This window comes from Pseudomonas sp. S36, assembly GCF_016647875.1.
In the GTDB taxonomy this organism is placed as follows: domain Bacteria; phylum Pseudomonadota; class Gammaproteobacteria; order Pseudomonadales; family Pseudomonadaceae; genus Aquipseudomonas; species Aquipseudomonas parafulva.
Genome location: NZ_JACVVG010000003.1, coordinates 57,672 through 115,342 on the forward strand (window position 1 = coordinate 57,672; position 57,671 = coordinate 115,342).

The 57,671-nt window shown below is 53.0% G+C and carries 46 protein-coding genes and 5 pseudogenes (2 of these 51 cut by a window edge); 24 read left to right on the top strand and 27 right to left on the bottom strand.

Translation table 11 applies throughout. The annotated features are described in order from the left end of the window. Nucleotides 1-609 carry the 5' portion of a UvrD-helicase domain-containing protein gene (locus IAE36_RS02395; RefSeq protein WP_201198413.1) on the bottom strand. It extends 2,028 nt beyond the left edge of the window, so the window shows 609 of its 2,637 coding nt (coding positions 1-609); the start codon lies at nucleotides 607-609; its stop codon lies beyond the left edge, outside the window. Between the two features lie 111 nt (nucleotides 610-720). Further along, nucleotides 721-1,101: a hypothetical protein gene (locus IAE36_RS02400; RefSeq protein ID WP_201198412.1), complete on the bottom strand. Its 381-nt coding sequence runs from the start codon at nucleotides 1,099-1,101 to the stop codon at nucleotides 721-723. Nucleotides 1,102-2,192: 1,091 nt separating this feature from the next. On the opposite strand from IAE36_RS02400, the gene IAE36_RS02405 reads away from it, so the two are divergent. The 4 genes and pseudogenes from IAE36_RS02405 to IAE36_RS02420 form a co-directional block, all read left to right on the top strand. Beyond that, nucleotides 2,193-4,616, top strand: coding sequence for a tellurite resistance TerB family protein (locus tag IAE36_RS02405; RefSeq protein ID WP_201198411.1), 2,424 nt, complete (start codon nucleotides 2,193-2,195; stop codon nucleotides 4,614-4,616). After that, nucleotides 4,613-5,908, top strand: coding sequence for an ATP-binding protein (locus tag IAE36_RS02410; protein ID WP_201198410.1), 1,296 nt, complete (start codon nucleotides 4,613-4,615; stop codon nucleotides 5,906-5,908). Before IAE36_RS02405 ends, IAE36_RS02410 begins: the two co-directional genes overlap by 4 nt. Before the next feature lie 43 nt (nucleotides 5,909-5,951). After that, on the top strand, nucleotides 5,952-8,135 hold the full coding sequence (locus IAE36_RS02415) for a DEAD/DEAH box helicase (RefSeq protein WP_328822849.1): 2,184 nt from the start codon (nucleotides 5,952-5,954) through the stop codon (nucleotides 8,133-8,135). Between the two features lie 296 nt (nucleotides 8,136-8,431). Continuing rightward, nucleotides 8,432-8,927, top strand: a pseudogene (locus IAE36_RS02420) (TonB-dependent receptor domain-containing protein); the annotation flags it as partial. 17 nt (nucleotides 8,928-8,944) lie between these two features. Here IAE36_RS02420 and ykgO (IAE36_RS02425) read toward each other — a convergent pair. Then, nucleotides 8,945-9,073 carry a type B 50S ribosomal protein L36 gene (gene ykgO / locus IAE36_RS02425; RefSeq protein ID WP_201165004.1) on the bottom strand — a complete coding sequence of 43 codons (129 nt, stop codon included), beginning with the start codon at nucleotides 9,071-9,073 and terminating at the stop codon, nucleotides 8,945-8,947. Between the two features lie 697 nt (nucleotides 9,074-9,770). Here ykgO (IAE36_RS02425) and IAE36_RS02430 point away from each other — a divergent pair. Continuing rightward, nucleotides 9,771-10,685, top strand: coding sequence for a LysR family transcriptional regulator (locus tag IAE36_RS02430; RefSeq protein WP_201198408.1), 915 nt, complete (start codon nucleotides 9,771-9,773; stop codon nucleotides 10,683-10,685). Nucleotides 10,686-10,764: 79 nt separating this feature from the next. On the opposite strand, the gene IAE36_RS02435 is transcribed toward IAE36_RS02430, so the two are convergent. From IAE36_RS02435 to IAE36_RS02450, 4 genes and pseudogenes are all read right to left on the bottom strand, one after another. Further along, on the bottom strand, nucleotides 10,765-11,655 hold the full coding sequence (locus tag IAE36_RS02435) for a TauD/TfdA dioxygenase family protein (RefSeq protein WP_201198407.1): 891 nt from the start codon (nucleotides 11,653-11,655) through the stop codon (nucleotides 10,765-10,767). Nucleotides 11,656-11,678: 23 nt separating this feature from the next. Further along, a complete protein-coding gene (locus IAE36_RS02440; protein ID WP_201198405.1) occupies nucleotides 11,679-12,710 on the bottom strand; it encodes an ABC transporter substrate-binding protein in 1,032 nt (343 codons plus the stop codon). Between the two features lie 384 nt (nucleotides 12,711-13,094). Next, a complete protein-coding gene (locus IAE36_RS02445; RefSeq protein WP_201164993.1) occupies nucleotides 13,095-13,385 on the bottom strand; it encodes a TraR/DksA C4-type zinc finger protein in 291 nt (96 codons plus the stop codon). A gap of 32 nt (nucleotides 13,386-13,417) precedes the next feature. Beyond that, nucleotides 13,418-14,698: pseudogene (locus IAE36_RS02450) on the bottom strand (dihydroorotase); the annotation flags it as partial. A 2-nt stretch (nucleotides 14,699-14,700) separates the two neighbouring features. On the opposite strand from IAE36_RS02450, the pseudogene IAE36_RS02455 reads away from it, so the two are divergent. After that, nucleotides 14,701-15,240, top strand: a pseudogene (locus tag IAE36_RS02455) (aminoacyl--tRNA ligase-related protein); the annotation flags it as partial. 179 nt (nucleotides 15,241-15,419) lie between these two features. On the opposite strand, the gene IAE36_RS02460 reads toward IAE36_RS02455, so the two are convergent. The 3 genes from IAE36_RS02460 to IAE36_RS02470 form a co-directional block, all read right to left on the bottom strand. Next, a complete protein-coding gene (locus IAE36_RS02460; protein WP_201198403.1) occupies nucleotides 15,420-16,235 on the bottom strand; it encodes an ABC transporter ATP-binding protein in 816 nt (271 codons plus the stop codon). Beyond that, on the bottom strand, nucleotides 16,232-17,815 hold the full coding sequence (locus IAE36_RS02465) for an ABC transporter permease (protein ID WP_201165509.1): 1,584 nt from the start codon (nucleotides 17,813-17,815) through the stop codon (nucleotides 16,232-16,234). Before IAE36_RS02465 ends, IAE36_RS02460 begins: the two co-directional genes overlap by 4 nt. A 511-nt stretch (nucleotides 17,816-18,326) precedes the next feature. Beyond that, nucleotides 18,327-19,241, bottom strand: coding sequence for a LysR family transcriptional regulator (locus IAE36_RS02470; RefSeq protein ID WP_201165511.1), 915 nt, complete (start codon nucleotides 19,239-19,241; stop codon nucleotides 18,327-18,329). Nucleotides 19,242-19,841: 600 nt separating this feature from the next. Between IAE36_RS02470 and IAE36_RS02475 the strand changes: the two genes are divergently transcribed. After that, on the top strand, nucleotides 19,842-22,205 hold the full coding sequence (locus IAE36_RS02475; RefSeq protein WP_201198401.1) for a TonB-dependent receptor: 2,364 nt from the start codon (nucleotides 19,842-19,844) through the stop codon (nucleotides 22,203-22,205). 162 nt (nucleotides 22,206-22,367) lie between these two features. Then, on the top strand, nucleotides 22,368-23,669 hold the full coding sequence (locus tag IAE36_RS02480; protein ID WP_201198399.1) for a hypothetical protein: 1,302 nt from the start codon (nucleotides 22,368-22,370) through the stop codon (nucleotides 23,667-23,669). A gap of 122 nt (nucleotides 23,670-23,791) precedes the next feature. On the opposite strand, the pseudogene IAE36_RS02485 reads toward IAE36_RS02480, so the two are convergent. From IAE36_RS02485 to IAE36_RS23585, 3 genes and pseudogenes are all read right to left on the bottom strand, one after another. Then, nucleotides 23,792-24,719: pseudogene (locus tag IAE36_RS02485) on the bottom strand (electron transfer flavoprotein subunit alpha/FixB family protein). Further along, nucleotides 24,720-24,939, bottom strand: a pseudogene (locus tag IAE36_RS02490) (electron transfer flavoprotein subunit beta/FixA family protein); the annotation flags it as partial. Nucleotides 24,940-25,304: 365 nt separating this feature from the next. Beyond that, nucleotides 25,305-25,400 carry a hypothetical protein gene (locus IAE36_RS23585; protein ID WP_328804914.1) on the bottom strand — a complete coding sequence of 32 codons (96 nt, stop codon included), beginning with the start codon at nucleotides 25,398-25,400 and terminating at the stop codon, nucleotides 25,305-25,307. A gap of 207 nt (nucleotides 25,401-25,607) precedes the next feature. Here IAE36_RS23585 and IAE36_RS02500 point away from each other — a divergent pair, with 207 nt between their 5' ends. Continuing rightward, entirely contained in the window at nucleotides 25,608-25,991 is a 384-nt protein-coding gene (locus tag IAE36_RS02500) for a LysR family substrate-binding domain-containing protein (RefSeq protein WP_236404152.1), read from the top strand. A 137-nt stretch (nucleotides 25,992-26,128) separates the two neighbouring features. Here IAE36_RS02500 and IAE36_RS02505 read toward each other — a convergent pair whose 3' ends face one another. Further along, nucleotides 26,129-27,046 carry a LysR family transcriptional regulator gene (locus IAE36_RS02505; RefSeq protein ID WP_236408527.1) on the bottom strand — a complete coding sequence of 306 codons (918 nt, stop codon included), beginning with the start codon at nucleotides 27,044-27,046 and terminating at the stop codon, nucleotides 26,129-26,131. A 123-nt stretch (nucleotides 27,047-27,169) separates the two neighbouring features. Between IAE36_RS02505 and IAE36_RS02510 the strand changes: the two genes are divergently transcribed. Together IAE36_RS02510 and IAE36_RS02515 are read left to right on the top strand one after the other, a co-directional pair. Next, complete coding sequence (locus tag IAE36_RS02510) at nucleotides 27,170-27,913, top strand: SDR family oxidoreductase (RefSeq protein WP_201165519.1); 744 nt, start codon at nucleotides 27,170-27,172, stop codon at nucleotides 27,911-27,913. Nucleotides 27,914-27,929: 16 nt separating this feature from the next. Further along, nucleotides 27,930-28,607 carry a type 1 glutamine amidotransferase domain-containing protein gene (locus IAE36_RS02515; RefSeq protein WP_201165522.1) on the top strand — a complete coding sequence of 226 codons (678 nt, stop codon included), beginning with the start codon at nucleotides 27,930-27,932 and terminating at the stop codon, nucleotides 28,605-28,607. A gap of 124 nt (nucleotides 28,608-28,731) precedes the next feature. On the opposite strand, the gene IAE36_RS23885 is transcribed toward IAE36_RS02515, so the two are convergent. The 3 genes from IAE36_RS23885 to IAE36_RS02530 form a co-directional block, all read right to left on the bottom strand. After that, entirely contained in the window at nucleotides 28,732-29,340 is a 609-nt protein-coding gene (locus tag IAE36_RS23885) for an alpha/beta fold hydrolase (protein WP_201198395.1), read from the bottom strand. Nucleotides 29,341-29,611: 271 nt separating this feature from the next. Then, nucleotides 29,612-29,974 carry a histone-like nucleoid-structuring protein, MvaT/MvaU family gene (locus IAE36_RS02525; protein ID WP_201198394.1) on the bottom strand — a complete coding sequence of 121 codons (363 nt, stop codon included), beginning with the start codon at nucleotides 29,972-29,974 and terminating at the stop codon, nucleotides 29,612-29,614. Between the two features lie 73 nt (nucleotides 29,975-30,047). Next, entirely contained in the window at nucleotides 30,048-31,226 is a 1,179-nt protein-coding gene (locus IAE36_RS02530) for a hypothetical protein (RefSeq protein ID WP_201198393.1), read from the bottom strand. An 894-nt stretch (nucleotides 31,227-32,120) separates the two neighbouring features. Between IAE36_RS02530 and IAE36_RS02535 the strand changes: the two genes are divergently transcribed. Next, entirely contained in the window at nucleotides 32,121-33,212 is a 1,092-nt protein-coding gene (locus tag IAE36_RS02535; protein WP_201198390.1) for an IS630 family transposase, read from the top strand. Between the two features lie 368 nt (nucleotides 33,213-33,580). Here IAE36_RS02535 and IAE36_RS02540 read toward each other — a convergent pair whose 3' ends face one another. The 3 genes from IAE36_RS02540 to IAE36_RS02550 form a co-directional block, all read right to left on the bottom strand. After that, complete coding sequence (locus tag IAE36_RS02540) at nucleotides 33,581-34,822, bottom strand: OprD family outer membrane porin (RefSeq protein ID WP_201198388.1); 1,242 nt, start codon at nucleotides 34,820-34,822, stop codon at nucleotides 33,581-33,583. 109 nt (nucleotides 34,823-34,931) lie between these two features. Continuing rightward, nucleotides 34,932-35,393: a MarR family winged helix-turn-helix transcriptional regulator gene (locus tag IAE36_RS02545; protein ID WP_157973387.1), complete on the bottom strand. Its 462-nt coding sequence runs from the start codon at nucleotides 35,391-35,393 to the stop codon at nucleotides 34,932-34,934. Nucleotides 35,394-35,446: 53 nt separating this feature from the next. Then, nucleotides 35,447-36,883 (bottom strand): sulfatase-like hydrolase/transferase, encoded by a 1,437-nt coding sequence (locus tag IAE36_RS02550; RefSeq protein ID WP_201162931.1) that lies wholly within the window; start codon nucleotides 36,881-36,883, stop codon nucleotides 35,447-35,449. Between the two features lie 180 nt (nucleotides 36,884-37,063). Here IAE36_RS02550 and IAE36_RS02555 point away from each other — a divergent pair, with 180 nt between their 5' ends. Then, nucleotides 37,064-37,927 carry a formylglycine-generating enzyme family protein gene (locus IAE36_RS02555; protein ID WP_201198479.1) on the top strand — a complete coding sequence of 288 codons (864 nt, stop codon included), beginning with the start codon at nucleotides 37,064-37,066 and terminating at the stop codon, nucleotides 37,925-37,927. A gap of 33 nt (nucleotides 37,928-37,960) precedes the next feature. On the opposite strand, the gene IAE36_RS02560 is transcribed toward IAE36_RS02555, so the two are convergent. Further along, a complete protein-coding gene (locus IAE36_RS02560) occupies nucleotides 37,961-39,028 on the bottom strand; it encodes an ABC transporter substrate-binding protein (protein WP_201198386.1) in 1,068 nt (355 codons plus the stop codon). Between the two features lie 17 nt (nucleotides 39,029-39,045). Beyond that, nucleotides 39,046-41,334 (bottom strand): TonB-dependent receptor, encoded by a 2,289-nt coding sequence (locus IAE36_RS02565; RefSeq protein ID WP_268932981.1) that lies wholly within the window; start codon nucleotides 41,332-41,334, stop codon nucleotides 39,046-39,048. On the opposite strand from IAE36_RS02565, the gene IAE36_RS02570 reads away from it, so the two are divergent. From IAE36_RS02570 to IAE36_RS02580, 3 genes are all read left to right on the top strand, one after another. Further along, nucleotides 41,305-42,348: a LysR family transcriptional regulator gene (locus tag IAE36_RS02570; protein WP_201198382.1), complete on the top strand. Its 1,044-nt coding sequence runs from the start codon at nucleotides 41,305-41,307 to the stop codon at nucleotides 42,346-42,348. The two genes, IAE36_RS02565 and IAE36_RS02570, sit on opposite strands and share 30 nt — an antisense overlap. A gap of 131 nt (nucleotides 42,349-42,479) precedes the next feature. Further along, complete coding sequence (locus IAE36_RS02575; protein WP_201162927.1) at nucleotides 42,480-44,063, top strand: ABC transporter permease; 1,584 nt, start codon at nucleotides 42,480-42,482, stop codon at nucleotides 44,061-44,063. Beyond that, the gene (locus IAE36_RS02580; RefSeq protein WP_201210066.1) at nucleotides 44,060-44,896 is read left to right on the top strand and encodes an ABC transporter ATP-binding protein; all 837 of its coding nucleotides are present in this window, start codon (nucleotides 44,060-44,062) and stop codon (nucleotides 44,894-44,896) included. Before IAE36_RS02575 ends, IAE36_RS02580 begins: the two co-directional genes overlap by 4 nt. 515 nt (nucleotides 44,897-45,411) lie before the next feature. On the opposite strand, the gene ykgO (IAE36_RS02585) is transcribed toward IAE36_RS02580, so the two are convergent. Then, nucleotides 45,412-45,552 carry a type B 50S ribosomal protein L36 gene (gene ykgO / locus IAE36_RS02585; protein WP_117139605.1) on the bottom strand — a complete coding sequence of 47 codons (141 nt, stop codon included), beginning with the start codon at nucleotides 45,550-45,552 and terminating at the stop codon, nucleotides 45,412-45,414. A gap of 543 nt (nucleotides 45,553-46,095) precedes the next feature. Between ykgO (IAE36_RS02585) and IAE36_RS02590 the strand changes: the two genes are divergently transcribed. The 4 genes from IAE36_RS02590 to IAE36_RS02605 are packed head-to-tail and all read left to right on the top strand — an operon-like array spanning nucleotide 46,096 to nucleotide 50,847. Continuing rightward, nucleotides 46,096-47,631, top strand: coding sequence for an ABC transporter substrate-binding protein (locus tag IAE36_RS02590; protein ID WP_201198378.1), 1,536 nt, complete (start codon nucleotides 46,096-46,098; stop codon nucleotides 47,629-47,631). Continuing rightward, nucleotides 47,628-48,563, top strand: coding sequence for an ABC transporter permease (locus tag IAE36_RS02595; RefSeq protein ID WP_201198376.1), 936 nt, complete (start codon nucleotides 47,628-47,630; stop codon nucleotides 48,561-48,563). The genes IAE36_RS02590 and IAE36_RS02595 overlap by 4 nt, the downstream gene beginning before the upstream one ends. Then, nucleotides 48,560-49,381: an ABC transporter permease gene (locus tag IAE36_RS02600; RefSeq protein WP_201198374.1), complete on the top strand. Its 822-nt coding sequence runs from the start codon at nucleotides 48,560-48,562 to the stop codon at nucleotides 49,379-49,381. The genes IAE36_RS02595 and IAE36_RS02600 overlap by 4 nt, the downstream gene beginning before the upstream one ends. Next, the gene (locus tag IAE36_RS02605; RefSeq protein WP_201198372.1) at nucleotides 49,378-50,847 is read left to right on the top strand and encodes an ABC transporter ATP-binding protein; all 1,470 of its coding nucleotides are present in this window, start codon (nucleotides 49,378-49,380) and stop codon (nucleotides 50,845-50,847) included. The genes IAE36_RS02600 and IAE36_RS02605 overlap by 4 nt, the downstream gene beginning before the upstream one ends. Nucleotides 50,848-51,044: 197 nt before the next feature. On the opposite strand, the gene dksA is transcribed toward IAE36_RS02605, so the two are convergent. The 3 genes from dksA to hisI are packed head-to-tail and all read right to left on the bottom strand — an operon-like array spanning nucleotide 51,045 to nucleotide 53,258. Next, nucleotides 51,045-51,449, bottom strand: a complete 405-nt coding sequence (dksA, locus tag IAE36_RS02610; protein WP_117139610.1) for an RNA polymerase-binding protein DksA — start codon at nucleotides 51,447-51,449, stop codon at nucleotides 51,045-51,047. 31 nt (nucleotides 51,450-51,480) lie between these two features. After that, nucleotides 51,481-52,827 carry a dihydroorotase gene (locus IAE36_RS02615; protein ID WP_201198369.1) on the bottom strand — a complete coding sequence of 449 codons (1,347 nt, stop codon included), beginning with the start codon at nucleotides 52,825-52,827 and terminating at the stop codon, nucleotides 51,481-51,483. Beyond that, complete coding sequence (gene hisI, locus IAE36_RS02620) at nucleotides 52,824-53,258, bottom strand: phosphoribosyl-AMP cyclohydrolase (protein ID WP_442967350.1); 435 nt, start codon at nucleotides 53,256-53,258, stop codon at nucleotides 52,824-52,826. Before hisI ends, IAE36_RS02615 begins: the two co-directional genes overlap by 4 nt. 80 nt (nucleotides 53,259-53,338) lie before the next feature. Here hisI and IAE36_RS02625 point away from each other — a divergent pair, with 80 nt between their 5' ends. Both IAE36_RS02625 and hemB read left to right on the top strand, forming a co-directional pair. Then, entirely contained in the window at nucleotides 53,339-53,776 is a 438-nt protein-coding gene (locus IAE36_RS02625) for a DUF4440 domain-containing protein (RefSeq protein WP_201162918.1), read from the top strand. A 69-nt stretch (nucleotides 53,777-53,845) separates the two neighbouring features. Beyond that, on the top strand, nucleotides 53,846-54,853 hold the full coding sequence (gene hemB, locus IAE36_RS02630) for a porphobilinogen synthase (RefSeq protein ID WP_201162917.1): 1,008 nt from the start codon (nucleotides 53,846-53,848) through the stop codon (nucleotides 54,851-54,853). A gap of 70 nt (nucleotides 54,854-54,923) precedes the next feature. On the opposite strand, the gene IAE36_RS02635 is transcribed toward hemB, so the two are convergent. After that, nucleotides 54,924-56,123, bottom strand: coding sequence for an N-acetylmuramoyl-L-alanine amidase (locus IAE36_RS02635; protein WP_201162916.1), 1,200 nt, complete (start codon nucleotides 56,121-56,123; stop codon nucleotides 54,924-54,926). Between the two features lie 183 nt (nucleotides 56,124-56,306). Between IAE36_RS02635 and IAE36_RS02640 the strand changes: the two genes are divergently transcribed. Both IAE36_RS02640 and zigA read left to right on the top strand, forming a co-directional pair. Beyond that, a complete protein-coding gene (locus IAE36_RS02640) occupies nucleotides 56,307-56,711 on the top strand; it encodes a Fur family transcriptional regulator (RefSeq protein WP_117139616.1) in 405 nt (134 codons plus the stop codon). A gap of 48 nt (nucleotides 56,712-56,759) precedes the next feature. Next, nucleotides 56,760-57,671 carry the 5' portion of a zinc metallochaperone GTPase ZigA gene (gene zigA / locus IAE36_RS02645; protein ID WP_117139617.1) on the top strand. The gene runs 306 nt beyond the window's last position, so 912 of the gene's 1,218 nt are visible here — the first part of the coding sequence; it begins with the start codon at nucleotides 56,760-56,762; its stop codon lies off the right edge, out of view.

Consider the following 57,671-nt stretch of genomic DNA (forward strand, 5'->3'; position numbering starts at 1 on the left):
CCGCAGTACCAGAAGCCGCAGCACCATGGTCGTGGATTTGCCACTACCTGCGCCTGCTACCACTGAAGTGGTCGGTGTACGGGAGAGGATCATTTTCCACTGATCCGCGGAAGGCGGCTGATTCTCCAGTTTGCTACCAATTTCCGAGCGAATCTGCGCTTCCAGCTCATCCGTTATCGGGAAGCGCCAGTCCTTGAACAACTGGTCTTCACGGATTCCCGGGGCTTCGATTTTCGGTGAGGGCCCGGGCTGCACCTCGATGATCAACTTCCCTTCATCGAATCCCTTCTTGTGGCCAGCTTCATAGCCCGCCGCCTGGCCTTCCGCATAGCCAGCGGTGCGCCCGTCATCGTGTCCGCTTGCATGGCCTTCGCGAACGCCTCGGGAGTGCCCGACTCCATCACCAATTGCCTCCCCAGCAGCCTGCCCGATACTGAATCCTTTCTTATAGCCCTCATGGTGACCTGATTCCCGCCCTTCTCTCCATGCAGAAATCTGCCGCACACCTGCAGCATCAAGCACACGGTTGATCATCCGGTGAAGCAGGTTCTGGGCGAAGGTTGGCTCCCGAATCTCTTCGTCTGGCGAGCCGGGGTTTTGGGCGTCCACTACGGTACATCTCCATTTCGTACGACAGAAGCGAGCGCTACAACACAGGTTACCTGCGCTCGAAGCGCACGCCTCTCTTAAGGTCGAACGGAGCGTACCACTTCACCAGACTCAGGCGAATGGGATGTATGCATGAACCAGCGCTTTAGGGAGGCCGCTCAATGTGTCCCAATCAGCGAGTCCAGTGGCAACACCCAATGACAAGGTGCCAGCGAGCACAAAGGGGGCGGATGGCAGCAACAGACATAGTAACTTCGTGAAGCTCATGCTCTTGCGGATCAACCGGTACATCAAGCGATACTCAGTGCCTACGAAGCCACCTGCCAGCATCAAGGCCACTGCAACAATCAAGGCCTTGACGGGCGTCATCGTGAGCCATTCGCTCGCAGTGAAGGCCATCGAGCCCAGACCACCCATAGCAAGGGCATAACGTCTTGCCACCCGATGCTCTCTCCCCTCGAGCGATGAGTCAAACCAGCGAACATGCTCCATTGATAATCCTGCTTCAATACCTGACGGTCGGAATCGGGAGAATAGCGCCCTCCGAGCGAGCTGCAAATCTCGGCTGTGACGTTGGCACTCAGCCTTTAATAAATAAGAACTTTTATGCATGCACTTTAGGCCCTGGCGATCGAATTCAATATGCGGACTGCACCCAGAAAAGAAGGACAAGAAGAACCATACAGAACACAGCAAATAAAAAGGCACGCATAAGCCCTCCCATAGATGCCAAAAGGCACCTATCGCTCAGTGAAAAATAAACTCTTCAACAGAGCATAAACGGACGCTCGCAGAATGCAAAGTCTCTAGCCAACATCAACCGAAGTTGAGAAGCACAACCAAGATATCTCAAAAAAATAACTTGCAACGTACAGTGATACGACACCTTGCAAAAACCAACACAAACACTAATGAAAACAAAAAAATCCGTTTAATATCAGTATGTTAAAATATTTTCAGTGTATTGACACTGTCAATTTATATGATTTATTTTGTCAGTTTACAATAATTAAAACCTTTCCCAATCATCCGACGAACGGTTTGGTAATTCATAAGGATCTGGGTCTGACAGCGTTCCTTTGCCTACCTAAATGATCCAGGGAGATGAGACAGCTATAGCGACACGAGAGGGCAAGACTCAGCTTACCGAGCAATAGCTTCATGACAGCAATGTACTGGAGGAGCAATACGCCCCAGCTTAAAAAAGCAGTACAAAAGCACGGAACAGCACCACAGAAGTTCATCTAACGACACATTAAAACAAAAATACAAACAACAATGTTAGAGCTCGGACACGCGCAGCCACTTCGAGGATTAAGCGACACAAAAAAAGCGCACTACCGAATACATTATCAAACAACAACTCACCAAACCATTAACTCAGTTAATAATTTTCTACCATCCTGCCATGCCCGGGAGGGAGGTAGCACGGCTTACAGTGCCCTTACAAACGCCGTCCAAATCTCGTGAACCCACTCCACGAGGCTGCGCAATGCCCCTCCCCTTCGTCTAATAGGCTTGGCCGGCCTTAAAAAATCCGTAAGAATGTCATTTGGCCATTACCCACATCATGGAACACTCGTATGCCACGGAAGCGAAAAGGGAGCGGCGGCGGGCCGATCGCTCTGTACGCCTTGTTATTCGTCGTTGCCCTCTTGGCGCAGATTCCGAAGCAGGTATGGATTGCACTCGGAGTCATCCTGGGCATTGGGGTGTTGGTATGGGCCATCAGGCGCCCCTCCCGCGACAATCCGAATGACGCAGAGGATGCGCTCATGGCTGAAATTGCCGCAGCTCCCCTGCAAGCAAACTCACCTAGTGTTTCCGTCCAGTTCAACGCAGCAAGCACGCGCGCGCGCGAACCTGAATTCCATACAGTTCAAGTAGGCACTCCGTCTAATCAAGGCTTCGCCATTCCCAAGCCCCCTCAGCCGATTGGTGTACGTTGGCTCGCAGAAGGCGAATCATTCAACGTCGCAGGGCTCTCCATACCAGGCGGGATGCTCTACATCACCGAACGCGCAACCCAATTCGGTCATTCCGAGCCTTCTTTGCTTGATGCAACCCTTCGAGTTGCACGATCCCCCATGAGCCTCACTGATCGGCAAATGCCCTACTGGCCTAGCTACAAGAGCATCACGCCAGAGGCACGTCGGGCCTATCTGCAATGGCTGGCCGGTGGACGTCGTCAGCCAGCCGATGCCGGGTACGTATTCCTGTTCTTCTATGGGCTTGAACGGCGTGCGCTGATTGATGCGCCAACCGACCCACAGGCGAAGGCTGAACTGCCTGCGATCAAAGCCGAAGTGAGGCGTCTGATAGATCTCTACGGCGGCAACTCTTCCTTCCGCGGCTACGCAACACGCTTCCTCGCTCATCTCGAATCAGGCTCGCTCCAAGCTCAAAGCTATTTGAGCGAGCCGCCCACCATGAGCGCCGACGGTTATGAACTGCCGATGTCACTTCGCGTCGCTCTGGGTCAGATGGCCGTGGATAAATTCCCACTGAATCCAAGTTGGGCATTGGCCTGGGCGCAGTCAGAGCCAAACATCTCCAGGCGCACACCTGTGACTCGTTGCCCGGAGCAATTTGCAGCACTCTTCAAAAACGAGTTCGCAAAGCGCTACCCCAACGGGATCGCGCTGGCTCAGAACAAAACCAAGCTCAAAACCGCCTATCGCCCAGCCTCAGCGACACTGAACATTCCGGCTGAATCCGTGGGTGACTTACCGGACGTGAGCGCCACCTCTGGCACCCGAAACAAGCTGCAGGTTATCGTTGAAGACTGCACGAACGTGCTCGACCCTTATAGCCGGTACCTGGGGCGCAACCCGGATGCAGCGGGCTCGCTTGAAGCCATCCTTCAGCTACCCACTGAACTCTGGCCAGCAGAGGCTCAAACTGAGCTCGATCAGCTTGCGCAACGTGTGGGCGGTGAAACTATTTGCATGAGCTTCGGCGAGTTGGCCGGGCGATTCAAATCCGCCGGCGCGCTTTCACGTGACAAGGTGATCGCGCTGGCCCGTGCACTGGAGAGCAAGCGCATTGGCTTGGAGCCCGATGTGCTCTCCGGTAGCCGCACCCCTAAAGCTGAAGACACCATCGCTCTGTTCGCCGCTGAATCGGAGGAAGGCTCTCTTCGCTCATCGGACGCCTACAACGCTGCAGCTGTGACCCTTGATCTGGCCAGCGCTGTCGCTGCGGCAGATGGTGACACCTCTCTCGAAGAAGTGAGCTTATTGTCTGGGCACATCGACTCGTGGGATCACCTCTGTGTGGCCCACCGCAAGCGCTTGAAAGCCCACCTGCAAATTCAGCTGAAACAGCCCCCTACCCTGGCGAGCCTCAAGAAGAAGCTGGAGCCTTTAACTGCAGAGGCTAAGCGAAAAATTGCGAGCTTCCTGGCCCACCTGGCCCAGGCAGACGGCGAGGTCACGCCGCAAGAAGTGAAGCTGCTTGAGCGAGTTTACAAGTCGTTGTCGCTGGATCCGCAGTTCGTCTACAGCGATTTGCACAGTGCTGCGGTACTGCCTGCTCGGCAGGTGGAAACAGTGACCGGGGCTACAAGCCCAACGATAGCTAGCAACTCTGCACACAAAGCCGACGCAGGCTTTGTCCTGGACATGCACAAAGTCGCTCGCCTGCAGCAGGAGACCGCTGAAGTATCAGCCCTGCTCGCCAGCGTGTTCAGCGACGAGTCGACCGCTGAAACTAACAATGTCCAATCGCCTGAAGTCACTCAGGACGTTGAAGAAAGCGCAGCCGAGCAGCTTGCCACTGTTCACGGGCTGGATGTGGAACACTCCGCGTTCCTGCGTCTCTTGGTTTCACGAACCGAATGGAGTCGTGCCGAGCTTGAGGACGCCGCGAGCGATATGGAGCTCATGCTGGACGGTGCATTGGAGCGGATTAACGACACCGCCTTCGAGCTCTTCGACATGCCGGTGACCGAAGGCGACGAACCGATCGAAATCAATCCCGAAATTCTGGACGAATTAGCCCTATGAGTAAGATACGTGCCAAGGATCGCGACGCGGTCATCCAGTCACTACGTGCAGGCGTTGTACCTCGCGTTGGCCAGCATTTGATTCAGGTGGGCCGAGCCGGCGAGCTCGACTCGCTGCTCAAGGATGTTGATCGCTTGGCCGATGGTGGTTCGGCCTTCCGTGTGGTCGTTGGTGAGTACGGTGCAGGTAAGACCTTCTTCCTGAACCTGGTGCGCGGTATCGCCATGGAGCGCAAGCTAGTCACCATGCATGGTGATCTGAACCCGGATCGTCGACTCCATGCCTCCGGTGGGCAAGCTCGGTCGCTGTATTCTGAGCTGGCCAAGAACATGGCCACAAGAACGAAACCCGATGGTGGTGCACTCCAGGGCATCGTCGAAAAATTCATTTCCCAGGCCAAGTCTGAAGCCAAAGCCAAGGGTGTGGAAAGCGAAGCCGTCATTCGTGAGTACCTGGCAGAGCTCACTGAGATGGTTAATGGCTATGACTTTGCCGAGGTCATCGCAGCTTACTGCCGTGGTTTCGAAGAGGGAAATGAACAGCTGAAAGCAGATGCCATCCGCTGGCTGCGTGGCGAATTCTCCACCAAGACAGATGCGCGAGCTGCACTTGGTGTGCGCACGATCGTCGATGACGCATCGGTTTACGACCAGTTGAAACTGCTTGCGCGCTTTGTGCGGTTGGCAGGCTTTGGCGGTTTGATGGTCTGCCTCGACGAGTTGGTCAACCTCTACAAGCTTGCGAACACCCAAGCCCGTAACGCCAACTACGAACAGATCCTGCGCATTCTGAATGACTCGTTGCAGGGTTCTGCAGAAGGTCTCGGCTTTGTCTTAGGCGGCACACCAGAATTCTTGATGGACACTCGCCGCGGCTTGTACAGCTACCCTGCCCTCCAGTCCCGTCTGGCAGAAAACACCTTTGCCAAGTCTGGCCTGGTTGACTTGTCTGGCCCGGTCATTCGACTGAGCAGCCTGACACCCGAAGATTTCTTCGTGCTGCTGCAAAAGCTCAGGCACGTGTACGCCTACGGTGAACCTGAGAAATTCCTGCTGCCGGATGAAGCGATCCCAGCCTTCATGGCTCACTGCAATCAGCGACTGGGGGAGGCTTATTTCCGCACGCCGAGGACTACGATCACAGCGTTCATCAGCTTACTTGCGGTGATCGAGCAAAACCCTGGAGCAGATTGGCGGTCGCTGGTCGGCGCTGTGGAGTTGGCCAAGGATGAAGGAGCCCAGCAGGATCTAGAAGTCGAGGCCGATGATGAGCTCGCCAGTTTCAAGCTCTGATTCTTCATCATTCGAGCGTCTGCACCCTGAGGTTCAGCAATGGATCTGGTCGCAGGGCTGGACGTCGCTACGCGATGCGCAGGAGTGGGCGGTGCCGGCCCTAATTGGCGCCGACCAGGACGTCATCATCGCGGCCTCGACTGCTGCAGGTAAAACCGAGGCCGCTTTCCTCCCCGTCATGAGCAACCTCTTGAACGATACGAGCACCGCAGGCGCGGTGCTCTACATCAGCCCCCTGAAAGCCTTGATCAACGATCAATGGGACAGGCTGAGCAGACTGTGCGAACGACTGGAGATTCCAGTCGTCGCGTGGCATGGGGACGTGTCCGCAAGCAAGAAACAACGCTTTCTCAAATCACCTGAAGGCATTCTGCTGATCACACCAGAGTCGCTTGAAGCACTCTTCGTGAACCGAGGCTCAAGCTTGCCAGGTGTTTTTCAAAACCTACGTTACATCGTCGTGGATGAGCTTCACGCGTTCATTGGCAGCGAGCGTGGAAAGCAATTGCAGTCTTTGATGCAGCGCGTGGAGACAGTCGTTGGCAGGCAGCTTCCACGTGTGGGCCTATCTGCCACCTTGGGTGAGATGTCTCTGGCTCAGGTGTTTCTAAGGCCGAACAACCCTGAGCAGATCACCGTCATCAACTCGACGTCGACAGGCCAGGAGCTGCAAGTTCAGGTACGCGGCTACATCGAGCGTCCAATGCAGCAGGAGGTTGCCGACCATGGTAAGCGACAATCCTCTGAGGAAGATGCCACAGACGAGGAGACCGAGGAGTCAGGCTCTAAAGTTGCGATCGCCGGACATCTCTACAAGGTTTTACGCGGGCACAACAACCTGATCTTCCCTAACCGGCGCCAAGAGGTAGAGTGGTTTGCAGATCGACTGCGGTCGCTGTGCGAAAACGATGGCGTTCTCAACGAGTTCTGGCCACACCATGGCAGCCTCTCAAAAGAGCTGCGAGAAGATGCTGAGCGTGCCCTAAAAGCCGGCGATCCACCCGCTTCTGCTATTTGCACGACGACGCTTGAGCTAGGCATTGATATCGGAAACATCAGAACAGTTGCCCAAGTGGGATGCCCACCCTCTGTAGCTAGCCTGCGACAAAGGCTCGGAAGATCGGGACGGCGCGCAGGCGAGCCTGCCATCCTGAGAGGCTACTGCCGGGAGCGCGTGCTCACGGATCAGTCCGACCTTTCCGATCAACTGCGTGAAGGGTTGGTGCAAACCGTTGCCATGATTCGCTTGCTGGTGGCCGGTTGGTTTGAGCCCCCTCGTTCGCAGGGAATGCATGCTTCCACGCTCGTTCAGCAATGCCTGTCGACCATTGCCCAAATGGGCGGCGCCAGCGCTGCCCAACTGTGGAACGATCTCATTGCCAGCGGCAGCTTCGCGAGCGTAACGAAGGGCGATCTGATGTTGCTGCTCAAGGGCATGGGTGAGAAGGAGCTGATTGTCCAGGACAGTTCTGGTCTGCTCCTGCCAGGTGAGCTGGGTGAGCGTCTGATCAATCACTATGAGTTCTACACCGCTTTTACCAGCGATGAAGAGTTCCGACTGCTCAGAGATGGCAAACCACTGGGATCTCTGCCCGTTAGCCGGCCACTCTCCAAGGGGCAGAGAATCATCTTTGGTGGCCGACGCTGGCAGGTTCAGGATGTAGATCTTGAAGCCAAAGTCATCGTGGTTACCCCAACGCGCGGCGGCGAGCCACCCCAGTTTGACGGCTTGGGCGCTCAGATACACGATCGCGTTCGAATGGAGATGCGGAGTGTTCTTTCGGAAACAGCACCCTGCCCTTTCCTGGACAAGCAGGCCCAATCATTGCTCCAGGAAGCGCGGCAAACATTTCATGCCCTCGGGCTCGGGGAAAAGTCGATCGTGGGATCGGCTAGCGCCAGCCATCTTGTAACTTGGCAAGGCGACTACACCAATGATGCCTTGGCTTTGCTGCTGAGGCATGTGGGCATCCAGTGTGAGAACTCGGGACTTTTTCTGGACATCGCATTTGGTGCGGAGGATTCACTGAAAGCATTGCGTACCGTCGCTCAGCTAGATGTCTCTAATCTGGAGCCCATTCTCGAGAACGTGGAAAACATGATCCGAGAGAAATGGGACTGGGCTCTTCCTCAACCGCTTTTGATGAGGTCGTTTGCCTCAAGTCACCTAGATCTGCAAGGCGCGGTGGAAATAGCTCGAAAAATCAGTGAAAACCAGTACCAGTAGAGGGCGCTTGGGCGTGTCCAGTAGCAGCGGACGCCCAACAGCCCCCGCTGCTGGGCACTGCTACCGCTCGGCGCCCGTTTGACCACGGCCCGCTCTGGCCCCATTACAGCAGCTGAAGCCAAACGCACCATCACAAGCGCTGCGTGGTTGCCCCCCCTTTCTTCAGCTCACATGACCAAAGCCGGAGAGTCGAATCGCTCGATGAGAAAATCCGTTACTCCCCGTTGTCTGAGACTTGAGCTTCTACACAGGAGCGCCTCACTCCTAACAACAGGCAGTACCCAATGCAACAGTGCAATGGGTACGAGACCCAATACGGCGCCATCACCTCCTTGACCTGGCGGCCCGAGGTTGAATGGTTGCACGCCTTCGCCCTGGAGGGCGGTAGCGATATGCAGAAGCAGGAAAACCGCAGCGAGCGCTACAACACCATCAACCTCGTGCGGCAGACTCAGACTCGCGACCAAGATTTCGACTTCAATACCGTTGGAGCCTATGTGCAGGCCGAAATCGAGCCCTTTGAGTCGCTGAAGATTGTCCCGGCCCCGCGTCGACAAGATCAGCGGCGATTTCACCAGCAAGCTTACCGACCAAGATTACGACATCAACGACTATGGCCTTATCAAGCAGCCGAAGCTCAGTGTCGTCTACTCACCCTGGAAGTTTGCGAGTTTTTATGCGAACTGGGGCCGCACTTTCCAGGTAGGCACAGGTGCAGCTGCCTACAAGGTACCGCCGCGTAATGAAGACCTTGATCCATCGATCAACGAAGGCTGGGAGACCGGCACTCAGAAGATTTCACATTTTCTTCACACCACCTTGCCGCGCCTTAAGCGCGGATTGGATTTGCAGATTACGTAGAGTCTCCCGCGCCGCTTCACTACCTGGCAGTCCCGATGGCGATTCTTGGCTTGCTTGAGCGATGAAAGGACTTGCATAGCACTACTCCTGTTATGTAATAACACTATGATAACGAAAATCATTCTCGATTACGACCACTCCTGCCGGCCATCACTCTCGAGTCTTCAGGACAGCCGGCGCGTCCTTAGCTGTCCCCTGGGTATTAAATCGGTTACCAAACATCGCGCGTTTGGAGGTGCGGCAACAACCCATGGAGCGCGTCGGAATCACAAGGACGAATCCGACTACGGAGCATTTCGAACGCGCGTGACGCTTTGCGGTTTTCTTTGTATGCATGCATCGGCGACATGGCATTAGACTGCCGATGCCAATAATTTGGCGTCGTATTTTTGTTTTTGTTTGTATGAATTACGTGCTTAGCAAGGAATTTCAATAGCCGATTTTTTAGTCAAGCTCAAGCTCAAGATCTAGCCCGTCAAGCGCGGGCTAGTCGGCTGCGATGCTTGTAATTGTCAGCCCTAATAATCCGGGCCATCCCTTTTGAATAAGTTCACAATCATTACCGGGACTTTGCTATTCTAAAAAACAGAACAACTTATAAGTACCGTGAAACAGCTCTAATATACTCAATGACAACCCGAATTACCGGAACCGTTTAATTGCCCTTCAAGTACATTCCAAAAAGGAATAACAATAGATCGATCAATTATTTGGCTTGATTATTCGAAAGATATAACATCACCAAATTTATAACTAGTAGCCTGTGAAACGTACATGAATATTGATCTCCGCCAGCTTCGTCACTTTATTGCCCTAATCGAACATCGCAGTTTTGCTGCAGCTTCAGCAGCTGTGCATTTGTCTCAATCGGCATTCAGTCGCAGCATACAAAGTCTAGAGAATAATATTGGATACAGATTAGTTGATAGAGGTGAAAAGGGGTTAAACCCTACACGGCATGGCTTATTGGTTCTTGAGCACGCGCGGCAAATCGTTCATGGCGCTCGCAGCTTGATCAGAGAGGTTGAGGATTTTAGCGGAACCAGCACGGGCCTGGTAAGATTCGGTTCTGGCCCAGCAGCTGCGGGCGGGCTAGTTGCAATTGCGGTAGGGCGCTTCATTACAGAATATCCGGCAGTTAAGACATATCTGCAAGTAGACAGCTGGCAAGGTCTCAAACAAAAGCTTTCTGCCGAGGACATTGATTTTTTCATAGCCGATAGTGACGAGTTTGAGTCCAGCCCTAACCACAAAATAACACATATAAAACCTAGGCGGTGGAACTTTTGTTGCCGCGCAGGGCATCCTCTGAGTTGTAAGGAGGAAGTGCGGGCGGAAGATCTACTACAGTACCCACTAGCGACAGTATTTCACCCTCCCAGAATTCACAAGCTTCTATGTGAGCTTAGTGGGCGTAGAGACTTCACCCCCACGGTAGAGTGCGAACATGGATACGCCCTGATAAACATCGTTCAACAATCTGACGCAATCGGAATTGCATGCACAAACAATTTCCAACAACAAGAAGCGAATCCGCGATTGATCATTCTAAAACTTGCGAATCTACTACCAGAACACGAGGACGCTTTCTATACACGCTACGGGATAGTCAGCCGTGTTGACATCGGTTTATCACCCATGGCAAGAGCACTAATAAATCAATTAGTTACTAGTGATGAAGAGATTTAAGGAGAAGCAATCGTAAATGTCTGAGTGGCGCCAGGGCAGCACAACCTGACGCCATACTTCAAACTTTATCGCGAGATATTCAGCCTTTGCGTATTGATCGGCTCAGAGATCCATCCACCGCCACTGGCACCTCACCTTTTAAAGTGACGCGGCGCATCAGCCTCCGCTGCGTACCATAATCGTTGAGCGCATAGTGCTGGGTTGCTCGATTATCCCAGATAGCTACATCACCCAGACTCCAACACCAGCGCACAGTGTTTTCTAGGGCAGTTACATGCCCCTGAAGCAGCGATACTAGCTTCCTTGAATCTTCCAGTGAATATCCTCTCAAATATTTAACAAAATGACCAAGTTGCAGTGTCCGCTCGCCAGAGATCGGATGCACTCGCACTACTGGATGCTCAGCCTCATAAATGGTCGACAAAAAACTACTTTGCTTATCCCTAATTCCTTCTGTAGGAGGAATGTAGTCATAGTCGTTGGTATGGATTGCCCACAGCGTATCGGCAAAGGCACGGAGATGCGCTGGCAGGTTTTCATAGGCGCTTGCGGTATTCGCCCAAACTGTATCGCCGCCAGATTCAGGTAAAATGATACTGCGCAATACAGACGCTTTGGGGTAAGCGTCTATAAAGGTTACGTCCGTGTGCCATGACGCTGCACGACGGCCTGAATCGCCGTCCAGCTCAAGCATATATTTAGTGCCACCTACCGCAGCTAACGTAGGGTGACGAGCAGGTTCGCCTAGTAGTTCAGCAAATGCCTCCTGTTCTTGGTCATCCAAATGATTCTGACCGCGAAAGAAAATGACCTTATACTTAACCAGCGTTTCCTGGATAGTCTCTACTGCGTCTGCTGCCAGGCTGCCGGAAAGTTTAATCCCTCGAACTTCAGCACCAATACGACCAGCAACTGGGATAATTTCTATCCCGTTTTGATATTCAGAACTACTCAATGATTTTTCGCTCATACACCACCCAACTATGGCTGAATTTATGGGTTAACTTTAGCCGTGGCTTTCTCGGCCATTACTTTGTTCATGTAGCTTGGTTCTACCCAGTCGCGGGCCTCAAAGCGGCGACGTATTAAACGCTCACTAAAGGCTAGCTCGATACTCTTTTGTAATCCCGAAACAAAATCTGCATCGAGCCGCGGGTCAAAGTAAGTCGCTAGATCCTCATCTGCCAGCTCGGTCTCCAAGACATATGGCGGCCATGAAGAGTTTTTTGTAAATAATTCGATGTAAGTTTTTTTGTTGCGTTCATCTCTTAACCAATCTGAAGCTTGCTTTTGAACCTCGAGCAGTCGCGTCACGAGCTCTGGATAGTCGCGAACAAATTTTCCAGTGCCAAGAAGCATCATCTGAGTACTCCCAGCGTTCTGCAATTCTTTTGAATTGACAGGAAGCTCTGCCAAACCGCGTTGCTGCAGAACTATCAAATTGGAAAGCCCCCAGGTTCCATCAATTTGGCCTGCGGCCAATGCCGCATTCGCCGCATTCGGATCTAAGTTGATTACTTTTACGTCACGCTCCGAGAGCCCTTGGCTGGCCAGAGCGCTAACAAATGATAACTGAAGAGCAGTGCCTCTAAATACAGCTATGCGCTTGCCTTTCAAATCACTCAACTGCTTAATCTCGGAGCCAGGCCGAACGGCTAGATAGCTTTTTATCCCGCGCACACCTACGGATAACACACGAGTATCCAGGCCACCAGCTTTCCCAACGATAGCCGCCAGGTCGCCCATGTATGCAATATCGACTTGATCATTCGCTAGTGCCTCATTGATGACTGGGCCAGCACCTTTAAAAAATCGCCACTCAATAGTTATTTTATCTTTCTCAAATGCTTTCTCGAGCAAGTGTTGCTCACGGATTACATCTATCACGCCTCCGGCAGCATGCTTGTCGCTTCCGCCTGCATCCGGAACGGCAATTCGAATGGTGGCAGGCGCACTATTCGCCGCATAAGCTGATGTAGTCATCAATGTCAAAGTAAATAGAGCGAGCTGAAGAAGTCTGTTCATATTTTTCCTGAACCACCTGCATGATGCTTAAGCAATGTATAGCGGCACGTTAAATGAACATATTGAATTTTACAAACAGAAAAAATAGCTAAGCACCATGCACAAGGGCATAAGCCAATGAATACGCCACACCGGGTAGGTCATGCAAGTGATGCAAAAGCGAAATGAGGAGATTGCAACGAGCGCGCTATTTTCCGCACATCACTTATCGTGTATATAGAAAGGAGTGAGGCAGAGCGCCCTCAAAAAACTATAACCAAGCTTAGCTGTACTCCTAGCGGAAGCTTTAGCACTCATAATGTTAAAATAGCAATCGAGCCGCCTTAGGCAAGGAATCGATCCCCATATGTTTAAAGTATCTTGTTGGGTCAACTACTAACCAGCCTAGTCTTCCCGCACATGCCGCTCTTTCCTTTCCTGCCACTCCTTGGCTTCAACGCTCAACTTCGCAGTTGGCCGCAGAAGCAAACGTCGCAATCCAATGGGCTCTCCCGTCTCTTCGCACCATCCATACTCTCCTCGCGAGATCCTCTCCAAGGCTTCGTCAATCTTGTCCAATAGCTTCTTCTCCCGCTCAAGCAGGCGCAATTGCCACTGCAGCTCTCGGAAGAACCCCTGTTGCGCGGCGTCCATGTAATCGTCAGCTGGCAGAGAAAGCTGCTCTTGTTCCGTCATGTCGGTCACTCTCGCTCGATAATTTTGAGTTGTCAGGATCGCTGCGCACCGAAGGCCAAAGGCAGGCCTTGGCAGCTCTCATTAACGCATCCGCCATGCCAGGCCAGTTGGCCAGAAACTACAGTCGTCATTACTCGGTGCCGCAACTGGTGATTTTTTAACGGTGTCCACTGACAGTGAGCAAGGATCGGGTCATGGGCGACTGGTCGTGGTTCCTCTAAACGCTCTACAAGAGCGAGGTCTGCCCAGTACCCCTCTCGCAGATATCCGCGCTCCTGGATCGCGAACAAGTCCGCAACCGCATGACTCGTCTTTTGCACCAGTTGAGTAATCGGCAGAACACCTTCTTCCACCAGCTCAAACAACGCAGGAAGCGCATGCTGAACCAGGGGTAATCCAAACGGCGCAGAAGCATACGCCCTCTGCTTCTCTGCCAACGTATGTGGGGCATGATCAGTACCGATTACATCTATGCGATCATACAGGAGAGCTTGGCGCAGGGCATCACGATCCTCTCGGGTTTTGATGGCGGGGTTGCATTTGATGAGATTGCCAAGGCTTGCGTAATCACGGTCATCGAATAGCAAGTGATGTGCGCAGACCTCTGCAGTGATCAATTTGTTCGCAAGAGGGCCAGGCTCGAATAATTTCAGCTCCATAGCCGTGGTCAAATGCAGCACATGCAGGCGTGTGTTGAACTTGTTGGCAAGCTCCACTGCCAAGCTTGATGAGCGGAAACAAGCGTCCGCATCTCGAATTACCGGGTGCATTGCCGGCGGGATGAAATCACCAAACTGCTCGCGGTAATGAGCCTCGTTGGCCAAGATTGTAGGCGTATGCTCACAGTGCGCGAGCAAGATAGTAGGTACATTGGCAAACAGCCGCTCCAGTACTCGAGGATCGTCAAGGAGCATGTCTGCCGTCGACGCGCCCATGAACACCTTCACACCTGCGACCTGCTGCGGGTCAAGACTGGCGACTACATCCAGATTGTCCTTGCTGACTCCAAAGTGAAAGCCGAAGTTTGCGACTGACGAAGCAGCGGCTCGGGCTTTCTTATCTTGAAGCGCGGCGAGGGACAAGGTAGCCGGATTGGTATCGGGCATGTCCATAAAGCTGGTAATCCCACCCGCAACGGCGGCTCGGGACTTATTCGCCATGGTTGCCTTGTGAGCAGCGCCAGGCTCACGAAAGTGCACCTGGTCGTCGATCATTCCTGGCACAAGCCAGCGACCCTGCGCATCAATTTCGACGGAGGCGTTAACACCATCGATGCTACCTGCAATTTTCTCAATTCGGTCATATGCAATGAGAAACCGAAGATGGTCGCGCCCTAGCTCTCAAGCCGATGAATTGCCCAGGCGGCACCCTCCTCTATCGACACGGCCTCAAGAGCTATCGCGACTTGCCGATTCGCATGGGCGAATTCGGTAAAGTCCATCGGTATGAACCTTCCGGCTCTCTCCATGGATTGCTTCGGGTTCGTCACTTTACCCAGGACGACGCGCACATTTTCTGCGCTCCTGAACAGATGAACGAGGAGTGCCGATCCGTCGTGGCTTTAGTTCTGGACATCTATCGCCAGTTTGGCTTCGAGGAAGTGCGCATCAAGCTGTCTACTCGCCCTGCCAACCGAATCGGCAGTGACGCCACTTGGGATCAACTCGAGGGTGCGCTCATCCACTCTCTCGAAGAAATGAACCTCGTCTATCAGGTCAATCCTGGTGAAGGTGCCTTCTACGGGCCCAAGCTTGAGTTCGTTTTGCGCGACGCGATTGGCCGGGACTGGCAGTGCGGCACGCTCCAGGTCGATATGAACCTCCCTGAACGATTCGGCATTGAATACGTTGACGAAGATGTGGGCAGAGGATACGCCGCTGCCCGGAAAATTGCTGTTTTAACAACTGCACGCCCGAAACCTCACCTTGCACACCGCCAGGTTAATGAAGAGCATCCTGAAATATTTAAAGCCAGATGAGTTAGATACAAGCAAAAAACCTCGCCTTGCTCGTGACATCACAGCAGGCTGAATATTTACTGCGCAATGAGAGCGGAATCAATACCGTTGATACTGTTTTTATTAGGCAACACATAGAGCTCATCACTTGTCAGCTCATGCAAAAGCTCTTCACGCAGCAAATGAAACTCGTACTGACTACGACTACGTGGTCGAGGCAGGTTAACTTTGATGATACGCTTGATACGTCCTGGACGAGGAGCCATCACAACAATTCGATCGGCGAGAAAGATTGCTTCTTCCGCGTCATGAGTGACCATCACAGTCGTGATCTTGGACTGTTCACGAATCTGAAGCAGCTCATTTTGCATTTGCTGACGAATGAGCGCGTCCAGCGCGCCGAAAGGCTCATCCAACAGCAAGATGCGTGGGCTCCCCACTAGACCTCGAGCGATAGCCACCCTTTGGGCCATTCCGCCGGACAATTGATGCGGATAGGCACGAGAAAACTCGCTAAGACCTACCAGGTCGATAAACTCCATTACTTTCCGCTTTTTCTGCTCGTTAGTAGAGCCATCATTTACTAACCCCAAGCCGACATTACCCTCCACTGTCAGCCATGGAAAAAGCCGATGCTCTTGAAACACCATGCCGCAACCCGCACCAACTACTTCAACTCTCCTCCCATCCACGCGTATATCACCGCTATAGTCAGTCTCCAAACCAACCAATAGACGTAATAGAGTAGATTTACCGCACCCACTGGCGCCCACGACTGCAATGAACTCACCTTCTGAAACTTCCAAGTTAAAATCATTGATCGCCTGGAATATTCCTCCGTCGATATTGAAAGCTTTTCCAACATTAGTAAAGCTAACGATTGGATGAGTCATGCTTGCCTCCAGCGCGTGACACGCGCCTCTATACGGTGCCCGAGGTGGTTGATCATCCCGCCAGTGATCCCAACCAGCAGCATCGCAGCCATAATCTTGTCCATATCCATTAGTTGTTGCGCCCCAATCATTAGGCTACCAATACCACCATTCGACGGCATGAAGTATTCGGAGCCGATTGCTCCTAGCCAAGAATAAATCAGACTCAGACGCAATCCACTGCAGATGCCGGGCGCAGCGCCGGGCAACACAAATTTCCTGAGGCGTTGCTGCAGGTTCAGCCCTAGCACTAGCGCGACCTCATTCAATTGCTCTGACTGGCTAGCGACGCTCCGATGAGTGGCGATATATAATGGAAAAAACGCCGCGAATGATACGAACACCCACTTCGCCGACTCGCCTAATCCGAACCAAGCAGTTAGCAGTGGAACCCAAGCGAAGATCGCGATTTGCCTTAGGGCTCCCAAACTTGGGCCAAATAGTCGCTCAGCAGGCCGGGATAACCCTAGAAGCAGGCCCGCGGCTAATCCAAAAAAGCCCCCGATGAGCAAGCCCATAAGTGCTCGGGTAAGACTGGAGGAAATGGCGTGCAGCAAACTGGCATCGAGCATGCCTGCAAAGAGAGTTCCCAAGACTCGCAAGGGCGATACCAATATCTCCCGATCAACCCAATGGAGCTGGTACGCGGTTTGCCACAATACCAACAGTGTCAGGGGCAGATACAAAGCTGTAAGACTCTGCCGACCGCCAGGGCGGTGAAAGCGCTTGAGCCGTGAGGTCGGTGGATGTGGCCAGTGAACTGTTTTCTGATCAACCCAGCCAATCAACAGATCCAAAACCACTCCAATCAAGCCAATCACAGCGATGCATACAAATACGATGTCGAGCATAAACAACTGCCGAGCCCAGACCATTAGGTAACCGATGCCCTCACTCGATGCCAATAGCTCCACTGCCAGCAAGGATGACCAGCCCGCAGAGAGCGCCAAACGCACTCCAGCCATGAATGATGGCATTGCGGCGGGGATGATCAACCGACGGATGAGCATCAATTTAGGCAGACGCAACACCGCAGCGGCCTCCCGCAAGCCTGGTTGAGCATCGCGTACGCCTACAAGAGTGTGTAGCGTGATCGGAACCACAACGGCTTTGATAAGCACCATGAGTTTTAGTAACTCACCGATTCCGAAGAAAACCATAAACAGTGGAATCCATGCCAGCGTCGGAATCTGCGCCAATGCGCTGAAGGTCGGGAGCACCAGATTCTGCAGTCTCGAACTGGCGCCTAGGCAAGCACCGAGCAGCGCGCCGAAGCTAATGCCTGCCAGCAGGCCGAGCCCCAGACGTAGAAGGCTCACTGCAATATTTTGCCAGATTTCCCCGCGGCCTAATTCTAGTGCGGTTAGCCAAACCCCCCCCGGCGACGGAAGAATTTGCGCACTCATCAGGTGGTCTCGGGCAGCGATCCACCACAGCGCGAAGATGAGCAATGGCACATAGGCGCCGCTCAGACGGACAGTAAAAACAATCCACCATGGATGCCAACGAGGTGACACAGAAAGGGTTCGGTCACCAAGCATTCGACTCTCCGAAGGTTGGCGTGTAGGTTACAAACCAGCGATCAAATACTCGCATCAACTTACTATTAAACATGTGAACTGGTCTTTGAGTTAAAAGACGTCATTAGTACCGTCTTCTGCAAAAACCGCCAATGCTTTATCCGAATATTTTCTATGCCACACATGCATAACTGCACCGCCTCATAAAATTTAATACGACTTGAGGCATCGCTCTGCGCATATTTTCTACAAAACGAGATATATACGAGAAATATGCATGAGCATTCTAAAACGTCAAGCAGCGACCCCAGCAACCATAGTCAAACATTGAATTTTATAACAAAAAACGTATTCCTAAATAAGGACATAGACGCTTTAGGATAAATAAGATATCAAAATAGCTCACCAGCATTATTAAAAATGCTAAACGGTACTTTGAATTTTAGAACCCTCACACATAGACGGAGCGCAACAACAATAGCTTATTGCAAACATCCATACAGCAAAAAATTTAAGCATGTTTTAACCTATTTCAAGCAGCACAGTGCGACTTATCTAGCCCAACAATTATATCAATCATCGCTCGCGCCGCAGGAGATAGGCGGAAGCCTGCACGACTAATAATCCCGAAAATTGCTGAGCCACCAGGTTGTTCGCCCGGAAAATTGCGGAAACGCAGACGCACCAACGATCCAGGAAGAATATCTTGCTCATAGTGTTCCTCCGTGCTCATGCCGACCGCATCAGTGTTCCGTACAATCTTAGCCAGGCTACTGAAATCATCGGTTTGTATCGCTAGAGCGAAATCCAAACGGCCACTGGTTGCAGCAAGGCGTTTACGGGCTCCTGGAGGCAACATCGCACTTGCTAACGGATAATCGAAAATATCGTCAGGAGACAAGTTAGTCTTGGATAACAATGGGTGTCCCGGCCTGCAAAAAAACACTCCGCGTCGTGGTGTGAGTGGCTGAGTATGAAAATTAGGATCTGACTCGAAATGGCGAATATCGGCAACAAAAAACTCAATCTCCTCTCGATTCAAACTACGACTTAGTTTTTCCCAGTTAGAAGTTTCGAATCTGACTCGGACACCCGGATAAGCTGCCGCAAATCCCGCTACGGCGTCCGGAACTAGTTTCACCGCCGGAGCAGGGCCACAACCAAAGTGAAGCTCACCGGCATCGAGCTTCGTCATTTGAGCTACTTCTCGGGTTAACTGATTAGCGTCTTTTAGTATATTGAGTGCATGGTGTAATACTACATGACCCTCCGGCGTCGGACGCAGATCTTTGCTGCCACGATCTATCAATACGCAACCAAATTCCTGTTCCAATCCCTGGATACTGCGACTGAAGGCTGGTTGTGTGATTCCCATGGCGTCAGCTCCCCGTACGAAGCTGCGATGTTCGTTAAGAGCGATGAAGTAGCGAAGCTGGCGTAAATCCATATGCGTTCCCGGCATCTAAAAAATAGGTCGAAAGTATTGGCCCTAAGCCAGACAGAGGTTTTAAATGCTGACTCTTATGCCGTCAACAAAGCTTTAGATCTTTGTTTAGATCATAAAGGCATATGAGCCTAACTTCGCCGCGTGTAGAACCGACCAAGCCTGGAGGCTCGTCCTTGAGCAGTACTACCAAAATTTTCAAACACACCAACTACAGCTATACCGACCACCGAGTGTCAAGGGGCGTAGGTGCTGCAATGAGAATAGTAACGTCGAGTGGAAGGCGTGACTCGCTCGACCAGGAAACACACCATCACTCGAGTCTAAAGCGCTTGTTCTCGAGGAATGGTCACGGTTAGACGATCAGAGCCATAACGATATTTCGCTCACCCTAACTTTCAACTTTTTTAGTATTGCCTGCGAGTGGAAACAGATAAGCATGTAGCTAGCACCCCACGCAGCTTTATGGCGCCATCCCAATAAAAAAGAAACAACTAACATAGACGCAGATTTATCACAACAAATTAACCAAGCCCCCAAATTCGAGTCGAAAAATTCGAGATGGCTTGGGTAATGGGTGTGATTACGTCCCAAGGAACTTCAATGACTTATTTATCGCGTATTTCCACGAAACCAATTTTTCCGCTTAAAACCTTACCAGCGACTTTATTGCTAGCAAGCTACATCGCCTGCTCACCAGCACATGCTTCGGAGGATCCCGCTAGCAAAGAGCCCGAAGCGGCAAGCGATGCAACGTTGGATAATACACGCCTGAAAGCAGTGACGGTAACTGCCCGCCGTCGCGAGGAAAGTGCTCAGGATGTACCGGCTACGATGAGTGTTATAAGCGGACAGGCGTTAGAGAACCAGCGAGTTTACCGCATACAAGATCTTCAGCAGTTGACACCTAGTCTAAACGTGGCCTACATGCATGCTAGGCAGTCAAGCGTATCAATTCGCGGACTAGGCAACAACCCCGGTAGCGATGGGTTAGAAGGAAGCGCCGGATTGTACATTGATAATGTCTATTTAGGAAGGCCAGGGATGGCAGTGTTTGACCTAATGGACATCGAACAGCTTGAAGTACTGCGCGGCCCACAGGGTACTCTGTTCGGCAAGAACACAACCGCTGGGGTAGTCAATATTAGCACTCGGTTGCCGAGCTTTACACCTGAGCGGAGCATCGAAACTTCATTCGGAGAGGATGGTTTCTTCCAGACAAAAGGGACTATTTCCGGGCCTATTTCCGAAGTGATGGCCGGACGCTTTTCGGCGTACCGAAGTCGCAGCGATGGTGACCTGAAAAATGAATATAATGGCCATGACCTCAATGGCGGTTCTCGAGAGGGGTTTAAAGGTCAATTACTATACAAACCTAGTGAAGACTTCAGTTTACGCATCATAGGCGACTACAATGAGGAGTCTTCTAGCGCCGGCACACATCCACTCTACAGCACGGGCCCAACTATTAATGGCGTCAACCGCTTTGAATCCCGAGCTGCTGCCGTCGGCGCCACACTAGTTGATGGACGCAAGCGCAGAGTCAATATAGATGGAGTTCAGCGCGTTACAGTGCACCAAGGTGGGCTATCGGCAGAGGCGAATTGGAAGCTATCTAGTGACTTCACTCTTACATCCGTCAGCGCTTACCGATGGTGGGATTTCAGCCCTCGTAACGATGACACGTTAAATGTACCAGTCACTAACAACAGTGGCGTGTCGGTTCAGGATAAACAATGGTCACAAGAGTTCAGGCTGGCTTCTCCTATTGGTGGCACATTTGATTACGTTCTGGGAGCCTACTATTTCGGATCTGATTTAGACAATGAAACTAAAATCAGTAATGGCCCTCTGGCCGACCTATGGAATGGAACTCCAACTGGCGCTCTATCGAACGTTCAAAGCCTTGGCAAGGGGCATATTGAAACCAACAGCTTCGCGCTGTTCAGCCAAGGGACATGGCACCTTACGCCAAAATTGGACTTCACCGCGGGCTTGCGGGGTACGTACGAAGAGAAAGACGCCTGGGTCAATCGTAGCCCATCAATTGGCGGCGAGCCAGTTTCAGGCGCTGCATTAGTATCCCGAAACGCTCGGTTCGGAGCGTATGAATCTGGGAGTTTAAATCAATATAGTTTCAGTCCATCTGGACTATTAAGCTTAAGCTATATCTTCAACGAAGATCTTCTCGGTTATGTGACACTTTCGCACGGCGAAAAATCCGGTGGTGTTAACCTTTCTGTCGGCACCGCGCCTACAGCAGGGGCAGAGTCATTAGAGATCGGCAGCGAGCGTGCGAACAACCTTGAATTGGGCATCAAAAGTACTTTACTTGACAACCGCCTCCAACTGAACGGCAACTTGTTCTGGACTCGAGTCAATGGTTATCAGACCACTGGGTATGACGAAGCTAATCGTGTCCAGTATTTAACCAATGCTGGTTCAGTTAGGTCTCGCGGGGCAGAATTAGAAGCCACGCTCATCCCGCTACGTGGCCTGACGATAAACGTCAATGGCTCTTATAACGATGTACGCTATCTTTCTTATAAAGATGCCCCTTGCCCTCCCGAGGTAGCCTATCAACCCGGAGCCCCAGCATCTTGTGATCTCAGCGGTAATCAAGTAGTAGGCGCTTCAAAATGGATCGCCAACATCAACAGCGTGTATGAATGGCATTGGGGCGATAACCTAGTGCCATATGTCACAGGTAGCTACGCTTATCGCTCTAAAGCTGTAGGCACCGTAGAGGATTCATCTTATGCGAAAATCCCCGCATATGGCGTAGCCAATTTTTCAACAGGATTACGAGGTAACTGGGGGCAAGGCCAATGGGATTTATCATTGTGGGTCAAAAACGCCTTCGACAAGACCTACTACACTACATTTTTCAATGAAATCAATGGTGGCTATTCAGGATTCTTGGGCACACCCCGAACTTTGGGCGCAACAGCGCGGTATGACTTCTGACGAAGCGAATAGAATAAATATCTAGAACACCAGAATTAGAGGCCGCCCTGCGGCCTCCTTGACCGGGGATTGTCTGCTCCCAACGCAGCCCGTTGACACACTCGACTAAGAATACTCACAGCGCAATCCAATGCTCAACTATCTTAGATAAATGAGGCATAAATGAGCCAAGATAGATCTTCGACCCACCTCCCAACACCTAATACACTTCAATCATTGAATGATTTGAAGCCACAAGCGGAATTGTTCTCCTCCGCGCTGCTTACGAAAGAAAATAAAGAGCTAGAAAATTTATGCTTGCGCCTGTTCAATTCGCCAAACATCCAAGCAACTATCGAAAAGCTGGAAAAACAACTTGGCTCATTGCCACTGGCCCAAACAGCTGACGCTCAAAAGACGCTACCTTCAGCAGTTCGCGAGTTAGCAATGGGGGCTATCTCGTACTTGGCCGCAGACGACCCACAGCGGCCTAATATAATGCTACATGAGAGCCCTCCCAGAAGGGATTGGCCAGGCGCACGATACATTGTTGACAACCCCGACAACGTTTATCGCATCGTTGCAATTGATAGTCATAGTCAGTACCTAATTACTGGGAAATTAGGAAGCGCACCACCATCACAGTATCTTTTTGAGCTCACCAGCAGTTGGAAGGGCATGACTGGAGAGAATCATATTGCGATGTTAGCTAACCATGAAGTTCTAGTAGGATTCGATGGTTTTTTTGAGATAACCATCGACAATCAGCCTGCAAATGGAAGAGCTAACCACATACAGAGTACCGCCGATGCAAAATACCTCATGATTAGGGATGTCCTGTCTGACTGGGCTAAGCAATCACCCAACCGCTTAAGCATTCGGCGGGTCTCTGGCCCTTCACTTCAGCCGAGGAGAGCATTTGACAAACTTACAAAAGATGCTGAGGCGCTTGTTCCAGAGTTCGTTGACTACTGGCTTCCTATTCTCAGCAGCATTCAACCTGTGATCGACGGTGAGATACCTGAACTCCTGCTGCGAACTGGGGGCTGGGGATGGGTCGTCAATCGGCGCTTTACACTCGTTGAAGATGAGGTTTTAGTCATCACAGTAGATCCTGGATCAGCCAATTATATCGGTACTCAAGTTATGGATCCGTGGGCTCGTTCTCGGAATTACATCAATAAAACAGGCAGCCTGAATGGAGCACAGGCAGTGTCAAACCCCGATGGCACTTACACTTACGTGCTATCGAATACAGATCCCAAATTTGTGAACTGGCTATCAACCGATGGGCTCCTTAACGGGTATGTATCGATTCGAGTGCAAGGAATACCCTCAGGTGGCAGTATTGGTGGAGTGAAGTCATTCCACATTCTATCCATTGAAGATTTACCTGACCGAATTACCAGGCGCCACTCATCTAGTATAAGCCAAACGTTGCTGGACAAGCGAATGACAAGCTATTCAAGGCGTAATGATTCGTAGTTAGTGAGGTATAATGAGTAAGTGCTGGCATGGCTGAGACCAAAATCGATCATCTTAGATTGTGCTGCTAAAACCCAGGCCTTGTTGCAAGAGCCCGGGTTACGTGTACGGCTGCAGGCCGATCAGGCCAGCTTTTCCAGCTCAGGAACCGCTTCGAACAAGTCAGCGACTAGGCCGTAGTCGGCTACCTGGAAGATCGGCGCTTCTTCGTCCTTGTTGATCGCAACGATCACCTTGGAGTCCTTCATGCCGGCCAAGTGCTGGATCGCGCCGGAAATACCGACGGCGATATACAGCTGTGGCGCAACGATCTTGCCGGTCTTGCCGACCTGCGTATCGTTCGGCACAAAGCCTGCGTCGACCGCAGCGCGCGAGGCACCGACGGCAGCGCCGAGCTTGTCGGCCAGGCTGTACAGGTGCTTGAAGTTGTCACCGTTGCCCAAGCCGCGGCCACCGGATACAACGACCCTCGCAGCGGTCAACTTCGGGCGGTCGGACTTGGCCAGCGCTTCACCGACGAAGATTGAGATACCCGCACTGTGCGTAGAGCAGACGGTTTCAACAGTCGCCGAGCCACCTTCAGCGCCTATTGCGTCGAAGCCGGTGGTGCGCACAGTTATGACCTTGACCGTAGCGCTCCATTGCACGGTGGCAATGGTGTTACCGGCATAAATCGGGCGTTTGAAGGTGTCTGCAGATTCTACCGAGATGATTTCGGAGATCTGGTCGACGTCCCGCAGCGCGGCAACGCGTGGCAAGATGTTCTTGCTGTTGGTAGTGACCGGGGCCAGCACGTGGCTGTAACTCTTGGCCAACTCGACCAGCAGCGGCGCTACGTTTTCTGGCAGAGCGTGGGTGTAGACAGCGTTATGGCAACCAGCACCTTGGCCACGCTTGCGATCCTGGCGGCGGATTCGGCGATGCCACCGACGTTCTGGCCAACGACCAGGACGTGCACATCACCACCGATCTTGGCGGCAGCGGCAACAGTGTTCAGGGTGGCCGGGCTACGGCACCATTCTCGTATTCAGCGACAACCAAGATAGTCATTTAGATCACCTTCGCTTCGTTCTTCAGCTTCTCGACCAGTTCGGCCACCGATTTGACCTTGATGCCAGCGCTGCGGGCAGCCAGCGCTTCAACTTTCACGGTCTTGGGTCGAAACGAGGGAAACGCCCAGATCGTCAGGCTTGACGGTCTCCAGCGGCTTCTTCCTGGCCTTCATGATGTTCGGCAGCGACGCATAGCGTGGCTCGTTCAGGCGCAGGTCATCTCTCCCACGACGGAGAACGCGACTACACAATCCTCAGCAGCGTTCACCGCAGGCAAGATTTCTTGCGAGCTCTGCTCTCGACTTACACCTGACCCGTAACCGTCGCAATTCCAACGCCTCCCAGAGGCGCTGGCTGCACTACATCGCTCCGGTGAGAAACGATCTTTACAGGGGCGTCCGAAGTCGACCGTGCAGAGGCACTGGCACTGACTCCGAGGGTTGTGCAGCAAGCGGTATTGGCAAAAATTCTATGGCCGTCCAACTAGTCAACCAGCCCCCCTAATTGCGCCATGCTTTTTTCTCCTAGGGGTTGGCTTAAAGCACTGGCCTAGGAAATTGCAAGATAGGGTTTGAAGAGACAATCACCAGTGGTGTCTAGCTCGCGAAATCGCAACGTAAAAGAGCTTGGCCGAGGCGAAGCGCTCGGTCAGAAAATGAGCAGCATCCGGTATGAGCACATGATCGAACTCCAGCCCTTTTAGCAGCAGCGGTGTTGATATAACTCACTTGATAGGAGATCGACCGGTATGGCTGAGTCACTGTCGAGCATGTTGGCAGCCCTGAGTCAAAGACTCACTTCTCCCATAAGCCAGTTCGATGAGTGAGCGCTTTGCATCACCGAGAAGCTCACCTCTACACACTGTTTTAGCCTCTCCAGGTTGGTATTGCTGGCCCCTGACAATCATCCATTGGCACAGGACTTCAATGGTGACTTGGCATCTCTCCGACAAGAGAAATTCATCTTTCTGGAAGACCCTGCTGGGATAGGCCTCACCTCACACACTCTCCAGCTATGCCGTCAGTACCAGTTGCACCCCTCTAACATCATGTATGTGCCGTCCTTGATGAGCATTCCTGGCCTGATAGCCGCTGGCATCGGGATCAGTATTCTTCCTGAGACCCTTACACAATTGAGCATGCCGGGCATCCGCACTCTGGAACTGAGTCAGCCAGACATGCAGAGCGAATTGTCGCTCATCACTCGAGTGGACGAACGATCGCGAGCAGTCATGCATTTTCTGGGGGAAGCGGAGAAGTGGCTGAACTGAAAACAGCAGGAGCACCCGCCATCAACCCCTCTCCATTTTTCTGCACCTGCAGTGATCTGAGACTACCCAATGCCACGCGGCTTGCCGGAATGTCAGCCTTTTCACGTTCTCGAACGCACCACTACACCGGTTTATTGCTACGGCACATGCCCAACCGTAGGTGCTCCCCCTGGAAATAGACGTTGATCACTGAGCTTTTCCAGTAAGAAGTCATAGACCAACCTTACTCTCCGCGGCGCAGGCCCTGGGCGCGTCCGGTAGAGAACCAGATCGAGTGGTTGCGGAGCATGATCTGACATCACCTCAACGAGGGTGCCTTGCGACAAATGAGGCTCAGCCAAGTAAAGAGGCATTTGAGCAAACACGCCCCCCTGCAGCACCATTTCCAACTCAGTTTCCGGGTCATCGCATGTGAAGCCAGGTTGCTCGGGAATGAAGCTCTCCTCGTTGGGAAAAATCCACGGCCAACCGCGTCCGGATCTACGATCCTGAAGCAGCGATAGAGGCATGGTCTTCAGCTCCATAAGACTCAATGGCGCTCCAGCACTGGCTATGAGCTCAGGTGCGGCCACGACAAGCAACGGAACGCTTGCCACCGTCCTCGCGATGAATCGACGATCGCGGACAGTACCCACTCGAATCCCGATATCGATTTTGGATGCCACCGAATCCGTTAGCTCATCGTCCAGAGTTAGGTCGATGCTCAGTTTCGGATACTGCCGACGTAACTCAGCCAGGAAACGGGCTAGGTAGAGCTTGCCGATCGCATGCGGTGCAGTCAGTCCCACTCGCCCCATGATCTCTTGCCCATCACCGCGATCCGCTCTAGAGAAGAGCTGGTCAAAGCCTTCTATTGCCGCCCTCGCTTCTTGCGCGAGCTCCCTTCCGAAATCTGTGATTCTCATCTGTCGCGTGCTGCGGTGGAACAGCGACTCGCCCATGAGTCGTTCAAACTCCTGCACCGCCCGGGTAACTTTCTGAGGCGATGTTCCTAGGTGATTCGCAGCTTCGCGAAAGGATGAACAATCAACGACCGCCAAAAAAACCCTCACCATCTCAAGCCGATTCAGCACGTTATTGTTCCATATTTTGGAATTTTAAAATCCTGAATATTCCATTCTCTGTGATGATTTGACAACTCATAATCGGTGTCATCTCCACCTAATGAGGCTTCTGAAATGAGCAAAGGTATCGAAGGAAAGGTCGTCGTCATCACGGGTGCAAGCAGCGGCCTGGGTGAGACCACTGCTCGCCACTTGGCCAGCAAGGGCGCTTTGGTCGTGTTGGCTGCACGACGCGAAGATCGCCTCAAAGCAATTGCTGCAGAAATCGAAGCCAGCGGTGGAAAAGCCACGGCGCTCGTGGTGGACGTCACACGTCGTGAGGACTTGATTTCCCTCGTGCAACACGCAGTGGACACGTTTGGCCGTTTGGATGTGATGATCAACAATGCTGGCCTAATGGCGATCGCGCCTATTTCTGAACTGCGGGTTGATGAATGGGATCGGATGATCGACATCAACATCAAGGGGGTGATGTATGGCATTGCTGCCGCCCTACCCCTGTTTGAAAAGCAAGGGTCGGGTCACTTCATCAACGTCTCGTCTGTTGCGGGCATCAAGGTCTTTAGCCCTGGCGGTTCGGTCTACAGCGGTACGAAATACGCAGTCCGGGCGATCTCGGAAGGTTTGCGCCATGAGGTAGGGAAGAACATCCGTACCACCACCATCGAGCCAGGCGCGGTCGATTCCGAGCTGAAATTCGGTAGTGGTCACGAAGCCAGTGCACAGGCGGTGGCTGACTTCTACAAGAACGCAATTCCTGCAGAGTCTGTAGCGCGAGCCATCGCATTTGCCATCGAACAACCGGCGGATGTGGACATCAATGAAATTGTCCTGCGTCCAACATCTCAGGATTTCTGATCGAGAGGATAGTGAAATGAAAGTTTTGATAGTCCTTACATCGCACGATCAACTGGGCGACACCGGCCTGAAAACGGGCTTCTGGCTGGAGGAGTTCGCTGCACCTTACTACGTCTTCAAAGACGCAGGTGCCGAGGTTGTGCTGGCATCCCCAGCGGGTGGGCAACCGCCACTCGATCCGAAAAGTGAACTGCCTGATTTCCAAACCGACATGACGCGCCGGTTCAATGCTGACCTAGCCGCCCAGAAGGCATTGTCAGCAACCATCAAGCTCGATACGGTCAGTGCGGAAGACTTTGACACAGTATTCTATCCAGGTGGGCATGGCCCTCTGTGGGATCTCGCAGAGTCGAAAACCTCTGTCAACCTGATCGAATCATTCGAACGCGCCGGCAAGCCCATCGGGTTCGTATGCCACGCGCCTGGTGCACTTCGCCATGTTAAAGGTAGTGACGGATCCCCGTTGATCAAAGGCCGACGGGTAACGGGTTTCACCAACGGCGAAGAAGCCGCCGTGGAGTTGACCGACGTGGTGCCATTCCTGATCGAAGATGAGTTTCAGCGCCTGGGGGGCCATTATGAGAAGGGCCCAGATTGGGCTCCATTCATCGTCGAAGACGGCAAGTTGGTTACAGGTCAGAACCCAGCAAGCTCTGAAGGTGTGGCTAAAGCACTTCTCGCCCAAATGGAGTAATCGCTTGAGCTGGCCTGAGCTCACAGAGGGCTCAGGCCAGCTCGATACGGTCTTTGGCACATCGCCGCATAGCAAATTCCAATGCCTGATTCACGGAGCTTGCTTGAAAGCGACTCGATACACCTCAAAAGCCATGGTGTTCATCAATCAGGTTCGCGACCTCTCTAGCATGCATACGCCCTAGATCATGAGCAGCCTCGGGAAAAACTTTCAACCGAGCGCCAGGGATGCGTTGTGCTAACAACTGCCCGACCCGTAATGGGCTTATGGGATCTGAGCCACCCCATAGGAGCAATACCGGCATGCGTAGCTCATGCAGGCGAGCCGTGAGATCGGTTCGGTCATCCAGAAACCAGCGTGGTACGTTCGGGTAGTCAGTTTCGAACTCTGTCCGCCAGTCCTCGGCACCCATTGCAGAAACGTCCATTCCGCCCGAAGTGACAGCTAAGGTCAGATGGGTAATCAACTCAGGCCGCTCAAGGGCCATATGGATGGCTACGACTCCCCCCATGGATTGGGCTACCAATGCCGTGGGTCTATCGATTTCGTCCAATGCCAACGATGCAAGATGCTTCAGGCTAGTGATTTTCGGGCTGGGCGCTGTGTTGCCGAAGCCAGGCCATCCCATGTGGTGTGTGGGTATTGTTGATCTGAGTCTTTCAGCAACCGGATGCCAGAACTGGATGTTGCCAGAGGCTCCAGGTAGAAAGAAAACGCTTTCAGGGGTAGTCACAGCTCATCCTTGACTCTGTGTAGGCACAGCGCTTTTGTAGGCGCTGAATGGTATTACCACAGTGCCTGCTATTCGTTCGTTTGGCTAGGCCTGCGGAGTTCAAAGCATAAATTCAAGAAAGACCTTGCCACTTCACAGTACGTTCAAAGCGCACAGGCTAGGTTAAGGACGCTTGTGAAGATGTCAAATCCAACCTCTCAAGTAAGAACTGGCACGAACAAAAAACGGCCCTAAGGCCGTTTTTTAGCTTACCGCCAGTGCACGCGACAAATTACGACACCCAGCTCTCGACTTCGTCAGAACCGTATTCAGCTTTCCACTCTTTCAGAAGCTTGTGGTTGCCGCCTTTTGTTTCGATGATTTCCCCGTTATGCGGGTTTTTGTACTGCTTGACCTGACGGGCACGGCGAGGAGCCCTCTCTGCAGCTACCGGGGCAGCACGGCGACCAGCCTGCGGATCCAGCAGGTTGATGATATCTCTCAGACTGTAACCATACTTTGCAAGCAAATCGCGCAATTTGGTTTCAAACTCGATCTCGTTCTGAAGCTCACTGCTACCTTTCATGGCCTCCAATTCGGCTAATTGTGCGGCGAGTTTTTGCTCGAGCTGTCTGAATTCCGCCAGACGGGACATGTAAATACTCCAAAATGTGATGAGTGATCTGTAGAGAATCTTAACGCAGGTTAAGTTCAAATCCAAATGAAAATCAGGGCCACCAATCCTCGGGCTTCTTGCCACTGCTCCAGTAACCATATTCAGAATTTGGCAAATCCACAGACAAGTCGACAACCTTCTGAATATCTACTTTTAGAGGATCGAGCAGCTCGATTTTTTGCGTAGCCCAGCTAACCCAAATAGCCAGTGCCATTTGAGATGCTTCGTCCTGCGGTGACGCATCCATCGTCGCCTGAATAAACGCGCGCAGTCGCTGAGCTCGCTCCCAATTCTCCAGGTTTATCATTAAATTTTGACGCAGCTTTTCCTGACGACGCTGCTGATCAATCTTCTCTCTCCTTACCCGCTCCTCTTCGGCCCAACGACACCGATTGGTTTCGTCAGATGACCTTCGGGTTTTCACAGAGGCAGCAATTCGAACAAATCCTGTCAATATCTGACCAAGCTTCGATTCAAGCTTACCGGTCTTACTGTCCGTCCAAGTTTTTTGGATCAAAACCTCTGATCGTGCATCCACGATGAGGGATAGCACGCCAGTAGGTTCCCAGCCAAAGCGGGCTGCTCTCATAGATGTGAAATCAGGCTCCCCCCTCTGACCAGGCTTGAAAGGTTTGGGGGGCGGCGGAGGGATATCGTATCGTTTAATCCGCTCTTGTATCGTGATCAGTAAATCCTCACCGTCCAGGCGTACGAAGCTTCCATTGTCATTTACACCCCACGTGTAGCCCACGGCCTCACTCGCCCTGATCAGGCTGTCGAACAGAATCGCGCACCGGCCAATTTCCGTCGAAGAAATGTGGGAACTCAAAACCCGCGACTTCTCTACTACTAGCGCGCCGTTGAGCTCCTTGGCTTTCTTCGCTGCAGCGAGCCATTTGCTCACCAACGGATGCGGGTCTACCAATTCCGTTGGAACGATTAACGTGCCGAGGTCTTTGACTGGGCTCTGGGGCTTAGGTTTCTCAGATTTTGGGATATCCAGAACATGGAACGTGATGGGTATAGTGGAGACTGGCGGTTTTGGACGCCGGGGCCTTTTCGACTCTGGCTTAGCCCAGTGGCCGCGGGCAGGCAATGTGATCCCGGCCTTGCGGCAGGCCTTCGACAGGCCTACATCAGATACGCCAATTTCCTTGGCGATTATCAAAACCGGTCGTGCCCAGACCATCTCGAATAGCTGCTGAGGAGTGAAGCTCTTTTCGACGTACATCACTGATCCTTTGTAGCGCCCGAGGAGTTGTAGCAATCGGCGTAAGGCTTAGTATCTACTCGACAACGAATGTAATCAGGGCTGCCATCGCTGCATCAGACGGCCCACGTCTGGTCAACAGACGACCTCTCTCTCAACGAATCTGCTGAGCATGCATCCGCGTCAACGCTGAGCAGCTTGGCACTCATCGATGGTTTGATACTGCACAGCTCAGCACCCCACTCGCCCCCAGCAGAATGCTGTCGCATGAGCTACCAATCTTTAATGTCAGCCGTCACATTCCTAGGCATGCATACGCCAGACGTAGCTATCCCCATTAGGTATCAGTGAGCTTCACTCATTTTTTGTTACTCAAAGAAAATTTTTGAACCCAAAGTCAAAAGCAGTGGCCTTCGGCCAAAAGGGCGACTCCCCCAATGCCCCCCACTGGGGGGCATGGAGAAGGTCAGTTCAACACGATTCGAAGCAGAGCAGCAGCAACAGCAAAGGCGTCAGAAATCGAGTTTTTTCTGGGAAAAATCGGTGGGGCAAAATGCGCTGCTTTTTTGTTTGCCTTCAAATATAACAACTCCGTCCCGCAAAAAAATTTTATAGGGGGTGAAGGTTAAAGTCGTCGCCTTTTTGACCGTAATGTCGCATATAAGTAAGAAAATCGGGCTGAAAAGGCCCCACGGAGAGTGCGCCATCTCCCGGGGCACAGTAAGCGATTTGCTTAGATCAACAGGCTGTCGCTATCCAGAAGCCTAAGGACGAAGGGCTCATGACTCCGGGTCGAAGTCATCGTATCTGGCCACGAAAATACAGCAGGCAGCCCTCCTAGTGTCGTGAGCGGGTAGTTCGTTTTCTAACGCGCAACGGTATACTGTGCGGCCCTTACCCGAGCTGGTTATACGCATGCCTCGACCCATTGCTCCTTTTGCACTGCAACCCGCCGACGTCATCACGCTTCAAGGTTGGTTACGCATGAGTACGCTGGAGCAGTGCCTCGCTCAGCGGGCGCGGATACTACTTTTGCTTGCTCAAGGGGTGACGCCCTTGGCCATCTGTGATCAGTTACAGATCACGACACCAACGGTGTTCAAGTGGCGAAAACGCTACCTGGAGTCGGGTATCGACGGCCTGAGCGACCTGCCGCGTAGCGGTCAGCCCTTGAAACTGGGTGCTGAGAAAATCAAGGAAATCCTGACCCTGACCACTCACCGGGTGCCGAAAGAAGCAACGCATTGGAGCGTCCGGTTGATGGCCAAGTACGCGCGCGTTACCACCTGGCAAGTCCGGCAAATCTGGGCTGCCTCCGATCTCAAACCGCACCGATTAAAGACATTCAAGATCAGTAACGATCCGAACTTCGCAGAGAAGGTCATTGATGTCGTCGGGCTCTACCTCAGACCTCCGGACAATGCCATGGTGCTTTCGGTTGACGAGAAAACTCAGATCCAGGCGCTGGATCGTACTCAGCCAATGCTGCAACTTCGGCCCGGACAGATTGAGCGGTGCACCCATGATTACAAGCGCCATGGCACGGCGAGCCTATACGCCGCGTTCGACATCATGACCGGTGAAGTAATGGGCCGGATAACCCAGCGGCACCGGGCCAAGGAGTTTCTGGATTTTCTCCGGCAGATTGATAACAACACACCTGCCGAGCTGGATCTCCATGTGATCCTGGACAACAGCTCGACCCACAAAACCGCTGCAGTCAAGGCATGGCTGGAAAAGCATCCACGCTTCAAGTTGCACTTCACACCGACCAGTGCGTCTTGGTTGAACGCGGTGGAGTGCTGGTTTTCACAACTGGAGAGACGGGCGCTGTATCGAGGTGTCTTCACCAGTGTTGCTGACCTAAAAGTCGCGATTCGCCAGTTCATTACTGCTCATAACGAGCACTCGGCCAAGCCATTCAAGTGGAGCAAGACGGCAGCGGCCATCATCAGCTCCGTACATATGGCAAAGCTGAGCGTGATAAAAAATAAGCTAATGAATTAAGCGCTCAGGGCACTAGCGGGCCGTCCCCCTGACCGGCTCTTCCAAAGTGATCAAAATGTTGCGAGACAATTAGCAGACCGTCTTTAGTTCGATACTCGATTCAGTGCCGCAACGGTGAGGCTGGAAGGTGTCGTTTACGATGATCCTGCCCCGACGCTTGACGCCCTGGCAGTCACAATGGAAATACCCAACGAGTTAGCATCGGTCGTGCGGTCATTAAGGCTGGAGCATCTAAACCAGGATCTTAGGCACGTCAACAGCCGATAGATGTCGCTCGCCATCCTGCGGTAGACAAAGATTTCAATGGCCATTGGTCAAAAGTGTATTCGACTCCTGCTGCCTCAGAGAGCGTATCAAGCCGTGCTCCATCAAAAAACATGCCAGGAATAATTGACATTAAAGCGAATAGTATCAGCATCCGATCCATACTTTTGTCTAATCGGTATGTAGCGAAGCTGTATCGCGAGGTTCTTCAAGGCCCCCGTCTGAAATACATAATCAGCAATAAAATCAGTTTCCGTCTCTTTGTCCCTCGCTAAGCCAGCTCCGCGATCAATCTGCGTGCCCTTGCTAAAGCGGGTAAAAAACCGACCTCCAGGCAGGCCAATTCCAGCCATATTGTAGACATGACGAATTGACCAAGAGTGCTCATTGGGTCGGATGAAGCCGAGTGAAGACCACCCTACCAAAGCAGTGACATCTGTGTTACCGCTGAGTAAAGGGTATCCCGTTTGTCCCAACATCCTCTGATACGTTGCTCCAATCAGATGGTTTCCCTGGGTAAGGCTTAGCCCGACACCATAGTTCCTATTATCGATATCCCCAACTCGACGATCTCCATCCGCGCGAAAATCGTTGAGTCGGACGTCAAAGCCCAGCACCTTCCCCTCACCAAAGTGTGTCCGAGTCTGCCCCCCCACATAACGCTGCTTATAAATATCATGCAAAACAGATTGCCAGTGGCTGAGTCTGAAATTTTGGCTTACATCGTAGTCAACGCCGAAGAAATCCAGCCCATCATCACTCGCACTTCCTTTGCTTTGATTCATCAAATATAGTTCTGCGTGCTCTGAGGACTCTCGGGTTACTTGAGACCAGAAGCGCCCTCCAGTGAGTGTCAGACCTTCCAGGTCGCGGTTCTGCACCACAGCACCTTGCGCCACTGACGGCAATTGTCGAGATGTCTCACTACCCATGATTGGATAATTGGGCTGCTGATCACCTATCCAAGCATCAGTCTGATTGTACCTAAGTTTGAGCGTCGCACCGGCCCTACCATAACTCGGCGTGGTCTTCTTTGAATCATTGCCAAACGGTAATGAGCCATCATTCCCCGAAGAGTCAAGGCGAAGTGCATACTGAGCATTGAGATCAAACCCAAGCGAAACGGGAGTGTCAGTGTATCCCGATGAGAATTTTCCGAGCACACCTTGCGACCAGCTATACTGTTTTGATATTGGCGCCTTATCATTTACGAAATTTCGATTCATGTAGAAATTTCTAAAGTCCAATACTAGCTTACTGTCATCGAACGTATCGGCAGATGCAGCTTGCGCAAGCAAAGGAAACACAAGCAGGCAACGTGTTAAAGATTGGAAGGTACGGTACATGTGAGTTCCAACGATGCCGCTCGCCAAACAAATTCCGGGCGAACGAAAGCCACCGACCTATCGGCCAGCGGCAAGATTAAAAAATTAAGTGCTTACTATAGTTCCCGATCTAGTCGCCACCGAGGCGAACAATTATGTCGTTGACCGTATCGAGAAAAGCACCTTTATTAACGCCCCGCTCGACGAGCAAAGAATCCCAAGTCGCGGTGATAGTCGCGATTGCTAAGTTCAGCTGACGCAACCCTTCTTCTGTGATAGATATCGCGGCCAGCCTGCGATCCTCCGGATTCTTAGTTTTGCAAACGAATCCACGCTCATCAAGTTTCGAAATAGCGCGACTCAACGCTGACTGAGAAATCTTGGTGAAATCCGCGATTCCATTGACAGTTGACGGCCCGTTCTTCGCTAAGCAAAGGAAAATTCGCCAGTGAGAGATAGACATGTCGAATTGGGCAAGCTCGGAGGCAAGGAGCGATTGCGCGAGCCTGGACAAGACAGCCAACCGGTGTGGCAAGAACTCAGCAAGATTAAGGCCTTGCAGCTCATTGAGGATTTCATGGTTAGCAGTCATTGTCAGACTCATATCGGTCAAACTAGCCTTTATAGTGTGTTAGCCTTCATAACTCAACGCCCCTGTAAACCTACCTTGCGACGGAAACCCCCGTAATAGTTTGTCCAAGCTCTGGGCGGCAAACTGGCTTCCCATGCCTCATAGCGCGCTTTGAGGGCCTCGAAAACCTCAGGCTGCTCTGCTGATTGGTCGTTCAGCTCCTGTGGATCTGCTTCGAGGTCGAACAACATCGCGACCTCCTCGAGCGTCTCAAGATAGAGCTTCCACTTACCAACCCTTACTGCAGAATAGCCATCAAGTTTCCAGAAAAGGGCCTCATGGGGCGCATCCTCGACATTACCTTTGAAATACGGCAACAAATCTACGCCATCGAGGGGCTGCGAGCGTTCAGTCGAGACTCCGCACCCAGCTGCTACCGTCGGCAGAATGTCCAATGTAGAAGCTGGCTTAGAGAAAATGAGGCCAGCTGGAATCTGGCCTGGCCACTGCATGACGTATGGCATGCGAATGCCCCCTTCCCACGTAGAGAACTTGCCCCCAGAGAAAGGAGCATTGCTGCCCGGGCGGCTCGTGGCCGTGCCATTGTCACTCACAAACACCACGATGGTGTCGTCCTCAAGCCCATTTCTTCGAAGCGTTTCCAAAATCGCCCCTACGGCGTCATCCTGCGCCAGCAAGAGGGCGTTGTAGCCACGCACGGCGATGTTAGGGATCGTTTCCTTCAATGAATCGAAGTAGTGGCGAGGTACCTGAAGCGGAGGTACCGGCGAATTCATTGCGAAATACAGGAGGAAGGGTTCATCCTTGTTCTCGTTGATGTACTGCTCTGCCCGGTCTCGGAAGTAGAACAACAGGTACTGGTCGATATCGATAATTTCGCCGTTTTCGCGAATTTCATTCAGCCCCTCCCGTGTCCAGGCGGTGTCCGGTATTTCGTCGTGAAAGTCGACCTTGAGACTGAACATGTCTGGATCGTCAGGATTTGTAGATTGCAGGCTGGTATTGCCGTAAAACACTACCGAGTGATCAAAACCGCGATTCTGCGGGAGGAATTCTGCTCCGTGTCCCAAGTGCCACTTCCCGATCGCACCGGTTTTATAGCCAGCTGCCTTGAAGAGCTCGGCGATGTTTTTTTCCGACTTAGGGATTCCTCGTCGCAAAAACTCCGCCTCACCCTGTAGTTCCGCAAGTGAACCATCAGCGTTTCGAACAGGGTGCCGCTCAGGGAACGCTCCAGATGAAACCTGCTGCTCGAACCCAAAGCGCTGCTGGTAACGCCCGGTAATCAAGCCCGCGCGCGAGGGGCTGCACAGCGGAGCGGAGGCGTATCCGGCGGTCAACCTTACGCCTTTTTTAGCGATGCTATCGATGTGCTTGGTTTCTACAAGCTTGCTGCCGTAGCAAGACAGATCCCCGTAACCCATATCGTCCGCAATGATGATGACCACGTTGGGTCGTTTGGATGTAGGGGCGTCCTTTTCTTCGCTCATGCTTACCTCAGGTAGGTGACTATGAATACGGCGCCGTTAGGGCTTCACCCGCGACGGCCATTCCGCTATGTTACAAATATATGCAGATGCATATGCATGTGCAAATAACTGTTTAGATTGAGGTTATTCGATATGACGCTAAGCGATGAGTTATCCATTTCTCGTGGGTCGACGGAGGGAATGTGCTTTATTCCAGCAGGCCGATTCCTGAAAGGCAGCGACAGTTTCTACCCCGAAGAGGCCCCTCGGCAGGAAAGGACAGTGGCCGCGTTCTGGATCGATCGCAGTCCAGTCACAAATCGGGATTTCGAAGCGTTTGTGGCCGCCACCGGTTTTGTCACCCTTGCCGAGAAAAACCCGACCGATGCATGTGACTCAAACCCGGGCGCGGGTTCAGCTGTTTTTGTTCAACCTACTGCGAACTCGGACACATGGTGGGAGTACAGCCCCGGTGCGTGCTGGAAGGCACCATTGGGTATCGGAAGTAGCATTGATGACCTGCTCGACCACCCAGTCGTACACATCGCTTATGAAGATGCGCTTGCCTTTGCAACGTGGGCTGGGAAGACCCTGCCGACGGAAGACCAGTGGGAGTTTGCGGCACGAGGTGGCTTGGCGGACGCTGAGTACGCTTGGGGGGGTGAGCTAGCCCCAGGCGGCGCGATGATGGCCAACTTTTGGCAAGGCGCCTTCCCTCATGAAAATGAATTGACCGATGGTTGGCTGCGAACATCGCCTGTTGGCAGTTTCCCCTCTAACGGCTATGGCCTGGTCGATATGATTGGGAATGTATGGGAGTGGACGAGTGACTGGTGGAACATTCACACCGCCCAGCCCATGCGATCATGCTGCTCGACAGAGGAAGTGCTAAAACGGAGAAGCCTTGACCCCTTCGACCCTGCGCCGGTGCCCAGGAAAGTACTCAAAGGCGGATCGCATCTGTGCGCACCTAATTACTGCAAGAGGTATCGACCCGCAGCGCGACACCCACAGTCAATCGATAGCCCCACAAGTCATATTGGTTTCAGGTGCGTGGTCAGCTGATAGATAGGGCCCCGTTCGGGGCCCTTCTACCCCCTATTGAGATATCGCCTTGACGATGTCAGCGCTAGGCAGCGCTTTGGCCTCGAGTAGTGGTCTTGTGTCAGCCCAATCTGCGGCATTGAACGACTTCCTGATCAAGCGCATTTCTTTGGCAAGCGATACCTGCTGATCTAACGATTCAATGAAAGGCGCATCCAGATCTGGCTGAAGAATATCCCTAAAGCTCAGCGTGCCCATTGCGCGATCAACCTGTTCCTGCGTAAACCCGGATCGACGTGCAGCCTCGCTCAGGTACACTTGGCGGTTCGATGGAACGCTGATCCAGTCGTAGGCACCAGCGAAGACTCTCAGCAAGCGTCGAGTGATATCGGGATAGCTGGCCAAGAATTCTTTGCTCCCAACCAGAACGCTTTGTACGCCCCCTACTCCACCGAGATCTCCACTGGACAGTGCAACGTAGGCAAGCCCCTTGTCCTGCAGTTCGTACAAATTGCTTGAACCCCATACAGCATCAACCCGACCGGTGGAAAGTGCTGCAGTGGACGCGGCAAGATCCATGTTGACGACTCGCAGGTCACGCTCGGTCATCCCCACGGATGCCAACGCATTCACCAGAGACAAGTGGAAGATGGTGCCTCGAAAAACCGCAAGTGTCTTGCCTTTCAAGTCGTGCAATGACTTGACATCAAGTCCTTGCCGTACCCCTAGATAAGCATTCCCCTGGCGGCCAGTCGCCGCTAGGAGAGTGATATCCAACCCGTTTGCTTTACCAATGATCGCAGGAAGGTCACCGTAGAAAGCAAAATCAACCTGCTTGTTCGCCAAGGCCTCATTGATCGCTGGGCCGGCAGCTTTGAAAAACTGCCATTCCACCTTGATGCCATCCTCCTGAAACTCCTTCTCCAACAATTGCCGCCAGACAAGCACATCCGCGACACCACCGTTGAAGTGCTCTTTACCCCCGAGACCGTTGTCCGGAGCCGCGAGCCTAATGACCGTTGGTGGTGGCGCAGCAAACGCTACGGGAGAGAGCCAGCCGCTCAACAGGATGAGTAGGCTTGCGACTATTAGCTTTCTTGACTTCAACACATACTTTTTCATCGTCGATTCACTACTTTTCAAAAATCGTAAGACACGGTGGCACCGACGGTGCGAGGATCACCTATCGTACCCGCGAAGATGTTGCCTGCCCCAGTCGCCACGCTGGTGTAGTAGAACTTGTCGAACACGTTTCGCACCCACAGCGAGACATCCCATTGAGCGTCCCCGTCATCAATACGAACACCTCCGGATAGGTTGGTCAGGCTATAGGACGGGATCACGCCATAATCTGAATCGTCGCCGGTACCGAAGCTTTTCGCCCTGTATGAATACGAGGCATTCAGATAGGGCCTGATACCGGAGTCGAGCGCCCACTGGTATCGAGCATTGGCGTTGAAGATCTGACGGGGGGATCCGGATACACGCTTGCCAGTCAGGTTGCAGGTAGTACCTGGCGTTTCCGGCGGGCACTGGCCGTCCTGGTAGTCCATGTAAATGGCATCGATAAACGAACCATTGGCATTAAGCGTCAAGCCTTTGATTGGCATGACGGTGGTCTCGAACTCGATGCCCCTGCTTCGCATGCTGCCTACGTTACTCAAATAGCTGGTGTTGGCCTCACGATCCCAAGCAGTCGCTTGGTAGCCAGTGATCCATGACCAGAAGAGATTGGCGTTGAAGCTCACTCGCCCACCCCAAAGCGTGCTTTTGAAGCCTAGCTCCGCATCATTGGCACGCTCAGGGCCGATTAGCAGTGAAGAGGCACCGTTGCCAGGTAGTGAAGGGTTGATGCCCCCTGATTTCTCGCCATGCGTGAGGCTGCTGTAAACCATCAGATCCGGGTTAACCTTGTAGCTTATCGATGCCATCCCAGATGGACTGCTGCCCGAGATCTTCAGATTTCCGGAGTCGTAAGCCCCTAATCGTGCATTCCTCGCAGCCAGCGCAGCACCGGTTACCGAATCGCCGGTGGGCTCATAACGTTTGACCCTCCCCGTCTTTTCTTCATAGGTACCTCGTAATCCAAGCGTCAAATCCCACTGGGGATTCAAGTGCCAAGTGCCCTGGCCAAATACGGCGTAGCTGTCCGTGGACACCTTCGAAGGCATTTTAGAACTGACATTACTCAGCGCCCCGACAGGTAGCCCAAACCAGGCATCTGCTTGAGGGCCGTAGTTGTAGAACAGATTGTTTCCGACGCTACCCTTGAAATAGTAAGCGCCTACGACGTATTCGAACGTGTCATCCTTTGGCGAGGCGAGCCTGATTTCCTGGGAGAACTGCGATGCATTGGCGGACGCTCCCATGTTCGTCCATACCGGTGCGGTGGTGAGGTCGTCGTTGTAGGGATCGAACTGCCACAACCGCCAAGCACTGATAGAAGTCAGAGAGTAGCCTCTGTCAAGCTTCCAGTTGGCTTCAGCCGAGAGAGCATTCTGATATACCTTGCTCCCGTTTCTACCGTCCGTATTGACCTTTAGCTTCTTAGGGTCGGTGATGGGGTCTTGCGCACCTACCCTGGTGTATCGTGCCCGGGTGCTCGCCAGTGGCCCAAAACTCAAAAATGAACGAGTGAGGTCGAGGTCTTCATCGTTGTACTCAGCGATCAGCCTCAAGCTGAAGTCATCGTCAGGCTCAAACAGCAATTGCCCTCGAATGCCCTGTCGGGTGCGGCCTTGGTAATCTCCGTCGTGGACGTTCTTGATGAAACCATCGGTCTCGCTGCGGCTAAGGGAAATGCGACCAGCAACAGCATCTGTGAGTGGCCCCGAGAAACTTCCTCGATACTCCTTCAATCCATACTGGCCCGTGGACACACTGAGATGGTTCTCGGGATAAAAGGTCGGGGCCTTGGTGCGGATGTTCACAACGCCCGCCGTGCTGTTTTTGCCAAACAGCGTACCTTGCGCTCCCCGCAGGACTTCCACCTGTTCGATATCCAGCAGGTCGAAGGCTGCCATGCCTGTTCGACTGAGATACACGTTATCGATGTAGACGGCTGCGCTACCTTCCAGTCCGTCGTTCCTCGGGTTGTTGCCAATACCACGAATGGACAGACTGCTCTGCGCTGCGTGCCAAAATGGCATGTTGACGCTAGGAGCAAGTTGCTGAATGTCCTGTATCGCAGACACACGATTGTCCTGAAGATGCTCGCCGGTCAGCGTCGTCATCGGCGCAGGCACGTCTTGAGCCGCCTCATCACGGCGCCGTGCGTTCACCACCACCGTGGACAGCGTGGAGTCATCTCTTGCCTCTGGCTTTGAAATCGGTAAATCGTCTGCGTACACAGAAGCACCTTGCCATGTGTAAGCCAGTGCGACCGACCAGTAAAGCAGATGACACTTAAACCGATGCTGTATATGCATATATCCCCAGGGAATAAAAAAGATGCTCGTTGTGAATATTTGTTATTTGAGGTTAAAATTCGAGCAATTCCCGCGCAAATGCGTATGGCTTATAGGGGTATGCACACGATGCATTTCGAACTGAGAAACTTGCGGCATTTCGTTGCGTTAATTAATCACCGAAGCTTTGTGCTTGCAGCCCATTCTGTTAATTTGTCACAGCCCGCGTTCAGCCGAAGCATCCAGGCTTTAGAGCATCAAGTGGGTTGTGATCTTGTTCACCGAGAAAAGAAAGGGCTTCCACCTACCCAGCAAGGCAAAGTTCTGCTGGATTACGCCAATGAGATTCTAAGAAAATCAGACGAACTGGCATTTAGGATTGCTGCCTTTAACAGCAATGCTCAATCCGTTTTGAATTTCGGTTGTGGCCCAGTAGCGGCTGCCTCAATAGTACCTAAAGCAATCGCAAAACTTTTGCAGAATCACCCACATGCCAAGGCTCGATTTGTTGTAGACAAGTGGAATGAACTGAGCTTAAAACTTAACCGCGGCGAAATAGACTTCTTCATAAGCAATACACTTTATTTTGAAGATGACAAGAACCACCAAATAGTACCTCTTGCGCCAAGAAAGTGGTGCTTATACGCTCAAGCTGAACATCCAGTATTCAAAGAAACGCCAAACAAATACAACATCTTGAAATATCCAATCGGCTGTACGCTTGGCGTTAGGGAGTTACTGTCCAGCTACCTATCGGAGCCGGACTACATACCGAGCTTACTTTGCGAGAACGGCTACTCCATTATGGATATCAGTCTAAACTCACACACCATTGGCTGCTCAGCCCTGCTCCCTATGATAGAAGATAATATTCAAAAAAGATTGCTCCGGGTTATCGAGCCCAGTGATTTCCAGGGGGCGCAGCAGGACAGAAATATCTTAAATGGAATTATTTCACTGAAGGGAACAATGACAACTCCTCTAAGGCAGACATTCATACAACTACTGCAAGATTACGATCAAGTTCCGCACTGAAGAATTATGCAAGCCGTGCATGTCAACATGCGCTGAAGGCAATTGAGCACCAGAGCATCGCGCCATACAGTGTTCGATCACCTTCTCGGCCCGACTTCCCAGTCGCCCGCCTAGTCAGACAGGCAGCAAAGATGTCTATTTCAATACCGCAAGACCAACCCATTCGAAGCAGGTTGTTCAAATTCGGGGAATGCGCGCACTCGTTGTCCCCCTTGATACTACCGCTAGCCATAGTAATACTCTGGCATCTGGCATCACATTACGATTGGTTGAACAGCCAGGTTCTACCTTCACCGTCCGTGGTTTGGAGTTCAGCACTGGATCTTGCACAACAAGACCTGGTGGCCAGCATTTTGATCAGTCTTCGTAGACTGGTTTTAGGCCTGACCTCTGGCCTCTTGGTGGGTGTACTTCTGGGTACATTGATAGGTCTGAGTGAACGAGCAGAACGCTTGTTTCTCCCCACGTTTTCAGCACTGGCCCAAGTGCCAACGCTGGCGTGGATTCCACTTTTCATGCTGTGGTTCGGCATCGAAGAGACGCTCAAAATAGTCGTCGTCATGAAGGCGGTGATTGTGCCCATGACATTCCATACCGCTATGGGAGTGCGGGACATCCCTTCACGACTCCAGGAGGCGGCAGCAGTTCTTCGCCTATCGCCGTGGGCAAGACTAAGGTACCTCATCATTCCGGCGATGGCGCCCTCCGTCCTCGCAGGATGCAAGACGGCCCTTGGTACCGCATGGTCGTCACTGCTTGCAGTAGAGCTACTAGCCTCAAGCGACGGCTTGGGCTACCTCATGGTGTGGGGCCGCCAATTGTTTATGCTGGACATTGTGCTGGTATGTATCTGCGTGGTCGCAGTGATCGGTATTGTAATGGATCGTGGAATCCGTTGGATTGATCAGCATTGCATACACTGGCCTCAACCGAGTGCGTTAGAGTTGAAACGGCGATCACTGATTGGTATTGAAAATATAGAGCCTTGGATTATTCCTGTTTTAATGCTAACAGCATGGTACGCCGTGTCGGCTGCAGGTGCAGTCAACCCTAACATCATTATCCATCCCAACAAGGTTTTTATCACCTTGTGGCATGGGCTTACCGAGGGGAATATGGCCACATCGCTTGCTCAGAGCTTGCGCTTCTCGCTAATTGGCCTAACCGTTGGTGGTAGCTTCGGAATTATCGTTGGGGTTTTATTGGGCATGAAGCAGGTAGTAGAACATGCCTGCGGCCCAACGCTCTCGGTTATCCGTCACGTCGCAATTTTCGCATGGATTCCTTTAATTACCGCGTGGTTCGGCCTAGGAAATACATCTAAAATTGCTTTCATAGCACTCGCGTGCTTCTCTCCTCTCTATGTAGCCACTCAGACTGGAATCGCGAACCTGTCTATGGATTTGAATGAGGCTGCTCGCGTTCTGCGGCTGGGTTTGTGGCATAGAATGACCAAGCTCATTCTTCCCGGTGCATTATCCAGCATATTCAGCGGACTCCGGGTATCTTTGATTTATGCATGGCTTGCCACTATCGGCGCGGAGTACTTTATTACCACGACTTCTGGAATAGGAAGTTACATGATTGCCGCACAACAGCTATTCCGAATGGACGATGTCATGGCAGCAATGATCTTAATCGGATTAACGGGCGCCGTAATTCATAAGCTAGGCATGAAAATTGAGAAGCTAGCATCGCGCTGGAGATTTAAATGAATTCATCAATCAATGCTGCGTGCGACACGGCTATTGTTTCTTTCAAAAATGTCAGAAAAAAATTCAAGACCACCCAAGGTGATCTGTTAGCGCTTGATGACTTCACGCTGGACATCGCTGAAGGTGAGTCGATTGCTCTCTTAGGATCAAGTGGCTGCGGCAAGTCTACGCTTTTGAGGATGCTCGTTGGACTGGATACAGACTACGAAGGGTCAATCTGTGTTAAAGGCCGCCCGGTTAAGGGCATCGAGCAAGAGCGAGGCATGGTTTTTCAAGAGCACCGCTTGTTTCCATGGCTAACTGTAGCCAAGAACATCGAGTTGGGACTGCTGAATGACCAACTGAGTCCACAAGAACGACAGTCGAAAATTGCTGATCATGTGAGGCTAGTTGGGCTGGATGGATTCGCAGACAGCTATCCCCACCAGCTCTCGGGGGGGATGGCTCAGCGCGTATCCATCGCACGAGGACTTGTGAGTAGTCCGCGCATCTTGCTATTGGATGAACCATTTGGTGCCCTAGACGCCAATACTCGCACGCAGATGCAGCAAGAACTTCTTAGGATCAGAGCGGAGTCTCGAATTACCACCATTCTGGTGACCCATGATATAGAGGAAGCTATCTATATCGCCGACAGGATTATTCTACTGGCCCCTCGCCCGGGAAGGATTCAGAAGGTGATAAAGGTTTGTGAAGCACACCCAAGAGAGCGCACTTCATTTGAATTTCATCGATTACAGAAGGAGCTGCTGTACACGATGACAGGCGATGAGGCGTACGCAGCCGAGACTCGTCGACTCGAAAGCCTATCGCCGAGCGCCATCGCCCTCTAGCCGCCACCAAATAACTTTCTAAGGGTGTCCTCGTAGAGATGCGACCTAAACCGTCTATGAAAAAGATGATTGCTACGTGCCCAGGGGCTCTATCGGGACGGGATACTCAATCCGTCGAGCGCGATCAGGGCGTCATCAAGAGGATGATTTCGGGCGAAGCTCCACGCTAAAACGTAGCGCAGGACATAGGTGCAACACCACTGCAAGAATCTCTGGACTAGCGGGTGGGGTTGGTCGAGCTAACTTTGGTGGCCAGGGCCTGACGACCTTTGCCGTGCGGGGTTTACGACCGGAGATTTCTACTGCAACGGCTTTCCGATACTCGCGGCTAACCTGCTCTCTGAGCTTTGTCGGTTAAGCGCATCACCACTAAAACAGATCACATCAGAAACTGATCACCCGCCGCCCAGCTGATGGAGCCTCAGCACACTGCAGTTGACCGACAACCGCGCTCGAAGCTAACAGCGAGCGCAGTTGTCAGCCTACAAAAACGAGGCTCGACATTTTTCAAGAATTTATTTTTTCTTGACACCACCTTGCCTAGCCTTAAACCGCGGGTTGGATTTGCAGATCACGTAAATCCTGCCTCGACGCTTCACGATCTGGCAGTCACGATGGCGATTCTTGGCCTGTTTGAGCGATGAAAGAACTTGCATGGCGCCACTCCTGTTATGTGATAACATTATGTTAACGCGAATCATTCTCGACTACAAGCCTCACCCTCATCCCCCCCTCATCGGTTCTGATTACTGCAGGCCAAGCCACTTGTCATGCAACGATGACTCAGTTCCCGAAACAGCCGACTGCTCACGCATGTACACGTATTGCCCGGCGCAGACGCTCATGGAACACGCCTGCACAGCTGCCTAGCGACCCCTAGGAGGTTCTCGATGAGAGCCCCAGATCTTGGGTTTCCTTCAGCGTCATCATAATGCGTACCCCAAGCGACAGGCGGTGATCAGCTGCTGCCTTGGGATGAAAAATGCGAACCGCCCCAATTACGACACGCATGGCTTGAGCGGGAACGTAACAAGATATTTCAATAATGGACGTTATATCATCACATTGCCTACCATGCGCGACTTCCGCACTGGATGATTTTTTTCACCGAAACTGACAAGGACGAACAACTCTGAAGCGCTCGGCCTAGACAGGTCGCTTCAACGTTGCCGTCGGGTGTCGAGCAAAAGGAATGTAATGTGGTACTCAAGCCCAAGCTAAAGCTACTCGCGGCAGCAGTTGCCGTCTGCGCGACCTTCGCCTACGCAAACGTCAACGCTGATGACAAAGTCTTTGACGTCGTTGCTCCCTTCGAGATCGTGGGCCTGGATCCGTCCGTATCCGGATTCATTTTTCAGCGAATGCAGATCACTGAAACCCTGCTAGAAGCCGACCCGATAGGACAGCCCCAACCCGCGCTTGCTGAGACGTGGAGTGTCACGGATGACGGAAAAGTGTGGCACCTGGCAATCCGACCCGGTGTGAAATTTCATGATGGAAGCGAATTAACCCCAGTTGTAGCGGCTCATTCACTCAATGTCGCTCGGAACAAGGCGGGCATTCTGAGCAAAGCCAAGATTGAATCGATTACAGCCGAAGGCAACGAAGTTGTCATTCGACTGAAGGAGCCCTTCGCCCCTCTGCCCGCGCTGTTGGCTCACTCGTCCACCAGCATCTTGGCCGCGGCTGCGTATGATTCGAAGGATGTTGTTCAAAAGGTCATTGCCACCGGCCCCTACAAGACAACCCTGGTAGAGCCTCCTCAACGTCTTGCAACGCAAAGATTCGAAGAATACTGGGGCACTAAACCAAGCATCGAGAAAACCACCTACTTGGGCGCAGGGCGCGGAGAAACTCGAACCCTGATGGCCGAGAGCGGCGGCGCTGAGCTTGTGTTTCAGCTCGACCCTCCCAGCATTGCTCGACTCTCACGCTCCAAGGATGTCCATGTACTGAAAGAGCCAGTTCCGCGCGTTGTCATGCTGGCAGTGAATTCAGGCGCAGGGCCGACAGCCTCTGTAGATACCCGTAAAGCATTGAGCCTGGCAATCCAACGGGAAGGTATCGCTGCCGCCGTATTACGTGCACCAGGTACCGGCGCAACACAAATGTTTGCCGATAACGTAAGTGCCTGGCACGACGCTAACCTTCCACCCTTGAAGTACGACCCAGAAGCGGCACGCAAGCTGTTGGGCAATGAAGGTTGGGTTGCTGGCTCAGACGGGATCTTGATGAAAGACGGGGTGCGTTTCCGTATGAAGCTGCTCACCTTCGGTGACCGCCCTGAGTTGGCACTGATCGCCACAGCCTTACAAGCGCAATTGCGAGAGATTGGCGTCGAGGTTCAAGTGGCAGTGGAAAATGTCAGCGCTATACCCGTGGCATACAATGATGGTTCCCTTCAAATGGCGCTATTCTCCCGCGCTTACGCACTCGTGCCCGATCCCCTCGTAACTATTTTCGGCGACTTTGGAAACGGCGGTGCTGAGTGGGGGCCACTGGGGTGGAAAAACCCTGCTTTTGACTCCGCGATGAACGCGCTGTTGTCCGGAAAAAAGCCAGAAGACCAACAAGCTCTGCGTAATCAGATGCTTGCTCAATTCCAGAACGAGCTCCCCCTGATTCCTGTGGCCTGGTACCGCCAGACAATCGCAGTGTCGAATCAGGTGGAAGGGGCAGCAATCGATCCATTCGAGCGCACGTTCGGGCTAACAAAAATGCGGTGGGCACAATGATCCGGCTTCTAGGCTTTCGACTGCTTCAGGCGGTCATGGTGGCTGTCGTCGTCGGCGCTCTTACGTTTATGTTGATGACGCTCCTCCCTGGTGACGCAGCGTACCGAATTGCCGCAGGCCGTTATGGTTATGACATGGTGAACGGCGCTGCTGCTGAAGCGGTACGCGCAGAGCTCAGCCTCGACCAACCAGTAATCTGGCGCTTTCTCGCCTGGATTAAAGACCTGCTTAGCTTTGACCTCGGCACATCCCTGGTGTCTGGTACTCCTGTCACTGACGTTGTACTTCATGAGCTAGGGAGCTCAGTGCGCCTGGCTATTGGAGCGGTGATTCTCTCCTTCCTCATCGGCCCACCACTCGGAATCTTCGCAGGGCTGCGCCCGGGCGGAGTGCTTGACCGAGGGCTACTCATCCTGAGCACAGCAACTCGCGCTATACCGCATTTTGTGATGGGCGTGATTCTAGTATTTGTATTCTCCGTCTCACTCGCAATCCTGCCATCCGCGGGGCACGGCACCTGGGCGCACACCATACTACCTTCGCTTACCCTCGCGCTGGGACTCGCAGCTGTCTCATCTCGTGTGGCGCGAGACGCTACGGTAAAGATTGCCTCCTCCCCATTCTATGCGTTTGGCCGACTGAAAGGGCTCGGCGCGCTGAAGGTCTTCACACGCCACGGCTTACGCAACATTGGCGTACCAGTAGTTACCTACCTGGGCGTTCAACTGGTGTATCTGATTGAAGGCGTGGTCGTCGTAGAAACGCTCTTCGCCTGGCCTGGAATTGGCCATGGCTTGGTGCATGCCATCGTCCAACGCGATCTGCCGATGGTGCAAGGCGCAGCGCTAGCAATGGGTCTCATGTTTGTGGTGCTGAACACGTGTGTCGACCTGGCCAACCATCTGATTGACCCGCGCCGGAGTGACGCATGAATATTGAACTCGAAATCGCAAACGCGGCACCAAAGCCTCGCCACCTACCTCGGCTGGTCGGGTTCGCAATCCTCCTTGCTCTGATTGCCTTTGCCGTCCTCGTTCCTATTCTGTGGGACGTGGACATTGCCAAGCAGGATTACAACGCCATTCTGTCGGGCTCAATAAGCGCGCACCCCCTGGGCACAGATCATTTAGGTCGAGATATGCTCGCACGCTTGGCTTCTGCAGTACGCTTGTCATTGGGGCTAGCGCTGGTGAGCGTAATTACAGCAGCCGTGCCTGGCGTACTTCTGGGCATCCTTGCAGCCTGGAAAGGTGGATTTACCGACAAGACACTTGGCCTTGTTACAGAGTTGGTTCTGGCGCTGCCCGGCCTGCTGTTGGTTCTGCTAATCGTGGCAATCTTCCCAGGTTCCTTTGTCGCCTTGTACGGGGCGATCGCACTGGTGCTTTGGATAGAATACTTCCGCATGACACGCGCCCTGTCCCGCAACGTACTGGCATCGCCAGCCGTCGCTGCCACACGCCTGCTCGGCTTTGGGCCCATGTACGTCATCCGCCGCCACCTTTGGCCAGAGCTAGGGCCCGCGATCCTAACCATTGCGTCGTTCGGAGCCGCCTCGGCGATCATGGCAATCGCAGCCCTGGGTTTTGTCAGCGTAGGCGTTCAACCCCCGACAGCTGAGTTGGGACTGATGATCACAGAATTGCTCCCCTACTTTGCAGAAGCACCTTCAGTAATCGCAATGCCGATCATGGTTGTCTTCCTGATTGTTCTTTCACTCATACTGATCGCTGGAGGGCGCAAACCATGAAGCCGCTGCTGAAAACTGAAGATTTGGAGATCCGAACAGTTGACACTCGCCTGGTTGATCCACTTTCCATAGAACTGTTCCCGGGTCAGGTGCTAAGCATCATTGGCGAAACCGGCTCAGGGAAAAGCCTATTCGCTCAAGGTGTTGTTGGAAATTTACCGCCGGGACTGCACGCCCAAGGCCGGATTGAGTTCGCGGACGGCGTCAGTGAGGATGGGCGAAGCAATAGGCGCCAAACACTCTGGGGGCGTGAAATTGCCGTTCTCCCTCAAGAGCCCTGGCTGAGCCTTGACCCAACCATGCGCGCACTTCCTCAGGTTTCCGAGACCTATCAGCATGTAGTAGGGAAGAACGCGTCTGAGTCTCGCGAGCTCGCGCAAAGAGACTTGGTTCGACTGGGGCTAGAGCATGCTTCCACGAAGTACCCATTTCAGCTTTCAGGCGGTATGGCGCAACGCTTAGCGTTCGCGGCGACACACGCTGGCGGCGCAAAATTGATGGTGGCAGATGAACCCACCAAAGGTTTGGATCGCGACCGGATTGACGAGGTGATCAGCCTCCTGAAAGCTGGCTTGGCCGAGGGTGGTGCGCTGCTGATCATTACTCATGACATGGAGGTTGCCCGCCGCCTGGGCGGCGACATCATGATCATGCTCAAGGGGAAGATCATCGAAGCTGGTAGCGCCGAACAGGTGCTCAACAATCCTACGCACGCCTACACCCGACAGTTATTGGATGCTGACCCGCTGAATTGGAAGATTCATAAACCCGCGCTGCCTGCAGTCGAGCCAGTGGTGCAAGTTAAAAACTTGGCTGTTGATCGCGGCGGGCGCACACTTTTCCAGGGCCTTTCCTTCGATGTTCACCCAGGTGAAATCGTTGGAGTAACCGGCCCCTCAGGGTGCGGCAAGTCGACCCTCGGAGATGTGATTCTGGGGCTGATGGATGCAAGCGAAGGCAACATCGTTAAGCGCGCCGGCACCTCCCGAGTTGCGTTCCAAAAGCTCTTCCAGGATCCAGTCGCCGCCTTCCCGCCGACAGTGACATTAGCCCAAAATCTGGCAGATCTGGTACACCTGCATGGACTTGATGCCAATCGCATTGGCCCCCTGCTGAAACGACTTCGATTGGAACAGTCACTGCTGAATCGGCTGCCGGGAAATGTTTCTGGCGGTGAGCTTCAGCGTTTCTCATTGCTACGTGTACTCTTGATTGACCCAGTGCTCATTTTCGCGGATGAACCAAGCTCCCGGCTTGACCTCATTACCCAAAAGGAAATGCTGGAACTGCTAGTCGAATCCGCAAAAGAAAGTCATACCGCTGTGCTCTTGGTTAGCCATGACGAAGCCCTGATTGATGCAGTTTCTGATCAACGTATTCGGCTTGGCAGCTCAGAGTATCCAGTGTCTGTACATGAAATGGCTAAGACGCCTGCGCAATCAGTTCGTTCAGCAGCCGAGGCTTAAAGTAGCTGTGGCTGGCGTACGACGCACAATTTAACGGGAGTGAGCTCATTCAGCGCCCTACTCGGTAGGGCGCCTGAGCTCTAGCTAGCTGAAGTATCTGATCCGTAATCGACTGGCCGCAGAGATCAGGCTTTGCGCTACCATTAACCTTCTGATTACCTTCCACATTTTAGTGATTAACCGGCTGTATGCAGGGGTCAGTCTTCCCGCATGTGCCGCTCCTTCCTTTCCTGCCGCTCCTTCGCTTCAATGCTCAATGTCGCAGTTGGCCGCAGTAGCAAACGCCGCAATCCAATGGGCTCTCCAGTCTCTTCGCACCATCCGTACTCCCCTCGCGAGATCCGCTCCAAGGCTTCGTCTATCTTGTCCAGAAGCTTCTTCTCCCGCTCAAGAAGGCGTAATTGCCAATGGCGCTGCTCCTCGACGGTGCCCAAATCAGAAGGGTCGCTGCTAGGCTCGAACTCTCGCATGAGCTGGAACTCGCCAGATATTCGCTCCTGCAACTCCGTACGCTGTGACAGCAGCAGGTCTCGGAAGAATCCCTGTTGCGCGGCATCCATGTAATCGTCAACTGGCAGAGAAAGCAGCTCTTGTTCCGTCATGTCGGTCACTCTCGCTCGATATTTTGGGTAGTCAGGAGCGTTGCGCGCTGAATGCCAAAGGCAGCCCTTGGCAACTCTCATTCACGCATCCGTCATGCCATGCCAGTTGGCCAGAAACTACGGTCGTCGTTACTCGGTGCCGCAGCTGGTGATTTTTGAACGGTGTCCACTGACAATGGGCAAGGATCGGGTCAAGGGCAACCGGTCGTGGCTCATCTAGACGCTCAACGAGAGCGAGATCCGCCCAGTACCCCTCACGCAGATATCCGCGCTCCTGGATCGCGAACAAGTCTGCAACCGCATGACTAGTCTTCTGCACGAGCTGGGTAATCGGCAGTACACCTTCTTCCACCAGCTCAAACAGGCCAGGAAACGCATGCTGAACCAGGGGCAACCCAGATGGAGCCGATGCATAAGCCCTCTGCTTCTCCTCCAGCGTATGAGGGGCATGGTCAGTACCGATTACATCGATTCGATCACATAGCAGCGCCTGCCGCAGAGCATCACGATCCTCTCGGCTCTTAATGGCAGGATTGCACTTGATCAGATTGCCAAGGCTTGCGTAATCGTGGTCATCGAACAACAAATGGTGCGCGCAAACCTCGGCAGTAATCTTCTTGCCTGCCAGCGGGCCTGGCTCGAATAATTTCAACTCCTTAGCCGTGGTCAAGTGCAGGACATGTAGGCGCGTGCCAAAATTATTGGCAAGCTCTACTGCCAAGCTGGAAGATCGGAAACAGGCTTCCGCATCCCGTATTACGGGGTGCATCGCCGGCGGGATGAAATCACCAAACTGCTCTCGGTAACGAGCCTCGTTGGCCAAAATTGAAGGTGTATGCTCACAGTGCGCGAGCAAGATAGTAGGCACATTGGCAAACAGCCGCTCGAGCACACGTGGATCGTCAACGAGCATGTCTCCCGTCGACGCGCCCATGAATACCTTCACACCTGCGACCTGCCGCGGGTCAAGACTGGCGACCACGTCCAGATTGTCCTTGCTGACGCCAAAGTGAAAGCCGAAGTTTGCGACGGACGAAGCGGCGGCTCGGGCTTTCTTATCTTGAAGCGCGGCGAGGGACAAAGTGGCCGGGTTTGTATTGGGCATGTCCATGAAGCTGGTAATACCACCAGCAACAGCGGCTCGGGACTCACTCGCCATGGTTGCCTTGTGCGCAGCGCCGGGCTCACGAAAGTGCACCTGGTCGTCGATCATTCCTGGCACAAGCCAGCGCCCGTGAGCATCAATTTCGACGGAGGCATTAATACCATCGATGCTGCCTGCAATTTTCTCAATTCGGCCATATGCAATGAGAACGTCGGCATCAAACACCTCTCCCTCATTCACCAGGCGAGCGTTTCTGATGAGGATACGAGTCATGATTTGACCACTCCAGGGCTACTCTCCACCACGACCTGGTCGCCCTCGATGACGTTGTAGAAACAGCTACGCCGCCCGGTGTGGCATGCAGCACCCACCTGATCGACGAGGAGCAGCAGCGCATCGCCATCACAGTCCAAACGAATCTCCTTAACGTGCTGCACATTCCCTGAGGTCTCGCCTTTGCGCCAGAGACCATTACGGGAGCGTGACCAATAACAGGCCTGGTGGGTATTCAAAGTTTCCTGGAGAGCCTCCTCGTTCATCCAGGCGAGCATCAGCACCTCTCCGCTGTCGTGCTGCAGGGCGATCGCCGCTATGAGCCCTTGTGGGCTCCATGGCACCTGACTGAGTACGTCGCTGAGGGCAAAACGGCTTCCCGCCTCCGCCCGCTCGAGCTTGAGGAACATGATCTGTGACCCATAATTCATTAGTTATGTTATAACATATCACGTTTTTTCGATATTCTGAGTACCTCCCTCACAATTTTAAACCCTAAAGGTAAGCATTCATGACCGAAGCCCCTGCCGCGCTCCTCACCACCGAACCTTACGCCGATACTGAATTGGCGTGCCTCGCCGGAGCGAAAGCCGCTCTCTATCGTTGGGCTGCAACCGTTGCCACTCGAGATGTCGACAAGGTTCTTGAGCTCTACGCCCCTGATGCCATCTTGGTACCAACCTTGTCCAACCAAGTGCGCGATTGCAACGATAGCCGCCGCAATTACTTCGAGAATTTCTTGGCGAACGACGGTTTGGTCTGTGACATCCAGGTCTTCAAAAAACGCGTAAGCAGAAAGCTTGGCACCGTCGTAGTCGGGGGACTCTACACCTTCGTCTACCGTGACGGTGGCGAGCAAAGGATTGTACCCGCACGATTCCTCTTCACCTTCGAACGCATCAATGAAGAGTGGCTGATCACCGGTCACCACTCGTCAATCGAAGCCTGATAGAGCCCAGGTTCGCCACTCAGAACGGTCGAACCTGCTCCCCCCGGTTACCCAAAAATTGCGAAGTCTATGAATCATATTTCAAGCCTAGGAAACTTCCCTGCAGTTCGTCTTCGCCGCAACCGCGCTGACGACTGGACTCGCAGGCTGGTAGCCGAAAATACACTGTCTGCGAACGACCTGATCTGGCCAATTTTTATCAAAGAGGGCTCCGGAAAAAACGATCCCGTTGCCTCCATGCCAGGCCAAGTACGCGTCACGCTCGACGAACTCATAGAGCATGCGGGGAAGGCAGTAGATCTCGGCATTCCAGCCATCGCACTTTTTCCCGCAACCTCGCCCGATCGCAAAGATAGCGAAGGCAGTGAAGCTACAAACCCAGAGAATCTGGTATGCCGAGCCGCCCGATTGCTGAAGTTGACCTACCCTACGCTTGGCCTTATCGGCGACGTGGCTCTAGACCCCTATACCGATCATGGTCATGACGGGGTACTGCGTAATGGCTTAGTGGCTAACGATGAAAGCCTTGAGGTGTTGGCACGCCAGGCGGTGGTTCAAGCACAGGCAGGAATCGATACGCTTGCTCCGTCAGATATGATGGACGGGCGCATTGGCGTATTGAGAGCCGCCTTGGATTCTGCCGGCCTCACAGACGTGCGACTGATGTCCTATGCAGCCAAGTACGCATCCGGCTTTTACGGCCCATTTAGAGATGCACTTGGCTCATCCGGCGCACTGAAGGGCGACAAGCGTACATACCAGATGGATCCCGCCAACAGCGACGAGGCGCTACGCGAAGTTGCACTGGATCTCCAGGAAGGCGCAGACATGGTCATGGTCAAGCCTGGCATGCCCTACCTGGATATTATCCAGCGAGTGAAAGCCACATTCGCTGTGCCGACGTTTGCGTACCAGGTAAGCGGCGAGTACTCGATGATCAAAGGAGCCATCGATAACGGCTGGCTTGATCCGGGCAAGGTCGTGCTGGAGTCACTCATGGCATTCAAACGAGCTGGCTGCAGCGGTGTGCTGACCTATTTCGCCATTGAGGCCGCCGAGCGCTTGAAGCGCGGCTGAGGCCCACGGAGAGCAGCCCAAACGAGCGCCGTCAGAGTTGGCAGCGCTCAACAACGGCTCTCTCTCCGCTTTAGGCCATTCCCATACGAGCCATCGCTGCGATGAGGCTGCCTGGCGGCGGCTGCTGACGGAAGTATCCATCCACTCCAGCAAATATCGCGTCAGCCACTTTGCGCTGATGCCGCACGTCATGCAGTCTTCGACAATCACCCGCATTGGAAATGAAGCCGGTCTCGACCAGAATCGATGGAATAGCTGCAGACTTAAGCACTGCAAAACCTGCCTGCTCAACCTTCGACTGATGTAAGCCCGACACATCTCCCAGCCGCGACAACACCTGATGACCAAGATCCAAGCTGGTTGAGATAGTCGCATTCATTGACATATCGAGCAGAACGCCAGCGACCATCGGGTCGTTTTTTCGAAGCTTCACTGCCAGACCACCCCCAACGGAGTCGGCGCCATTTTCTCGCTCAGCCATCCATCGAGCCATGGAGGAGGTAGCACCACCCTGCGAAAGCGCAAAGACTGATGCACCTGATGCGGTCAATCTAGGCGCGGCATCCGCATGCACAGACACGAAAAGATCGGCATTCAATCGCTGCGCCAGCTCAGCTCGTTTACGCAACGGGATGAAGATATCGTCGGTGCGCACCAGCCGAGCTTTATAACCCTTTTGTGCATTGACTCGCTTAGCCAGCAATGTCGCGATTTGCAAGGCAACAATCTTCTCTTGTTCACCCTTGGCGCCCACCGCGCCCGGATCCTTCCCTCCATGCCCAGCATCGATCACTACCAGCAAATCGCGATTGGACTTACCCTTCGGCGGCTCTAGTGCAGCCTGGGTCGCACCAGCTGCCGCGGCAACCCTGAACGAGGGATCAACCAACTCCAGCTCCAATCTGTGGCTTCCAGCCGAGACAGGTCGTAGCTCTCCACGAACTCCGGAATTAGCCAGATCCAGAACAATCCTCAGATCGCCTGCGGGCGTCTTCCCGCTCCGAATTGCTCGAACAGGAGTACCGTCAAGCGCTAGGTTACTCAATGGCGCGTTTAGTACGGCCTGTTGAAGATCAAGCACTAGGCGCGGCGGAGATTCTAAGCTGAAGCTGTTGGCGATCACCGGGCCGCTCAGATCGAGCAAAAACCGAGTAGCACCTCCTGACTGACTAACACTCACCCGCCTCACCGCCTGAGCTGCATGCACAGTCAGCGAAGCCGGCAGCGCCAACCCAGCCAAGAGAAATTTGAGCAAGCTGCGTCTGTCCATACACCCTTCCATTTCTTCATTTTTCTTATCCAACCACGCGGGAACTCGGCATTTCTCAGCCTCTGTCCGCCCAGAACGCGCGCATGCTCGCGACATTTTTTGTGGCGTGGAGCATTATGTTACGTTATAACGTAAGCATTATGGATGACATGACTCAAGTTTCACGTTCGACGCGGGGCCTGCATGCGACTCACCACTAATCAGCAATTGGTTCTGGCCACCCTTCAGCAATCAAGTACGCCACTTAGTGCGTACAAGATCCTTGAGAGCTTGAAGGATGAAGGCTTCAAAGCGCCCATACAGATCTACCGGGCGCTTGGAAATCTTGCCAAAAGAGGCCTTGTTCATCGCCTGGAGTCTCTGAACGCGTACGTGAAATGTGACCCGTCCTCTACCTGCGACAACGGCGTAAGGGCGTTCGCGATCTGCGACTCATGTGGTCGGGTCGATGAGTTTCTCGTGCCTTCGCTTGACAGGTATTTGGGTACCTGGGTGAAGAAAAACGTGTTTGCACTGGGCAGCTCAACCATAGAGCTGCACGGGAAATGTGCCGACTGCTGCAAGCTTGAACACACCTCTAAAGGCTAGCGACTACGAGTAGTACGCTTACACCATATCTTACCGTGAGGGCTCCTGATGACAGTCCCAACCTCTAACTCGAGTGAAGCCCATAAGCTTCCCGTAACCGTATTGTCCGGATTCTTAGGAGCAGGAAAAACCACGCTACTCAATCACATCCTGAACAATCGCGAAGGCCGACGTGTCGCCGTAATCGTCAATGACATGAGTGACGTGAATATAGATGCTGCCCTCGTGCGTGACGGAGGCGCAGAGCTCTCACGCACGGATGAAAAACTGGTTGAAATGAGCAACGGCTGCATCTGTTGCACCCTACGGGAAGACCTACTGCTTGAGGTGGATCGCCTTGCCAAGGAGGGGCGATTCGATCAGTTGGTCATTGAGTCCACCGGCATTTCTGAGCCACTGCCAGTGGCGGAGACCTTCACCTTTGAGGGCGAAGATGGGCGCAGCCTCGGCGAGGTAGCTCGCCTCGATACCATGGTCACCGTCGTGGATTCCTTCAACTTCCTCAGAGACTACAGCTCACGCGATAGCTTGCAGGCGCGAGGCGAATCGCTGGGAGAGGAAGATGTTCGCACGGTAGTCGATCTGCTGATTGAGCAGATCGAGTTCTGCGACGTGATCGTCCTCAATAAAATTGATCTGGTCAGTGAGGATGAGCGGCGACAATTGATCGCCATCCTCAACAGCCTGAATCCCCGAGCGAAGATCGAGATCTCCGAGTTCGGCAAAGTCCCACTGGATCGTGTGCTGAATACAGGCTTGTTCGATTTCGACGAGGCCTCGCGAGCCCCCGGCTGGCTGCAGGAAATGCGTGGTACTCATACGCCAGAGACGGAAGAGTATGGGATCCGCAGTTTCGTATACCGCGCCCGACGCCCCTTCCATCCCGAGCGTTTCCATGAGCTGGTTGAAAGTGAATGGCCAGGCGTCGTGCGCTCCAAAGGCTACTTCTGGCTCGCCAGC

What these genes read in the sequence shown, in the direction of transcription:
- IAE36_RS02400 (WP_201198412.1), bottom strand. Translation starts at nt 1,101, where the DNA reads ATGGAGCATGTTCGCTGGTTTGACTCATCGCTCGAGGGGAGAGAGCAT.
- IAE36_RS02405 (WP_201198411.1), top strand. Translation starts at nt 2,193, where the DNA reads ATGCCACGGAAGCGAAAAGGGAGCGGCGGCGGGCCGATCGCTCTGTAC.
- IAE36_RS02410 (WP_201198410.1), top strand. Translation starts at nt 4,613, where the DNA reads ATGAGTAAGATACGTGCCAAGGATCGCGACGCGGTCATCCAGTCACTA.
- ykgO (WP_201165004.1), bottom strand. Translation starts at nt 9,073, where the DNA reads ATGCAAGTCCTTTCATCGCTCAAGCAAGCCAAGAATCGCCATCGGGAC.
- IAE36_RS02430 (WP_201198408.1), top strand. Translation starts at nt 9,771, where the DNA reads ATGAATATTGATCTCCGCCAGCTTCGTCACTTTATTGCCCTAATCGAA.
- IAE36_RS02435 (WP_201198407.1), bottom strand. Translation starts at nt 11,655, where the DNA reads ATGAGCGAAAAATCATTGAGTAGTTCTGAATATCAAAACGGGATAGAA.
- IAE36_RS02440 (WP_201198405.1), bottom strand. Translation starts at nt 12,710, where the DNA reads ATGAACAGACTTCTTCAGCTCGCTCTATTTACTTTGACATTGATGACT.
- IAE36_RS02445 (WP_201164993.1), bottom strand. Translation starts at nt 13,385, where the DNA reads ATGACGGAACAAGAGCAGCTTTCTCTGCCAGCTGACGATTACATGGAC.
- IAE36_RS02460 (WP_201198403.1), bottom strand. Translation starts at nt 16,235, where the DNA reads ATGACTCATCCAATCGTTAGCTTTACTAATGTTGGAAAAGCTTTCAAT.
- IAE36_RS02465 (WP_201165509.1), bottom strand. Translation starts at nt 17,815, where the DNA reads ATGCTTGGTGACCGAACCCTTTCTGTGTCACCTCGTTGGCATCCATGG.
- IAE36_RS02470 (WP_201165511.1), bottom strand. Translation starts at nt 19,241, where the DNA reads ATGGATTTACGCCAGCTTCGCTACTTCATCGCTCTTAACGAACATCGC.
- IAE36_RS02475 (WP_201198401.1), top strand. Translation starts at nt 19,842, where the DNA reads ATGACTTATTTATCGCGTATTTCCACGAAACCAATTTTTCCGCTTAAA.
- IAE36_RS02480 (WP_201198399.1), top strand. Translation starts at nt 22,368, where the DNA reads ATGAGCCAAGATAGATCTTCGACCCACCTCCCAACACCTAATACACTT.
- IAE36_RS02505 (WP_236408527.1), bottom strand. Translation starts at nt 27,046, where the DNA reads ATGGTGAGGGTTTTTTTGGCGGTCGTTGATTGTTCATCCTTTCGCGAA.
- IAE36_RS02510 (WP_201165519.1), top strand. Translation starts at nt 27,170, where the DNA reads ATGAGCAAAGGTATCGAAGGAAAGGTCGTCGTCATCACGGGTGCAAGC.
- IAE36_RS02515 (WP_201165522.1), top strand. Translation starts at nt 27,930, where the DNA reads ATGAAAGTTTTGATAGTCCTTACATCGCACGATCAACTGGGCGACACC.
- IAE36_RS02525 (WP_201198394.1), bottom strand. Translation starts at nt 29,974, where the DNA reads ATGTCCCGTCTGGCGGAATTCAGACAGCTCGAGCAAAAACTCGCCGCA.
- IAE36_RS02530 (WP_201198393.1), bottom strand. Translation starts at nt 31,226, where the DNA reads ATGTACGTCGAAAAGAGCTTCACTCCTCAGCAGCTATTCGAGATGGTC.
- IAE36_RS02535 (WP_201198390.1), top strand. Translation starts at nt 32,121, where the DNA reads ATGCCTCGACCCATTGCTCCTTTTGCACTGCAACCCGCCGACGTCATC.
- IAE36_RS02540 (WP_201198388.1), bottom strand. Translation starts at nt 34,822, where the DNA reads ATGTACCGTACCTTCCAATCTTTAACACGTTGCCTGCTTGTGTTTCCT.
- IAE36_RS02545 (WP_157973387.1), bottom strand. Translation starts at nt 35,393, where the DNA reads ATGACTGCTAACCATGAAATCCTCAATGAGCTGCAAGGCCTTAATCTT.
- IAE36_RS02550 (WP_201162931.1), bottom strand. Translation starts at nt 36,883, where the DNA reads ATGAGCGAAGAAAAGGACGCCCCTACATCCAAACGACCCAACGTGGTC.
- IAE36_RS02555 (WP_201198479.1), top strand. Translation starts at nt 37,064, where the DNA reads ATGTGCTTTATTCCAGCAGGCCGATTCCTGAAAGGCAGCGACAGTTTC.
- IAE36_RS02560 (WP_201198386.1), bottom strand. Translation starts at nt 39,028, where the DNA reads ATGAAAAAGTATGTGTTGAAGTCAAGAAAGCTAATAGTCGCAAGCCTA.
- IAE36_RS02570 (WP_201198382.1), top strand. Translation starts at nt 41,305, where the DNA reads ATGACACTTAAACCGATGCTGTATATGCATATATCCCCAGGGAATAAA.
- IAE36_RS02565 (WP_268932981.1), bottom strand. Translation starts at nt 41,334, where the DNA reads ATGCATATACAGCATCGGTTTAAGTGTCATCTGCTTTACTGGTCGGTC.
- IAE36_RS02575 (WP_201162927.1), top strand. Translation starts at nt 42,480, where the DNA reads ATGTCTATTTCAATACCGCAAGACCAACCCATTCGAAGCAGGTTGTTC.
- IAE36_RS02580 (WP_201210066.1), top strand. Translation starts at nt 44,060, where the DNA reads ATGAATTCATCAATCAATGCTGCGTGCGACACGGCTATTGTTTCTTTC.
- ykgO (WP_117139605.1), bottom strand. Translation starts at nt 45,552, where the DNA reads ATGCAAGTTCTTTCATCGCTCAAACAGGCCAAGAATCGCCATCGTGAC.
- IAE36_RS02595 (WP_201198376.1), top strand. Translation starts at nt 47,628, where the DNA reads ATGATCCGGCTTCTAGGCTTTCGACTGCTTCAGGCGGTCATGGTGGCT.
- IAE36_RS02600 (WP_201198374.1), top strand. Translation starts at nt 48,560, where the DNA reads ATGAATATTGAACTCGAAATCGCAAACGCGGCACCAAAGCCTCGCCAC.
- IAE36_RS02605 (WP_201198372.1), top strand. Translation starts at nt 49,378, where the DNA reads ATGAAGCCGCTGCTGAAAACTGAAGATTTGGAGATCCGAACAGTTGAC.
- dksA (WP_117139610.1), bottom strand. Translation starts at nt 51,449, where the DNA reads ATGACGGAACAAGAGCTGCTTTCTCTGCCAGTTGACGATTACATGGAT.
- IAE36_RS02615 (WP_201198369.1), bottom strand. Translation starts at nt 52,827, where the DNA reads ATGACTCGTATCCTCATCAGAAACGCTCGCCTGGTGAATGAGGGAGAG.
- hisI (WP_442967350.1), bottom strand. Translation starts at nt 53,258, where the DNA reads ATGAATTATGGGTCACAGATCATGTTCCTCAAGCTCGAGCGGGCGGAG.
- IAE36_RS02625 (WP_201162918.1), top strand. Translation starts at nt 53,339, where the DNA reads ATGACCGAAGCCCCTGCCGCGCTCCTCACCACCGAACCTTACGCCGAT.
- hemB (WP_201162917.1), top strand. Translation starts at nt 53,846, where the DNA reads ATGAATCATATTTCAAGCCTAGGAAACTTCCCTGCAGTTCGTCTTCGC.
- IAE36_RS02635 (WP_201162916.1), bottom strand. Translation starts at nt 56,123, where the DNA reads ATGGACAGACGCAGCTTGCTCAAATTTCTCTTGGCTGGGTTGGCGCTG.
- IAE36_RS02640 (WP_117139616.1), top strand. Translation starts at nt 56,307, where the DNA reads ATGCGACTCACCACTAATCAGCAATTGGTTCTGGCCACCCTTCAGCAA.